The sequence below is a fragment of the Chloroflexota bacterium genome, from assembly GCA_040902225.1.
Classification (GTDB): Bacteria; Chloroflexota; Limnocylindria; order QHBO01; family QHBO01; genus CF-167.
Genome location: JBBDXT010000004.1, coordinates 394437 through 449361 on the forward strand (window position 1 = coordinate 394437; position 54925 = coordinate 449361).

The following is a 54925-nucleotide window of genomic DNA, read 5'->3' on the forward strand; positions in this document are numbered from 1 at the left end:
GAAGGTCACGACGACCACCAGCTACGAGCACGAGGATCCCCCGAAGGAGCACGTCGACAACATCAACCTGAACGTCAACACGGACAACGACGGGGAGACCGTCACGGTCGACGAGACCACTGCCGAGACCACCGAGGAGACCCAGCCGCAGCAGGTGAACGTCAACGCCCCTCGCTGATCCTGCGCAGGGACCCACACGAGGTCATCGCGCGCTAGGCTTGCGCCATGACCTCGACTACCGCCGCTGATCCGCTCGTCCAGTACACCGCCGACATCCAGCCTCGCCCCATTCCCGAGGCCCTCCTCGCCGCGCGCAGCGACCTCATGGCCGCGGTCCGCGAGCTTGCTTCCCTCACCGATGCCGACCTGGAGACGTTCTGGGCCTGGAAGGGCGACGGCGAGAACGAGATCCGGTACGGCTTCTACCGAATCTTCGAGGACTTCGAGCGAGCAGGCGTCGATGCCGAGGCGGCTCTCCACGAGGCAGGTGTCGAGCGGGGCAGAGCCGCCGACCTGATCGCCCCGGCCACTGCCGCGCGTTGGGACCTGCAGGGGATCCTGGTCCAGCTGCCGGATGCCGCCTGGGACGCCGACCCCGGTGACGAGCAGTGGACCGTGCGCCAGACGCTCGGCCACGTCATCGGTGGCCAGCGAAGCTACGCTGCCGTCACCGCCTGGTGGCAGGGGCAGGCGCTCCCGGCCGACTCGAATGTGCCAACCGCACGGCCCACGGCGATCTACGACGCGCTGCCGAGTGACGAAGAAGAGGGGGCGGGCACCCCGGCCGAGGTCCGCGCCCGGCTCGACGAGGTGCTCGACCAATCGACCGAACGGCTGGCCGGCCTGCCTCCCGAGCGACTTGCCCACGGGACGCGCTGGATGGGCTTCGCCCTGGACATCGGCTTCCGGATTGGCCGATGGTCCTCGCACTTCCGCGAGCACACCATCCAGGTCGAGAAGACGCTGGTCATGATCGGCCACACGCCCACCGAGGTGGACCGATTGATCCGCCTGATCCTCGGTGAGTGGGGTCGCGCAGAGGCAGCCGTCTACGGCTCGGCGGATGGTGGAGAGGCGCTCGGTATCCTGGCCGCGGCTGCTGCGGAGGCCCGCGCCACCGCCGCCGAGGCCGCGAGGATCGCCCGGGACTGAGTCAGCCCGGGCGGTTTGCCGGCCAGGCGCCCGTTACCTGGCGGAGGATCGCGAACTCGCCGACGTGGTAGGCGTTGTGGTCGGCGACGATGAGGATCTCCCGCAGGAGAGTGTGCCCGGGCGTGTGGGGGATCGGCGCCAGGAGGTCCCAGGCGGGATCGGCGACCAGCTCGCACAGGGCGGCGCGATCCGCGAGGAATCGCGCGACGCTGCCGGCGAACTCCTCCGGGGTCGCCGTGGCGGATGGATCCGGCCAGTAGCCGATCGGCCAGTCCGGCGAGACCCACGCCGGGATGCGGACGTACTCGAGGATGTCCCACTGCGTCAGGCGCAGATGCTCGACTAGGTGCCACGGCGTGTAGCCGACGTTCGGCGGGCGCCGGTTGATGGCGTCATCGGGGAAGTCGGCGACGGCCTCCTCGAAGCGCATGTGGGCGTCGTCGGCCTCCAGCAGCCGAATCAGCTGGGCGCTCAGCGGGTCGTCAGTCATGGGCCCAGCCTACGCCAGCTAAGGGTCCGGTAAGGAGCCTTGGCTACGCTAGCCCGATGCCCTTCCGGGACCTTGTCAGCCGCCATGCGATGCGCGAGGCAAGGCGAGAGGGGATCACGTTGGACGAGATGGAGGAAACGTATCTGGATCCAGACGTCACGCGTGGCTCAGCGCACGACGAGCTCCGCGAGATACGGACTCGATGGTTCGGTGAGACGGCGATCGAGGTGGTGGTTGATACAATCGACGTCAGAGTGGTGACGACATGGCGGAGGTAGCTCGGAAGCGGACCGATCTTCTCCTGGAGTACGACGAATCCGTGGACGCCGCCTACCTCCGGCTGACCGATTCCGCGGTGGACCATCAGGTCCGGCTCGACGACGCCCGCGGCATCAACTACGCCGCAGACGGATCGGTGATCGGCATTGAGATCCTGTCGCCGCGTCGCAAGGGTGTGCTGTTGGACGGGCTGCCATACCCCGATGATGTGGCCCGGGTGATGCGCTCCTGCGGCTTTCGCATCCTCCAGGCGACGCCGGGCTAGCCCGCTCCGGTTGCGACGGAAGACCGATGAAGTACGCGATTGTCATCGAGCGCTCGCCCACCGGGTACGCGGCGTACGTCCCCGATCTTCCCGGTTGCGTCGCAGCCGGTGGCACGCGCGTCGAAGTCGAACGCCTGATCCGCGAGGCCATTCAGCTCCACCTCGAAGGCATGCGTGAGGATGGCGAACCGATCCCCGAACCGACGACTGGGGTGGATCTGGTCGAGGTCTAGTCGGAGCGCACCGATGGCAGGGGAGGCAGTGTCACCAGTCGCCTGCGACGAATCGCTTTGACCTCGGACGATCTCGATCGCTTCGTGACGGCGCAGGAGCCGGTGTACGCCCGGGTGCTCGCCGAGTTGCGGCAAGGGCGCAAGACTAGCCACTGGATGTGGTTCATCTTTCCCCAGATCGCCGGGCTGGGGCAGAGCCCGATGTCGGAGCGCTTCGCGATCCACTCTATCGAGGAGGCTCGTGCCTACCTCGTTCACCGGGTGCTCGGGCCGCGGCTACGCGAATGCGCCGCCGCCGTCCTTGCGCTGAAAGACCGGGCCGCAGAAGACACCTTCGGCCCCATCGACGCGAAGAAGCTACGCTCTAGCATGACCCTCTTCCACCGCGCAGCGCCCACCGAGCCGCTGTTTCGCCAGGTGCTCGATGGGTGGTTCGCCGGGATGCCGGATGACAAGACCGATATGCTTCTTGGGAGGTCAACCGATGGATGAGCAGGCGGTTCGCGAGCATGCCCAGGCAACCTGCGCTGCGCTGCTGGCCGGCGACATCGGCAAGGCGGCCGAGGAGATGAGCAAGGAGCTGCGCTCGAGCCTGGGCCCGATCGTGGCCATGCTGCCAATGCCGATGACCGAGGCCAGCATCGAGTCGATCGAGTCGACCCCGACCGGCTACAAGGCCGTCCTCCACCTGGTGAGCGAGGGGAACACCCTCCGCCTCGAGACGCGCTGGAAGGACCGCGACGGCCAGCCGACCATCGTCGAGGCCAGCCGCGTCCACGAGGAACCGGTCCAGCCTGTCGCCGAAGGCGAGCCGACGGAAGGCTGACATGGGCGAATCCTCAAGCCGACCGCAGCCGTGGTCATAGGGTAAGGGACAATTGATCTTCGGGAGCCTCAGGTGGGGAGGCGGTCGAGAGAGTCTCCACGAAGTTAGTAACGGCTCGCGGGGTCCGAACTGGCAACGCGCCCTTCTTGATCAACATCGCATTGCCAAGCGGAGTGCCGGCGTCAAATTCGAGCGCCAGGACAGGCCGGCCCATGGCAAGGGCAGTTTCCCCGGCCGCTAGAGTTCCGCCACGCTCGGACGCCTCGATCACCACGAGCGCCTGGGTCAGAGCCGCGATCAAGCCGTTCCGGGCCATCGCGCCCCCAACGCTCCATGGCTGACCCGGGGGGAACTGGGAAAGAACGAGCAACTGGCCCGACTCAGAGATTCCGTCCTCATCGCCGTGACGCAATCGGGCGTGGGTGATTCCTTCTGGCAGGACAGTTATGACGCCGCCGCCGGCCTCGAGAGCACCCTGTTGCGCTTCGGCGTCCACACCGATGGCGTTGCCCGCGACCGTGACGTAACCCTTGCCAGCAAGCGCCTGGGCCAGCGACCGCGCGGCGGAAAGGCCCTCGGCCGACGCTGATCGTGATCCACAGATGCCGACTGCCGGCCGATGGAGGAGGGCGGTGTTTCCCGCGCTCATGAGGATCGCTGGCGGCGATCGAAGAGCGTTCAGTAGTTCAGGGTAGTCGTCGCCTCCGAAGATGAGCGCGCCAATCCCTGCTTCCTCGAGGTGGGTCGCCGATTGAAGGAGGTCTCGCTGAACCGCGTCATCGAGTCCCGCGCACGCCTCGTCCACAACGCCCGGCCCATCATCCCGCAAGGCGCGCAGCAGGGGGGCGGGGGTCCGCCAGATGTGCCAGGCCGCGACGGCGCGCTGTACTGAATCCATCGCTCGCCTAGTTTCGCATCGTTCTGACGGCGACAAGCGCGGAAACGCTCGACGCGCCGACAGAGTCCAGGAATGCGGCGGCGGTCCGGAGGCTCTCGCCGCTCCGGCAAACGTCGTCGATGAGGATGACGCTTCGCCTCTTGATCGTTGCCGCCTCGATCGCGAACTCGCGAGCCGGCCGCTCATCTGCAGGGGTGTCCTTGACTGGGGCAGCAGCGTTGTCTGTCAGCTCCGCCAGCGGCAGCTTGCGCACGTTTGCCACCGCTTTGGCGAGCCGTTCGCTGAAATGCCCGGGGGAATGGCTCGGAACACTGACCACCACCTCAGCCTGGGACAGGTCTGGGTGCTGTGCCATTACCTGGGCGAGCTCGGCCACCAATTTTTTCGCATGCGGGGCAGATCCAGCGTACTTAGCTTCGTGTATCAGTTCCCCAACGTGGGTATCTGCCCAAAGATCCGGATCCTCGTGGCTCTGCGGATCTTTGTACCAATCGAGGGCGATCGCGACAACGACCGGTGGTCCGATACGCAGCGTGAGCACATGGCCGAGCAGCTCGAGAAATCCGACCTCTTCCTCCGTAAGTGGTCTGGCCAGTGGATATCGGTGCGTCCATTCTCCCTCGTCGGCCGCCCGGATGGGTAAGCGATCGCCGAGCGCGGCGCCGATCGCGCGCTCTACCTGGACCGCGACTTCGTTCCTGCAGAGAAGGTGCAGTCGGCGGCGACCGTCCGAGGACACGCTTTCCGTCCATTCGCTGAGGACCGAAGCATTCCGGGCCAAGGGCGTTACTCCTCCCTTGTGGCCGGTCGAGAGTTGGCGAGCGAAAACCTGACGGTTCCTACGAAGGCGACCGGTGCTCGATAGTCAACCACGACTGTGACAGCCGTCTGTCTCAATGGTCGATGGAAGTTGCTCATTCCAACCGCGACGGGGTTGTATACCTGATGCAGGGCTCTGACCTGTACCCTGACGCAAGGCTGCCTCGGGTGTGGACGCTCTCGATCAGGAGGCAGGGAGGGCACGATTGCGAATCCCCGCGTGGGTCGCTGGAGTACTCAACCGAGTACCGATGGGGCTTACCCCAGGGTCGGTCTACGTCGTGACGGGCGGAGGAGGAGGCTTCGCGCTCGCATCGTTCAGGCCGACGCCGGATTCAGCCCTTTGGATCTGGGTGCTCTGGATCATCGTCTGGGCGGCTGCGATCTATCTCTTTGTGCGCGGAGTGCTGGGATTCCTCGCGTTGATGGTCCAGAGGGGATGGATAGCCCGAGAGATGTTTCGGCAGCGGGGTCTGCCGCGCATCCGGATCAAAGTTGAGTGGCCTGCCGCGAAGAGCGGCAACCGGGCCCAAGTCCCTCCACTCCCTAAGAGCGCTGACCCCGTGGGCGACGCACGGAAGGCTCTAGCGACTGCCGAGCGCGAGGACACGGAGCGACCACCGGCTGATCCCCCCGAACCAACCGGGGCGCCTCCCAAGCCACGGTTCAGGGTGCAGCCGGGTGGAGATGCCAACGGCGGTCGCGCGGCGCGCGGCCGGCCGGGCCGGGGGTGGGCTGACTGAGCGGGTGGTGGTCCGGCGGCGCCAACTCAGGGCCTTCCGCGTACTCATCCTCCACATAGTCGTAGAACCAGTCCTCGCCGGGCTCGAAGCTGCGGATGATCGGGTGGTTCTCCGCCGCGGCATGCTTGCTGCCGTGCTGCGAGGGGGACTGGTCGCAGCAGCCGATGTGGCCGCAGTGCACGCATCGGCGCAGGTGGAACCACCAGCCGCCTTCAGTGGCGAGGCACTCGACGCAGCCGGTGCCGCTGGGCGGGATGGAGGTGTCGATCGGGGGGTAGTCGGCCATGTTCAGCGCATGATGCTCCACGGCCGCTTCGGTGGTCGGCTCCCTCCTAGTTCGCCCGCGCCCGCTGGACCCGAGGGCGGGGGGACGTGGCCGTTGCGACCTGGTCTTCGAGGAAGGAGGCGTGCTCCGGGCGGCCGAGCAGGTAGCCCTGCCCGAGCGCAACGCCGAGCTCCCTGAGGGTGTCAAGGTCATCCTCGCTCTCGATTCCCTCCGCCACGAGGGTGAAGTCCGCGTCGCGGGCGAAGTGGACGAACCCCGCGACGAGTGCGCGCCGTGTGAGATCGGTAGCAGCGCTCTGGACCAGGCCGATGTCCATCTTCACGAAGGCCGGGCGTACTTCCAGGATGTGGCGCAGGCTCGCGAAGCCGGAGCCAGCGTCATCCACCGCGAGCAAGCGGCCAGGACCCAGGCGTTCCATCGCCGCCGCGATCGGCGCGTAATCGGTGATGACATCGTGTTCGGAGAGCTCGATGACCGTGGGCCGATCGAGCGGCCCGAGGATGTCGGCAAGCGTATCGGTCTCCGACAGAAGGGCCGCCGACGCGTTGACGCTGACCCAGCAGTTGGGAGGAAGCTCCCTGGTGGCCCTGACGGCGGCCTGCATGGTGGCGAACTCCAGGTCCCGGCCCCGTCCGACGAGCGCGGCATGTCGAACAGGCGCATTGTCGTCTGTGGCGCGTCGAAGCGGGTGAGTGCCTCGTACCCGACGACCTGGTTCGAGACGATGTCGCGGATCGGCTGGAATACGGGCCAGTAGCGGCGCTGCAGCAGGATTTCGTCGATCAGGTGCGTGGCGCTCGAGCGCTCCTCGAGCTTCGCGATCGCCGGGCCCAGGGTGGTGGCGACGACATCGGCCATCTCGGCCAAAACGGGGATGTGCTCGGCAACGGTCGCCTGGCCGCCTGCCGGATTGCTCACGGCCGCACCAAGCAGCCCGATCATTCGCCCTTCGTATGACAGCGGCATGAAGACGACCGCATCCACGCCCATCGCCGCGACGCTGCGCGAATAGCCACCGTCCTCCTCTTGCACGGTCCAGCCGGTGATCCATGGGCCGCTCGCCGCGTGGGTGCGGAAGTACTCGTTGCGATGCTCCGGCAGCACCGCCCCGGCGCGGAGATAGGGCGACAGGTTCGTGCCGACGATCCCCAGGAGCACGGACCGACCGTCGGCGGTGAACCAGGTGATGGAGGCGGTCTTCAGCGGCGTGTGGCGCGTCAGCGGCTCGAGCAGGCCGGCCGCCATCACGTACGGGTCAGGAGAGCTGGGCACGCGGGTGACCTCGTGCAGGAGCCGCTTGCGCCTGCCGAGGAAATCCTCGATCACCTGGCGCATCCGGTTGCCGAAGGCGGCTCCCGCGAGGACGCCGGCTACCGCGAGCACATGCTGCTGCCCGAGCGGCCCGCCCAGGGCTGCCCCGATCGAGATTCCGCCCGTGCCGGCCAGCGTCCATAGTACGGTCGTCGGAAGCGTATGGACGAGGGCAACCATCCCCGCCACCAGCAGGCCGATCAACGCGACGACCTCTCCGTGGTATGCGGCGCCCGACCAGCCTGCGGCGCCCAGCACGACGAAGGCAGCGGGCCAGGTGGCGGTGGCCAGCCGGAAGCCAAGCAGCGGCGAGACCCGGATGTCGGAGCGAGTGACGAGGAGGTCCGTCAGGATCCAGGCGCCCGTATAGCCCCCCAGGATGAGGAAGAGCGGCGTATTGCCGAGGCCCATCAGCGCGGCGGTGACGAGCGTGGCCAGCACGATCCCCTCGGTAGCGTGCGTCAGGTGGTGGCGCAGCAGACCACGCATGCTCTGCGTGTCCACCGTGGTGTCATCGCTGATCAGGGCACCGATGAAGGTGTGCCAGCTCGCGCGGAAAAAGAAGTTCACCAGGAAACCCCGTGCTCGGAACGCGGAGCATGAACCTCAGGTGGTGGCGGCCAAAAGCCTGACGAAAGTACCCAGCGCGCGGTGCGGTCGACATCGGCTCAGTCTGCCCTTAGTACACCTCGTCGTGGGAGCCGAGGTTCACGAGGAAGGCCTCATCGCCCTCCCAGCGAAAGAGGACGCGCAGATCGTCGTCCACGGCGAAAGCCCAATAACCTTCCAGCTCGCCTTTCAACTTGTGCGTGCGGAGCAGCTGGTCCTGCGGGTCGGTGGCGAAACGGCGTAATGCCGCCCGGAGCATGGACGCCTGGGGTTCCTTCAACTTCTTCGCCTTGCGAAAGAATCGGCTCGATGCGGAAAACCGCACCGTTACGAACGGAGCTGGTCGAGGAGCCGGTCCACGTCGTCGAAGCGGGGAGCGCCGCCCGCTCGGTACTCAGCCTCTGCCTCGCGGACCTCCGCTACGAACAGCTGCCGGCGGAGGAGGCTGAGCTCCTTCTGGTCGCGCTCGTAGCGCTCGGGGTTCACGATGTACGCCGCCCGCCGCGACCGCTGGAGGACCACGGTCGGCTCGTCACTCGTGCGAACCTCATCGATGACGTCAGCCACTCGCTGGCGGAGCTCGGAGATCGGTACCGTCTTCATGATGGGTAACAGTACATCAGAACGTACATATGTCAATTGCCGGCAATCACGGCGGCGTCATCGGCGTGCTGTGGGGAGCCCCCGCCGGGCCAGTTCTCTCGACCGCTGCGCAGCGTTCCGCGGCGGTCATAGGTCACGACCGTGAAGCCGGTCAGCCGCTCAGCGACCGGACGCCACTGCTCGGCATCTTCGCCACCGGCGTGCACCAGGATCACCGCGGGACCAGACCCACGGACCTCTGCGTACAGGGTGGTTCCGTTAACGGGATAGGACCGATGCGGGGTGGCTCGGCGCCGGGCAGCGCGTTCGGGTTGGTCCGCAGCTCCGGCAGGGTCACCTCGGAAGTGTATTCCCGCATGCAGAGGAGGACGCGTCAGGCGCTTAAGCCTGCCAGCAGCGATGCGATCTCGCGGGCTTTGGTGCGTCAGCCCGGCGGCTTCTGTCCGGAACGGACGGGTCGGTCAGGCTGAAACCGCGACGCAAGGTAGGCGGCGCCCAGCAGGAGGAGGCCCAGCGCCAGGAACGAGAGTACCCGGTACGCGACGTCGAGCGCGGCCAGATCGACGATGAAGACCTTGCCGGTGACGAGCGCAAGCAGCCCAAGGCCGAATAGCCGGGCGTTTGTCGACTGACGGAATAGGCCGATGACGAAGCCGGCCACGCCGAGCACGGCCCACAGCACGCTGAGCGCAACCTGCGCCTGCTTCCGCAGCTCATCGAGTCCGATCGCGCCCCCCAGGTTGGCCTGGAACAGGTCGACGGTGCCGATCGAGAGCAGGTAGACCCCCGCCGCGCCGGCCAGGATCTGGGCGATCCGGGCGTCGAGGTTGCGCGGAGGCAGGAAGGCGCGGGCGAGGAATGCGGCAGTCAAGGCGGCCACCGCCAGTATGCCGCCGTTGAGGATGGCAGGCTCTGTCGCCTTCACCGCCTGGACGACGAGCCGATACGGCGGCGCCACCACGGCCAGTGTCTCGATCGCCGCGGCCAGCGCGAAGGCGTAGGAAGCGAAGGGGCGCACCACCCAGTCCGGCTGCCATCGGTTGCCGAGGACGTGGAGCACCAGGGCCAGCGCGAGCCAGGCGACCACGCTCCACGCGGCCGTCACCTCGAACGGCATAAGGTAGGCGATCGCCACCGCGGCGGCGACGCAGCCCACCCATCGGTACACCCGGTCCCCGGCGCTAAATCCGATCACCAGGGCAGTCGCCGCCACGATGGCCACCACCACCGTCCGCTCGTCCCAGAAGGGCTGCTCCTCGAGGGTCCAGGCGAATGCCCCGAGCTCGCGACTGAAGATCCAGGTAGGCAGGTACTCCACGATGGCGAAGCGCAGGCCCAGGAACGCCGCCAGGGCGCCAGAGGCATAGAGGGCCCGCTCGCCGATCGCCATCGTGGTGGCCCAGGGGCCCGCGAGCGACCGCAGATCGACCCGCATGGGGACCTGGGCCCAGCGTCGCTCGGCGAGGACCGCGGCCGCCGTCAGCGGCCCATAGCCGGCCACCAGCGGGATGCCGGACAGCTCATGGGGCAGGACCAGCGCGTAGACGAAGACCATCGCGGCCGCCACCCCGACCTGCTCGCCACGACGGTGGAGGAACGCGATCGCCGCCGCCGCCGCCAGGGTCACGAAGGCGAGGGCGAGCCCATCGGGATTGGCGAACGGGATGCCGGAGGGTGACGGGTTGGCGAACGCGGTGACCGCGTATTCGACGAACAGCAGATGACCGAGCGCCAGTGCGCCGAGCACGACGGCCACCGCCCCCGCGTATCCATGCTCGCGCCGGGCGTAGACCCAGGCCAGGGCCACCGCTTCGGCCGCCCAGGCCATCGGTACCCAGTTCGCCCCCAGCTGGACCGGCACGGCCAGGGTTAGCGCCGCGACTCCCGAACCGAAGACGAGCATCCCGAACGGATGCCGCTCGCCGTTGCGTGCGAGGAAGAAGGAGCCGAGCGTCAGGTGGGCTGCCGCCTCGCCCAGCAGGAAGAGGCCGCGCCACGGCTCCGCGGCTCCGCTCAGCAGCTGGAAGCCGGCCCAGGTGGTGAATGCGGCCGTCGCAACGAGCAGCGTCGCTGATGTCGGGCTCAGCTGTTGGCTGGGCCGGCGGACCTCTTCGCCGGCCGCGGAGAGGATGTTCAGCCCCCAGTACACGACCACCGCCGCCAGCCCCACGGCGAGGTTCGGGTAGTCGCTGACGTACAGGCCGAGCTGCGGGAAGGAGAGCAGGAAGGCCACGGTCGGCAGCCATCGCCATGGCATGTACATGCAGATCGCAGTGGTCCCGATCATGGCCGCCCCCAGGAAGACGATCGTGAGCAGCGTGGCGCCGGCACCCATGATCGGGGGCGCGGCCAGGACTGCGACCAGGCCGAATCCGGCAACCAGCTGGGATCGGGCCCGGATGGCGACGGCCGCCGCCAGGGAGGCAGCCAGCAGGGCGCCCCCCACCGCCACCTCGGGCGCCACCAGTGCGTACAGACGCGAGGCGGCGAATAGGCCCAGCGAGACGACCGCCAGCCCCACCGCCACCAGCACCAGCGCCAGGATCTCCCGGGTGCGGTTCGTCGGCTTGAGCAGGAACCAGGCGCCGACGGCGAACATGGCGGTCCCGACCACCAGGCCCAGCGCCACCCGTAGCTCGGGGCCGATCCAGCCGCGGCTGAAGGCCAGGCCCAGGAAGAAGACGACGCCGATGAGCAGCGCCAGCCCTCCCACCACGGCCAGCAGCCGGCCGGCAAACAGCGTCTCGAGGTCGGCGAGGGAGGTGCGGGGTGCCGCCGGTGTCGCAGCTTTCACCGTGGCCGGACTCGAAACCGACGCGGCGCGTGCGCCCGGTTTGGCTGCGTTCCAGGCCGTGGCGGGCATCGCGGCCCCGGGGAGGTAGGGGACGTGCGGTGGCGGCGGGGGCGGTAGCGCGATCGGCACCGCGTCCGCGGGGAGCGCGGCTTGAGCCGCCTCAGCCTTGGGCGCGGCTGGGGCAGGCCCGGCCTCGAGCTGCCTGATGCGGCGCTCCTGATCGTCGGCACGCGAGGTGAGGTACCAGGCCAGCGCGCCAACCACCAGGCCCGCCCCCCATCCGTACGGGACGGAGGCTGCGACGAAGAGCCCCGAGACGATGCCGACGACGACAGCCTTCATGCGTTTCGCACCCGTATGCGGATGAGCTGAGCGCAGTCTGGCACAGGCACCCTGCGGTCAGACTGCGGGCAGGGTCGTCGGTGAGGGCCGCCGCAATGGGCATCGCGGCGATCTCGGGGAGCCAAAGCTCATGTGCTACAGTTGTGCGTCATGAGTCCTCAGAAGCGCCGACCGGAGCGGGTGGGGGTCCGCGAGCTGCGCCAGAACCTATCGGTCTACCTCAAGCACGTGCGTGAAGAGGGGCGGGCCTACGAGGTGACCGAGCGCGGGGAGCCGGTGGCCCACCTGACGCCTATGCCGGATCGGCCGACCTCGACGTACGAGCGCATGCTGGCCGAGGGCCGCATCACGCCGGCCAAGCGGGATCTGCTCACCATCAAGCCGCTTCCGCCGCTCCCCGGCAAGCAGCTGTCAGACGTCCTGCGTGAGATGCGGGACGAGGAGACCTGGTGAGCGGTGCGTACCTCGACGCCTCCGCCCTGGTCAAACTGGCGGTGACCGAGCTGGAGACCGCCGCATTGCGGAAGTTCCTCCGGCGCCACCCGCAGCGGTTCACGAATCGGGTGGCGGTGGTCGAGGTGAGGCGAGCGGTCAGGCGTCTCCCGATGTCGCGCGAGGCACCCGTCCAGGCGGCGTTCGACGGCGTCACGGTGATCGACCTGGACCCGTCGATCGCGAATCGCGCGGGCGTGATCGAGCCGGTTGCCCTGCGGTCGCTGGATGCCATCCACCTGGCCTCGGCCCTGGAGCTGGGCGACGAGCTCGACGCGTTCGTCACCTACGACGCGCGCCAGGCGACCGCGGCCGGCGAGCTCGGCCTCCCCGTCGCGTCGCCGGCGTAGCCGTCGTCACTCCTCCGCCAGCATCGCCGCGATCTCGCGGGCGTTGGTTGTGCCGTAGTTGGCGTAGCAGTTGTTCATCAGCAGGTGCAGGTTCTTGACGGAGCCGGCCGCCTGCCGGATGCGGGGGACCCATTCGCCCAGTTCATCGGCGTCGTAGAGGTAGCGGAAGCGCTCGACCACCGGAATCCCCTTGGCCTCCCACGTCTCGGTGCGGCGGCCGTGGAAGCGGACCACCGCCAGCTGCGGCGAGGTGACTGCCACCATGGGAGGCAGGGCGGTTTTCGTCTGAGGTTCGTCGACCATCACGAACGGGATCTGGTACTTCTCCAGGAAGTTGATCGTCCGCTCGTGGTTCTTCTCGTTGAACCAGGTGTTGTTGCGGAATTCCACCGCCAGACCGATGTCTCCGAGCCGCTCCTTGGCCTCCACGATCGCGTCGCGGCTCTCGTTGGACGGGAAGAACCAGCGCGGGTACTGGAGGAAGACCGCCCCCAGCTTGCCCGATGAATGGAGCGGCGCGATCCCATCCTTGAAACGCTCCCAGATTGCGTCGCGCAGCTCCGTGGGGAGGTCCTTGCCATAGATTCGCTTCTTTTCGAGCAGCTCGGGTGGCAGCTCGTCGCGGATCTCCTTCGGCAGCCGCTTCACCTCGGATGGCTGCGCGGTCATCAGGGCGTGGGCCTTGATGTCGAACGTGAAGTCGGGCGGCGTGCGCTCGAGCCACAGCTCGCCGAGGCGTCGGGTGGGGAGCGCGTAATAGGTTGCGTCAACCTCGACGATGGGGAACTGGTCGGCGTAGTAACGGAGTCTTTCCTCCGCGTTTGTGGCGTCCGGCGGGTAGAAGACGCCCGGCTCGACCATGGTCGGATCTGTCCAGCTGGCTGTCCCGATGCGGACCGTGGCCTTCTCCACCTTGATGGGGTGGCGGGCGGCCTCTGCTTCGGCCTCGCCTCGCTCGCCGGCGGCCTGTGGCCCGGGATCGTGGTCCTTCGTCGCCGCCTTGGCTCTGGGCATGTGGTGGAGTCTATCGGCCTGGGGTGGGCTGCCAGTCTTCAGGACTTACGCGCAGTGTGCATAACAGCCAAGAAGCCGCTGCTGCGGGGCTGTTCAGGTGCGCTCATTGGCGCTGATGCACGCCCGGCGTGCGCGACAGGCAAGTTGGGCCCGATTGGGAGCGCAGGTTGTCCGTTGTGCACGCCCTGCGTACATGCGGGTGCGGGGCGGAGGCTATCGGCCTCGCGGAAGTGCGCTGCGCGCTCCTAACGGCCAAGAACGCCCGAGCGCCCCTCGAAGATCGGCTCGAGGTTGTGGCGTGGGAGCCGATGGTCGGCAGGTCGACCGTGGAGCATCAGGATCGGCCGGCCCTCACCTTCGTCCAGGTAGTGGATCGGGACGTCTCTGACGGTAACCTTCACGGCGTGATTCTAGGGCGGCGTCTGCGGGGCCTCGGTGGTCAGAGCGAGATTGACGGCCTAGCTGAGCTCGGCACCTGGAAGGCTGGCCAGCAGCTCCTCCACGATCCCCTCAAATGGCTCCAGGGCATGCTCGACTGCCTCGATCGCTCCCTTGCCCAGTCCGAGGGTCGGCCCCCCGGGCGTATCGGCCGATGCGATCCACCGCCCGTTGATCTCGCGCAGCCGCACGTCAACCCAGAATGTCGAGCAGTTGAGCCGGAGCAGGATCACGGCGCAGGTATAGCCGATCCACCTTGCGGGAGACCTTGCGAAAACGGCTTCCGAGAATGCAGCGTACACCCAGATTGACACGTCGATCCGGACGTGCCACGATCGGGCCATGCCAGCCAAGCAGAAGCGCACCTACAACCTGGCGCCCGGGACGGTTCGCGCCGTTCGCGAGCTGGCCGACGACTATCACGCGGCACCCACGCAGGACGGGGTGATCGAGCTGGCCGTGGATGAGCTTCGGCGACGGATCCGCGACGCCGATGAGGCCGCCGCCTGGGAACGTGCTGCGGCTGATCCCGCCTTCCAGGCGGAGGCCGAAGCCATCGATGCCGACATCCCGGTGACTGATCCGGAGACATGGCCGGGATGACGACAGGGCCGCTGCGCTGGGCGGTCGTCGTCGTTGGTCTCGACCCGGCAGAGGGTCACGAGCAGGCAGGGAAACGACGCGTCCTGGTGGTCTCGTACGAGCCGTTTCATCGGTCTGGGCTAATGACCGTCTGTCCGATCACCGCTGCCCGCGCCGAGCCACGATACCACGGGGAGGTGGCGATCCCGGCTGGCGAGGCTGGCCAGACGAAGCCAGGCGTGATCATGTGCGGCCAGGTCCGCACCGTGACACAGCAACGGGTCCGAGGCCAGCCGCTGGGCATCGTCTCCACTCGGGAAACACGGCGGCAGGTGCGCCGAGCGCTGGCCCACCATCTGGGGCTGGATATCCCCGCCGTTGTCGATACCTAGTCGCGGACTTCGGACCAGCACCTCACCCCGTGCATGCGCGCCGCGCGTTTTACCAACCCCATTGGTACAACAGCGCGTATGGGTCTCTCAGCGTGCGATGGCACCAACTCCATTGGTACCGGGACGCGTCCAGGCCCTTGCTGGGCCATTGAAGCGCCGATGTACCAACCACATTGGTAAGAGCGACGGCTCAGTTGCTCCCGCCGCCGAAGGTTGCGGTCAGCCCCTTGATGAATGCGGCCTTATCGGCCTCGGACAGATTCGCCTCCGGGTGGGCCAGCACGTATTGGAAGGGAGGCATCTTGTCGGACGAGACCATGCCCGCCGCCGCGCCGCCCTGGCCGGCGGTCCAGGTGGAGAAGTTGAGGCGCTTGCGGCCCTCGTCCACGTCGCGCTGGACGAGCCACGACATCGGCGCGATGTTGCTGTACCAGGGCCAGACGGTCTGGTTGCTGTGGCAGTCGAAGCAGGCGATCACTGCGGTGGCTCGGGTGGCGGGCGAGTCCCAGGGGGGCTCGCTGACGACGGCGGGATTGGTGTGGTCGCGACCGTACGGCACGAGCTGGATGAGCAGCAGCCCGACGACGCCGACCAGGAACAGGGTGACCGCGGCTCGCTTCATCAGGTGGCACATTACTTGGTTCGATGCCCGGCCGATAGGGTCCAGCGACCGGGTGGCAGAATGATCCGGACTGGAGGAGCACTTGACCAAGGCGCCTGACGCGCAGCAGGCATCGCCGGTGGAAGCGGCTCGATCCGCGCTGGGTCGCCACGAGTGGAGATCGGCCTTCGATCTCCTGTCCAGCGCAGACGCGAAGGAGGCCCTGAGCCCCCCGGACCTCGAGCTGCTGGCCGAGGCCGCGTGGTGGACGGGCCAGCTGACGCTCGCCATCGAGGCGCGCGAACGGGCGTTCGCTGGTGCGACCAAGTCCGGTGACATGCAGACCGCGGTGATGGTTGCCCTGAACCTCGCGCGGGACAACATCTTCCGGCTATCGGTCCCGGTGGCCAAGGCGTGGATCAAGCGGGTCGAGCAGATGCTGGAGGGGCATGAGGAGAACATCGGCCACGGCTGGCTGGCCGGCACGAAGGCGGGCGTCGAATCCGTGGCCGGGAACAACGAGGAGGCGCTGGCCCAGGCCACGCGCGCGCAGGAGATTGCGGAGCGACTGGGTCTGTCGGATCTGCGCGCCTTCGCCATGGCCGGCCGGGCAGCGAGCCTGCTGGCAAGAGGCGACGTCGAGGAGGGGTTCGCGCTCGCCGACGAAGCGGCGGTGGCTGCCATCAGCGGTGAGCTGGAGCCCGCCGTGGCCGGCGGCGTCTTCTGTGCCACGATCGAGGCCTGCGCGGCGGTGGGAGACGTCCGACGCGCGCTCGAATGGACGGAGGCCCAGGACCGATGGTGCAAGCGTGAGGGCATCAACGGCTACCCGGGCATGTGCCGCCTGTTCCGGTCCGACGTCAAACGGCTGCACGGCGCATGGCCGGAGGCGGAGGCGGAGGCCCAGCTGGCGTCGGTCGAGCTGCGCGGATACATCCCCGGCGCCGCTGGATTGGCGCTCTACCAGGTTGGGGAGATTCGCCTTCGGCGTGGCGACCTGCCGGCAGCCGAGGAGGCCCTGCTCGGCGCCCATGCGCTTGGGCAGGACACGGAGCCGATGCTCTCCCTGCTGCGGCTGGCTCAGGGCAAGGCGGCGGCCGCCGTCGACTCCATCCATGGCGCGCTGACCGAGCCGGGGCGCCCTTCATGGCGGGCGCCCACCGACAGTGCGGTCTACCGGCTGGCCCTCCTGCCGGCGCAGGCCGAGATCCTGGTAGCAGCCGGCGATCTGGCGGGGGCGAGGGCTGCCGCCGACGAGCTGACGGAACTGGCCGACAAGTTCGACACCCCGGCGGTTCGCGCCGCCGCCGCATCGGCCGCTGGTCTCGTGGCCCTCGCCGAGGGGAATATTGCGGAGGCCGGCACGCGTCTGCGCGAGGCGATCGGGCTCTGGACGCGACTCGACGCGCCATATGAGGTGGCGCGCACGCGCGTGGTGCTGGCCGCCGCATACCGCGCCGAAAATGAGGCCGATCGGGCCGCGATCGAGGCCCGCACGGCGCGGGACGCCTTCGAACGGCTCGGCGCCAAGCTGGATCTGAGGCGGGCGGACGCCGTGATGAGCGAGCTCGCAGGAGCTGCCGGCGCGACTCCGCTGGGCATGGCGACCACCCGCTCCGAACGCGTCTTCATGTTCACCGACATCGTCGACTCGACGCAGCTCGCCGAGACGCTGGGTGATGAGGCATGGGACGGCGTCATCCGCATCCACGACAGGACGCTGCGCGCGGCCGTTGCTGAACAGGGCGGGGAAGAGGTCAAGGCCACCGGTGATGGCTTCTTCCTGGCCTTCGCCGATGCCGACCAGGCCATCGAGGCCGCGGTCACCATCCAGCGCCGCCTTGCCGAGCAGCGCCGCGCCCAGGGGTTCGCGCTGGCCGTTCGCATCGGCATCCATGGCGCTGCCGCCAATCGAGTGGGCCTTGACTATGTCGGAACCGGCGTCAACCAGGCGTCGCGGATCGGCGCTGCAGCCGCTGGAGGGGAGATCCTGGTGAGCTCGTCCACCCTGGCTGTCGCCAGGCATTCGTTCAGCGAGGGAGGTCGTCGCACGGTGAAGCTGAAGGGACTATCGGCCCCGGTCGAGGTGGTTTCGATCGACTGGAGTTGAGCTCGTTGCCCGGCCGACGAGCACCTGGGGCAACGCCAGCTGTGTCGGCGTTACCAAACATGCTGGTACATCGGCACCCCTGCTCGGTTCCGAGCTGCGTATTGGCCCGATCACGCGCGGTGGCACCAATGTGGCTGGTGGAAACGCACCTGAGCAACCGGGAACGTCACGTTGTACCAATATGGCTGGTGGGCGAACACGCGCGGCCTAGCGGAGTCGCCCTGCCTCTGCGATCCGTCGCAGCCAGGGCAGCTCGCGCTCGAGCGTCGTCTCCGGGCCGTGGCCGGGCAAGACCCGCACGGATGGGGGCAGGTCGCGGCCCAGCCGGACGAGGCTAGCGAGCATGGCGGCATCGTCGCCGCCGGGCAGGTCGGTGCGGCCGTAGGTGCCGGCGAACAGCACATCCCCGGAGAGCAGCAGTGCCGCCCGTTCCTCGTACAGGCAGACCGACCCCTCCGTATGACCCGCCGTGTGCAGCACGTCGAACACGAGGTCACCGATCCTGAGCTGCTCGCCCTCATGCAGGTGACGGGTCGCGACACTCGGCTCCATCTCGAGCCCGTAGTTGTTGGTCGCGGAGAGGCGCGGTTCGTCCAGGGGATGGATGGCGAGCGGCGCACCGGAACCACGCACCAGCGGGGCGTTGTCGAAGATGTGATCGATGTGCCCGTGTGAGTTGGCCACCAGGTGCAGGGTCAGCCCGTTCGCCTCCACGCGCGCGAGGAGTGGAGCGGCCGCACCAAGGCCGGGGTCGAGGACCAGGGCATCGGGCGATCGGCCATCCCAGACGAGGTACGCGTTGGCCCGCCACGGCCCGAAGGCGCCAACCTCGATGCGCGGATGCTGATCCGGCGCATTGGCGCGCTCGACGGTGGGATCGGCCTCGCTCATGGACGGAGGATAGGGCACCATCTCCGCGTGACATCTGACCCGCCGCGCCGGTTCTACGGCAGCGAGGAGCTCGCGCGGATCGGCTTTGACGGTCGCCGGGCAGCCGAGGACCTGGAGCGCTGGTGCTGCGACGGCCCGCGAGCGGAGACCCAGGAACTGATCGACGTTCTCCTTGGCCAGGGCGTGGCGGGTACCTCCCTGTTGGATATCGGGGCGGGCGTGGGCGTCGTGCACATGACCCTGCTCGAGGCCGGCGCGGCCGATGCTGTCGACGTGGACGCCTCGCCCGACTACATCGACGCCGCGAGGGAGGAAGCCGACCGACGGGGGCTGTCAGGTCGCGTCGACTACCGGCTGGGGGACGTGGTCGAGCTCGCCGCCGACCTGCCGCCGACCGACATCGTGACGGCCGATTCGGTGATCTGCTGCTACCCCTACCTGCCCGAACTGCTCGGCGCCGCGGTGCGGTCCGGGCCTCGGCTGGTTGGCCTGACCTACATCCACGACAAGTGGTGGCTGCGGGTCATGATGCGGATGTCGAACGCCATGTGGTGGTCGCGAGGGCTCCCGGATCGCTGGAGCATCCACCGCCACGCGGAGGTGGATCGGCTGATGGGCGGCGCTGGCTATGCGGTCATCCACGATGGCGGGACCCGGTGGTGGCGGGTGGTCGTCTACCGGCGGGAGACCGCCTCGGCTTAGGGGCTACTGCTCGGTAGCGCCGGCCGGGCCGATTGGGCCTGACCGACCATCCGCCACGGTGAGGCCGAAGGCGGTGGCCAGTGCATCGGCCAGTCGGTCCTCGACCGCCACCACGTCGACCGGGTGACCGAGCTCAGCCGACAGCGAGGTGACCTCTCGGTCGGCGATCCCACACGGGATCATCTCGCCGAACCAGCGCAGGTCGGTGTTCACGTTCAGCGCCAGGCCGTGGGTCGTGACGCCGCGCTTGACGCGCACCCCGATGGCGGCCAGCTTGCGCCGGCCCTCGACCCAGACGCCGATGAGCCCATCCTCCGCGTGCGCCTCGACCCCGAATGCAGCTGCGGTCTCGATGATGGCGGCCTGCAGGGAGCGGACGTATCGGCGCAGGTCGAGCGGGTCGCGCAGCTCCACGATGGGATAGGCAACCAGCTGACCCGGCCCGTGGAAGGTGATGTCGCCGCCGCGGTCGACGCGCAGGAACTGGGCACCGATTTCCCGCAGCCGCCTCGGGGTGGCCAGCAGGTTGCCCTCGTCTCCTCCGCGACCGATGGTGTAGACCGGGAAATGCTCGAGCAGCAGCAGCCGGTCGCCGATCCGGCGCTGCCGTCGCTGCTCGGCCAGCTCGTCCTGGAGCTCCCAGGTTGGCTCGTACGGAACGGTGCCCAGCCGTTCGACGGTCAGCCGCCCGCCGTGCCCGAGGAGGAGCGGGCGCTCGTCGCTGGCCGGGGTGAAGGGTGCGTCGCGCCGGGGCCGGCGTGGCGCCTCCGGCTCCTCAGGGCCCGCCGGCGGACGGCTGATGTCGCGCATCTGGACCATCGCGTCAGACGGTGGCCGTGCCGTGGACGCCGCGCAGCCCGCGGAGCGCCTCGATCATGCCCAGGTGCCGGCTGGCGTGCGACAGGTGGCGGAGCAGGGAGTCATCGAGCGGGGCCGTGGCGCCAAGCAGGTCGTCGGTGTCACGCAGGATCGTCTCGTCGTCCAGCTCGCCGACGGCCTGTTCGAGGTCGGAGAACGCGCCTCGCATGTAGGTCGCGAGCTGATCGCGTCCGGGGAATGGGAGCGCCGCGGCCTGCTCGTCGGGCAGCTCCATGCCGGTGTCTCCCGCGCCCTGCTCGACAGGGAATTCCCACTTGGTGGTCAGCCCCTCGCGGTGCCAGCGCTGCGGCTTGCCCGAGACCACGGCTGCCCATCGGTCCGCCCAGCGGCCGGCGTGCCACAGGTGAAAGGCAATCGGCGGCGAGGTGGGACCGGGGTGCCAGGCCAGGTCGTCATCGGTGCATTTCTCGGCCGCCTCGACAAGCTGGCGGTGCGTGATGGCCAGTCGCCCGGCGAGGAGTGCGACATGGTCGCGGGCTGCCATCAGACGGCGACCGCCTCGTTGCCGGGCGCACCCGGGACCTGCTCCGCGGCATGGTACGAGGAGCGCACCAGCGGCCCGGACTGCACGTGACGGAAGCCCATCTCCAGGCCGTGCCGCCGGAGCGCCACGAACTCGGCGGGGGTGTAGTACTTGTGCAGCGGCAGGTGCTGGCGGCTGGGGCGCAGGTATTGGCCGATGGTCAGGACGTCGATATCGGCCTCGCGCAGGAGCCGCATGGCCTCGAGCAGCTCGTCGGTCGTCTCGCCCAGGCCCACCATCATCCCGGTCTTGGTGACCATCTGGTCGTGGCCGATCTCTTGTGCTACGCCGCGGCCGATGGTCAGCACTGAGACGGACCGATCCCACCGCGCCCGGCGTCGGACCGGGCGCTGGAGACGGGGAACCGTCTCGACGTTGTGGTTGAGGATATCTGGCTGGGCCTCGACCACGGTGCGGATGTCCTGTTCTCGTCCGTTCAAGTCGGATATGAGCACCTCGATGCTGGTGTCGGGGGAGGGGCCGCGGATGGCGCGGATCGTGTCGGCGACGATGCCTGCGCCGCCATCGGGCAGGTCATCGCGAGCGACCATGGTGATGACGGCGTGCTTCAGGCGCATGGCCGAAGCCGCCTCGGCCACACGACGCGGCTCGTCGAGGTCGGTGGTCGGCGGGCGCCCGGTGTCGATCGCGCAGAAGCCGCAGTTTCGTGTACACACGCTGCCCAGGACCATGAAGGTCGCGGTGCCGAGCGCCCAGCACTCACCCTGGTTCGGGCAGCGGGCCTCCTCGCAGACGGTGTGCAGGTCCTGGCTGCGCATGATGCTGCTGACCTGGGCGTAGGTCTCGCCCACGCCGATACGGACCTTCAGCCATTCGGGCCGACGTCCGCCGGGGCCGGCGTTCTCGGGGACCGGGTCGCCGGGGGAGAGGATCCCGCCGTCGCCGCCGGGGCCGCCGGGGTACATGATTTCGGAGGGGGAGGCGTGGTGGCCGGCCGGTTCGTTGAGCACGGAAAGCTCCCCCAGGGTCGAGAAGTCGCGCTGCGGGTCGAGTGCCACGCACGGAGTCTACCGAAGGAGTGCGGTGGTCGCGCTGTCAGCGTCGGTCGTGCGGTCGTGCTGTCGTGCGTTTGTGCTGCACGAGCGGGCATGACACCCGAAGCAAGGCCCAGCGACGCCTACCTGTCAAGGTATGTGCGTGGATTGGCGGACCGTGGCGATCGTCCTCGCGGGCATCCTCGCCGTGTGGGCGATCCTGATCGGCCTGCTCTGGATGTTCCGTCCGCGCGACGTGCGGCTGGGCGAGCTGCTCCGGATCGTTCCCGACGTGGTTCGGCTGGTTCGCCGGCTCCTCGGCGACCGCGCAGTGCCATTGAGTGCCAAGGTCGCACTGGTCGTGCTGCTCGCCTGGCTGATCAGCCCGATTGACCTCATCCCGGAGTTCATCCCCATCCTCGGTCCGCTCGACGACGTGGTCGTGGCGGTGCTCGTCCTGCGCTACGTCCGGCGCACGGTCGGGCTCGAGGGGCTTCGGAGCCGATGGCCGGGCAGTCCCGACGGGTTCGCCCTGCTGGGCCGGATCATCGGCTCAGGCTAGGTCAAGCGGGCATCAGTCGCTGTACCGGTCGTGACGCGGAGCGCCTGGGGCAATCCTTCGGTCAGTGAGCGCCATGCTCCTCGTGCCCCACGGCATCTCGGGAGCTCGACTTGGCGCCGGCCACGATCGCAATCAGACTGGATCTGCTGACCACCCTGTACCGACCACCCTGTAGAAAGAGGAGTCCTCATGCGTCCAGTCGTGATCGTGCTACTCGCTGTCGTCGTCGTCGGCCTGGCCGCCTGTTCGTCGCCGGCAGCGTCGAGCACAGCGTCCATCGACGCCGCCTTACCATCCCTGAACGGATCGCCACGGGTGGTAACGGTGACCATGACTGATGAACTGCGATTCGAGCCGGATGCGTTCACCTTCTCGGTCGGTGAAACCGTGCGGTTCGAGGTGGCCAATGCGGGGGCAATTCAGCATGAGTTCTTCATCGGTGACGCCGATGCCCAGGCCGATCACGAGGAAGAGATGGTCGAGATGGGCGGCATGGCCCATGACGAGCCGAACGGCATCAGCGTGGATCCGGGCGAGTCTCAGGTATTGGAGCACACCTTCGCCACCGCAGGGACCATCCTCATCGGCTGCCACGAGCCCGGCCACTACGCCGGCGGCATGGTGGCGACCGCCACCGTGAATGGTTGATGGACGACTCTCGGCACCACCGAGCTGGCTCGCAAGCGCGCGCGCCGGAAGGCAGAAAGCCGGATCGGCATTCCAGCCATAGCCAGTCGTCGAACCGGGCCGCCACGCAACCAGCCGGCGGCCATGCGTCGCACGACAAGCATGCCGGGCATGACCCGGACGTGTTTCGTCGCCAGTTCTGGGTGGTTCTGCTGCTGACCGTCCCGGTCGTGATCTGGAGTCGGGAGGTGCAGGACTGGCTTGGGTATTCAGCACCTGCGTTCCCGGGCTCGGACTGGATCCCATCGGTGCTGGGCACGGTCGTATTCGCGTACGGGGGCCTGGTATTCCTTCGCGGAGCGCGATCGGAGCTCAGCGACCGGCAGCCGGGAATGATGACCCTGATCAGCCTCGCGATCGCGGTCGCGTTCATCGCCAGCTGGGCGGCCACGCTTGGCGTCTTCGAGGTGGACGTGTGGTGGGAGCTGGCAACTCTGATCACCGTCATGAGCCTCGGGCATTGGCTGGAGATGCGGGCGATCGGTCAGGCACGCGGCGCGCTTTCCGCGCTGGCAGAGCTGCTGCCTGACACGGCCGAGCGCGTCACCGGCAGCGGCCTCGAATCGGTCAAGACGCACGAACTGCGGCTCGACGACATGGTCCTGGTCCGGCCGGGAGGCCGCGTACCGGCCGATGGCGAGGTCGTCGAGGGTTCGGCCGACGTCGACGAGAGCATGATCACCGGCGAATCTCGTGCCGTCAGCAAGGAGCCGGGCGATCGGGTGGTGGCCGGCACCGTCGTGGCCGGCTCGAGCCTGCGGGTCAAGGTGACGGCAATCGGGGACCAGACCGCCCTCTCCGGAATCATGCGGCTGGTGGCCGAGGCCCAGGCGTCCAACTCGCGCGCCCAGGTGCTGGCCGATCGGGCGGCGGCGATCCTCTTCTACATCGCTCTCGTGTCGGGCATCATCACTCTCGGAGCCTGGACCCTGCTCGGCGACCCCGAGGAAGCGCTGATCCGTACGGCGACAGTGCTCGTCATCGCCTGTCCCCATGCGCTGGGCCTCGCCATCCCGCTGGTCATCGCCATCAGCACCACGCTGGGCGTGCGGAACGGGCTGCTGGTCAAGGACCGATTGGCGCTCGAGCGGGCAAAGGATCTCGAGATCGTCATTTTCGACAAGACCGGCACCCTGACCCGCGGCCAGCCCGTGCTGGGCGCTGTAGTCGCTGTACCGCAGCATGAGGAGACTGCTGTTCTGGGACTGGCCGCCGCGGTCGAGGCGGACAGCGAGCACCCACTCGCGAAGGCGGTGGTGGATGCCGCACGGAGCCGTGGGGTGACCGTACCGGAGGCATCGGGGTTCAAGGCGATGGCAGGCCGCGGTGCCCGCGCCAGCGTGGATGGATTGATTACCCAGGTAGGCGGCCCGCGCCTGCTGGCAGACCTCCAGTTGACCGTCCCCGCCGAGCTCCGGAGCCATATCGCTGAGTGGGAAGCGGCCGGACAGACGGTCCTGTACGTGGTGCGAGAGGGCGGCGTGATCGGCGCATTGGGGGTTGAGGACGAGATCCGCGCGGAGTCGGTGGTGGCCGTCAAGAGCCTCCATGCGCTCGGCCTGCGGGTGGCCATGATCACCGGCGACGCGCAAGCAGTGGCCGATTCGGTGGCCGCGCACATCGGCATTGACGAGGTGCGAGCCCAGGTCCTGCCCGCCGACAAAGCAGCGGCCGTGCGCAGCTTCCAGGCCGGCGGGGCAACCGTCGCGATGGTGGGTGACGGCGTGAATGACGCCCCTGCGCTGGCCCAGGCGGACGTCGGCATCGCGATCGGCGCCGGAACCGATGTCGCGGTCGAATCGGCCGGCATCGTGCTCGTGCGCGATGACCCGCGCGACGTGGTTGGCGCGATCGAATTGTCCCGGGCGAGCTACCGCAAGATGGTGCAGAACCTGGTCTGGGCGACCGGCTACAACGCGCTTGCGATCCCGGTGGCCGCTGGGCTATTGGCACCCATCGGCTTCGTGCTGCCGATGAGCCTTGGCGCGGTAGCCATGAGCGCCTCGACGATCATCGTCGCGGCGAACGCCCAGCTTCTGCGCGGCCTCCGCCTGCGGCCCGCGGCATGACCGACCGAGATTTGGCAGCTAGACGCTCCTCCTCTTGCTTGCGCCATCCGTAGGGCGTTAAGGCCTGTGGCTTGTAAACGTTCATGACCTGGATGACGAGCAGCACTGTCAGTCCACCACCCGAATGGGGCAGGGTTGACGGGAGGTTGCGGAGCTCTGCGTCGGATGTCGTCGGCTCGGCTGCCATAGCCGCCGCGTGCGCTATCACCCCAGCCTCCTGAAGGAGGACGAGGGTGGCAGCCAGGGTAAGCAGCAGCGAGATCGCCACCCACCAATGCCGAAATAAGCCCCATTTCGTGCCCAGGGCCATCACAAAGCCGGTGACCAGCGATGCGATCGCCAACGGGACTATGGCCCAGGTGACGACCAGACCCATCGCGACCCAGGCGGCCCGCAGTATTTGAACGTCATCCACGGTCGCCACGGTCACGTCCAGCGTCAGATAAGCCGCCACCGCGCCGATCCAGCCAACCGAAAAGCTCAGGTGAGTAGCGAGGGCCAGCTTGCGCAGGCCGGGTCCCATCGTCACCAGAGGGGCACGATCAGTCCGGCGACCGAGGCATAGGACGAGTGAAGACCGGGCCCATGCCTGATGCCGAAGAGCAGCTGCACGACCACGGCGAGGATCAAGACCAGTGCCAAGATGCCGAACACCTTGACCCATCCCGGTGTCCTCGGAGGCCCTTCGCGGGCAGTTTCCAGCCTACCGCTGTCGACGGGGTCGTCGGTCGAAACGGGGTGACCGGGCGTGTCAGCCATGTGCGTGCTCCTGTGGCGGGTGGGCGGTGCAAGAGAGGGATAGATACAGTATGTCTGAATCCATGCACTGTGTCACGCCCGCGTCGGGACGTATACTGGCGCCATGCCGAAGATTTGGACGGAGACGATCGAAACCCACCGGCGCGAGGTGCGGGAGGCAATCCTAGATACGACCGCCGCTCTCGCCGAGGACGGAGTGCTGTCGGTCACGATGTCGCAGATCGCCGAGGCGACCGGTATCGGACGCGCGACCCTGTACAAGTATTTCCCGGACGTTGAGGCGATCCTCCGCGCCTGGCATGAACGCCAGATCGGCGCCCACCTGGGATACCTGGTTGAAGTCAAAGAGGGCGCGGGGAACGCGGGCCAGCGGCTCGAGGCGGTGCTTGGTGCGTACGCCTCAATTTCCCAGCAGTCAAGCGCGCACCACGACACGGAGCTGGCAGCATTTCTGCATCGAGATCACCAGATCGCTGAAGCTCAGGGCAAATTGCGCAGCCTGATTCGAGGGCTGCTGGTTGAAGCCGCGCGAAGTGGAGACGTCCGGACCGATATCGCACCCGACGAGCTCGCGAACTACTGCCTTCACGCCCTTGCGGCGGCGAGGAGCCTGCCATCCAGGGCAGCCGTCGGCCGCCTCGTCGCGATCACCCTGGCTGGGGTACGACCCCAGCCCTGAGCCGCCCGGTAGACTCGGGCAGACGGCCTCGATGCAGCTGCTCGCCGACTGGAACTGGTGGCTGCCGCCGTTCCTTCGCTGGCTGCCGCACATCACGATCGAGGGTGAAGGGCTCGAGCTGGCGGAATCGGCGGCCGGGTAGAGGTCGGCCGCGTCGCCCCGACGCTGAGGCGACGGGAGGAGCGGCGAGCGGCGCGTAGACTCGGCGTGTGGACGCGAGGGCGCTCGCCGACCTGATCACCGACGAGCTGCGCGCGGTGGCACGGCCGGAGCGCGCCGAACTCCGCCCGACGCGGCGCGGCTGAAGACGGCCTATCGGGAGCATCGACCGGCCTGACGGCGACCGGTACCGGGGTACCAGGGGTCCTGCCTTGCGCTTGGTCTCCGCGCAACAACATGGGCGTCGCCCGAAACCGCACCCGGACCGACCCGAATTTCGTCCTATCGACCTCCGGGACCGACATCCTCAACGTTTGCCGAGATATGTCGCACGCGCGCACGCGAAGGCCGATGCTGCTGGCGCTGGTCTACGGCGTCTTCCTGGTGCTGGTCGGAATCACGGCGAGTGCCCTGGTGGCGGTCTCGTCGATGCACGTCTCGAGCTCGATGCTGGCCGCCGCCGTGTCGCGTGACGGGGCGATCGCCGAGCTCTTCTTCAACGGCCGGCTGCAGCAGGGCGATCTCCAGCCGGGTGGGATGTCGGACGCTGAGGTGGTGGCCTTCGAGACCAACCTCGTCGACCTGACCCGCAAGGCCAAGATGCTGCGGATCGACGTTCGCGCCCTCGATGGCTCGATCCTGTTCAGCTCGCAACCCGGTCTTCGGGGCGAAACGCCGGCAACATCCGAGGGGATGCAGAAGGCACTCTCCGGAGAGCCTGACGCAGGGTTCGCCGGCGATGGCGATGCGAGCGTGATTCGCGAGTTCCTGCCGCTGAGGACCGCGACGGGCGACCCCGTCGCCGTGATTGCGATCGAGCGGGAGGCGACGTCGATCCTGGCTCACATCGATGCCGCAGTTCGGGACATCGTGATCGTCACGGTCAGCGCGGCGCTCCTGCTGGCCGTGATCCTGCTGGGCGTATTCCGAGCCGCCCATCGGCGCATCCTGCGCCAGCAGGCGCTGCTGCTCGAGGCCGAGCGTCGAGATCCCCTCACCGATCTGCTCAATCACGGCGCGGTGGTCGCCCTCCTGACCGATGCCGTCGAGCGGGCGTCAGCCGACGCTCGCACCCTGGGCGTCGCGCTCGTCGACGTGGACAACTTCCGCCTCCTGAACGACACCCACGGGCACGACGCCGCGGACGACGTGCTGCGCCGCGTCGCCGAGTTGCTGACGGCAGAGGCCACCGCAGGATCGTCCGTTGCGCGCTACGGCCCCGATGAGTTCCTGCTCGTCGTGCCGGAAGCGGGACAGGCGGAGATGGAGGCAGCGGTCGAGGTGCTGCGGACGCGGCTGCACGAGCTCAGCGTCCAGTTCGGTGAGTCGGAGCCGCTGCCCGTCTCGGTGAGCGCCGGGATCGCGCTCTTCCCCGACCACGCGGACTCGGTCACCGAGCTCCTCTCCGCGGTGGCGGTTGCGGTCGGGGAGGCCAGGGCCAGCGGCGGGGACGGCGTGTCCGTCGCTCGCATCGGCCCCGAGGAGCGCTCGGCCACCGGCAGCTTCGACATCCTCCGCGGGCTGGTCATCGCGGTCGACACCAAGGACCGATACACCAAGCGCCATTCGGAGGACGTTGCCCGCTACGCCGTCTTCCTGGCCGAGCGGCTGGGCCTCGACGAGGATCTGCTCCAAACCATCCACCTGTCCGGGCTCCTGCACGACGTCGGCAAGATCGGGATCCCCGACACCCTCCTGCGCCGGCCCAGCAAGCTGACCGCCGAGGAATTCGAGATCTTCAAGCAGCACGTGGCGCTGGGCGACGCGATCGTGCGGGACGTCCCCAACGTCGATGAGGTCCGCGCCGGGATTCGCTTCCACCACGAGCGCTGGGATGGTCGCGGCTACCTCGACGGCCTCGAGGGAGAGGAGATCCCGCTGATCGGCCGGCTGCTGGCCGTGGCCGACGCCTTTTCCGCCATGACCACGACCCGCCCCTACCGCAAGGCGCTCTCCGTCGAGGAGGCTCTCAAGCGTCTGGGCGACGCGGCGGGGTCGCAGCTCCAGGAGGACCTGGTGGTCGCCTTCATTGCGGGCATCGAGACCGCGCCCGACGCACCGCTCCCCGGCGAGTTGTCCACCCGCATCTGGCGTCCTGAACGCCTCGTGGCATGAAGCGCCGGCGACTGGCAGCGCTTGCCGCGGCGGTCACCGCCGCCCTGGTGCCGGCTGTCGCGTCCGCAGCGCTACTCTGGACGCTGGTGGCGTCCCCGTTGACGACCACCGCCAACGTCTCGACCACCTTCACCCTGACCGCCACGAACCTGGATGCGCTCACCGAGCTCGGCTGTCTCGAGGTCGATCTGCCGGCGAGCTTCGTGATCGAGTCGCTTGGCACGCCGACCGCATCGAACGGCGACGAGTGGGAGTCCAGCACGTCGGGCAACGCGGTCATCGTCCAGAGTCTGAGTGGCGGCGGCCGTCTCGAGCTGACCGAATGGGTCCGGTTCACGATCCGGGCACACGCCACGGTCGCGGGCGACTTCCTGTGGCCGAACCATGCGCATCAGCACCAGGACTGTCGCAACCCCGAGGAGATTGGCGTGCCGCTGACGGTCACCGTGCTGCCCGCGCTGAGCCCTACAGCAACGCCGGCTCCGACGGCGACGCCGAGCCTGTCGAATACCGCCAGCCCAACGCCCATCCTCCCGCTGCCCAGTATCAGCCTCCCGGGCCTGCCGAGCCTTTTGCCGTCAGCGAGTCCGACCGCCTCGCCGATCCCCGGCGAGGCCTCGCCATCCACGCCGACACCGCAACCGAGCGCCTCAGCCACCGAGATCGCCGGTGGCGGCCCCGGCAGCACCACGGATTCGGGTGATGGCGGGAGCGGAGCCGGATCACCCGGCGGGCAGACGCTGACCCTCGGGCGGTTGCCCGACAGCCTCGGAGCGGACGCCGATGTCGGGCTGGAGCTGCTGGGCCTGCTCGACGCCGACTACGTGTGGTTTGTGCCGGCGGCTTCCGTCGCACTGCCGGGGCTGCTGGTCATCCTGTGGGTGGTTCTGCAGGCGATCGGCGCCCTGGCCTGGATCCCCGCGGTGCGCCGTATGGCGGACGAGAAGGGCACGCCTGCTCGCCGTCCTGGGGCCGCCAGAGCGTAAGCGACCGCAGCCGGCCGCGGCCTGAACCGGACTCAGCCGATCGGGGTAGCCGGGTCCCAGCCCTCGAGCCGCTTGCGGACATCGGCCAGGAAGTTGCCGACCTGGGCTCCGTCCAGGACGCGGTGATCGAAGGAGCAGGTCATGTTCATCATCGGTCGAACGGTGATGACGTCCTCGCCCTCGACGCTGATCACCACTGGGCGCTTGACGATCGCCTCCATCGACAGGATGGCGACCTCCGGGCTGTTGATGATCGGCATGGATGAGACCGATCCGAACCAGCCGGTGTTGTTGACCGTGAAGGTCCCGCCCTGGATCTCGTCCAGCTTCAGCTTGTTGGTCCGGGCGCGGGCCGCCAGGTCCTGGATCCGATGGTTCACGCCGCTGATGCTGAGCTGGTCGGCGTTGGCAATGACCGGCACCAGCAGGCCGTTGTCGACGGCCACCGCGATGCCGATGTTCATGGCCTGCTTCAGGACGATCCGATCCTCAGCGAACTGGCTGTTGAGGGTCGGATGCTGGCGCAGCGTCTCGGTCACCGCCTTGATCACCGCGGCCACATAGCTGATCCCGATCCCCTCGCGCGCCTTGTAGGAATCCTGGTTCGTCTTGCGCCAGCGCACCACGTTGTGCATGTCCACCTCCACCACCGTGTAGGCGTGGGGGACGGTCTGCTTGACGCGCGTCATCTTGGCCGCGATCCCCTTGCGCATCTGGGTCAGGGGAACCTCCACGTCGCCGCCGGTCGGGGCGGGGAGCGGCGTCGGGGCGGCATAGGCGGGCGCGGGAGTTGCGGCTGCCGCAACGGGGGCGGGGGCGGCCGCCTGGGCTGGCGCGGCCGCGGCGGGCTCGGCCATCGGTGCCGGGACCGGCGTGGGCGGGGGAGCCGCGGGTTCGGTCACGGCGGCGGGGGTCGGGTTTTCGGCGGTTGCGGGGACGGCTCCGGCGGCGACGAAGGCGAGCACGTCGTCGCGGGTGACGCGCCCGCCGGCGCCGCTTCCGCGGAGCTGCGCGATGTCGATGCCGTGCTCGCGCACCAGGCGCCGGACCGCGGGCGTCATGCGCGTGGTCCCGTTCGTATCGGGCTCCGATGCCGTGGCGGCCGCAGTGTCCGCCGGCTGTGGCGCGGGTGCAGGGGTCGGGGCCGGCGCCTCAGCGGCGGCCTCAGCTGCCGGGGCGGGAGCGGCCGCGGCCGCCGGCTCAGGAGCCGCCGGTGTTGGAGCAGGCTCGGGAGGAGCCGCAGCCGGTGCCGGCTCTGGCGCAGCTGTTTCCGCGGGGGCAGGAGTCGGGGCCGCGGCCTCGGCGGTGCCGCCCTCCGTCTCGATCTCCGCCAGTGGCGTCCCGACTTTCACCGTCTGGCCATCGCCGACGATGATCTTGGTGACCGTGCCGGCGACCTCGGCGGGGACCTCCGCGTTGACCTTGTCGGTGACCACCTCGAAGAGCGGGTCGTACTGCTCGACCTTGTCGCCCTCCTTGACCAGCCAGCGCTCGATCGTCCCCTCCGTGACCGACTCGCCGAGCTGCGGCATCTTGATGGTGGTTGCCATGCGCGTCAGGTTAGCCGATCAGTACGCGGCCAGCCCACGGGCGGCTTCGACGATCTTGGCTGGATTGAGCATGAACCAGTCCTCGAGGCTGTGGTGGAACGGAACGCCAGGCACCTCCGGCCCCGCCAGGCGGGTGATCGGCCCGTCCAGGTGCTCGAAGGCCTGCTCGGCGATGATGGCCGCGACCTCCGCCCCAAAGCCGCCGAAGCGGTTCGCCTCGTGGACGACCAGCGCCTTTCCCGTCTTGGCCACCGATGCGAGCACCGCGGCGGTGTCGAGCGGACGGAGGGTGCGCAGGTCGACCACCTCGGCCTCGACGCCGTCCTCGCGGGCGAGCGTCTCCGCCGCCTCGAGCGCGCAGAAGCGCATGTAGCCGTAGCAGAAGATCGAGAGGTGCTTGCCGGCTCGCGCCACGTCGGCCACGCCGATCGGGACCACGTTGTCGCCATCGGGGACCTCCGCCTTGAAGAGGCGGTACGTCTTCTTGTGCTCGAAGAACATCACCGGGTCGGGGTCGCGGACCGAGGCCTTCAGCAGGCCCTTGGCATCGGCCGGGGTGCCGGGAGCCACCACCTTGAGGCCGACGGTGGAGGTGAAGTAGGCCTCGTTGCTCTGCGAGTGGTACAGCGCGCCGTGCACGCCGCCGCCGTACGGCATGCGGATCACCATCGGCAGACCAAAGGCGTTGTTGGACCGATAGCGCATGCGGCTGATCTCGGACACGATCTGGTTGAAGGCGGGGTACGAGAAATCGGCGAACTGCATCTCGGCGATCGGGCGCAGGCCGTAGATGGCGGCCCCTGCCGCGGCTCCGGCGATCATCGCCTCGGTGAGCGGCGTGTCGAGCACCCGCTTCCCGCCGTACTTGGCCCACAGCCCCTCGGTGGCGCCGAAGACGCCGCCCTTCTTGCCGACGTCCTCGCCCAGGACCATCACGTTCGGGTCGCGCTCCAGCTCCTCGTCCATGGCGGTCCGGATCGCCTCGAGGATGTTCAACTCGGCCATCAGCCGCCCTCCTCGGCGTAGACGTGCAGCTCGGCCGTGGCCACGTCCGGCTCGGGACGCGCCTCGGCGCGCTTCGAGGCCTCGTTGATCTCCGCCTTCACCTCGGCTCGGTACTGCTCGTCGAGCTCGGCGATGAGCAGGCCGACGGCCGCCAGGCGGCTCGCAAACAGGGGGATCGGGTCGTGCTGCTTGAGGTCCTCGACCTCGGCGGGGTCGCGGTAGCGGCGCTGATCGTCGTCCGACGAGTGGCTGGTGAGGCGGTGCACAACCGCCTCGATCAGTGTCGGGCCCTCGCCGCGAATGGCGCGCTCGTGCGCCTCCTTGCCGGCGGCGTAGCAGGCCAGCGGATCGGCGCCGTCAACCGTGACGCCGGGGAAGCCGTATCCCTCCGCGCGGGCCGCGACCGAGAGCCCGCCCACCTGCTGGGCGAGCGGCACGCTGATGGCGTATCCGTTGTTCTCGCACACGAAGATGACCGGCAGCTTGTGCACGCCAGCAAAGTTCATCGCCTCGTGGACCTCGCCCTGGTTGCTGGTTCCCTCGCCGAACGAGGTGATCGCCACCACGTCCTCGCCCTTCACCCAGGCGCCCATCGCGATCCCGACGGCGTGCAGCACCTGGGTGCCGACGGGGGAGCTGAGCGAGACGATGTTGTAGCGCGCTGCACCGTAATGGCCGGGCATCTGGCGCCCGCCGGATGACACGTCGTCGCCCTTGGCCAGGTGCGCGGTGATGATGTCCTCGGGCGTCATCCCGAACGTGATCGCGGATGCGATCGAGCGGTAGTAGGGGGCCATCCAGTCCTGGTTCGGGCGCATCGGCCAGGTCATTCCGATCTGTGCCGCCTCGTGACCCTGCCCCGAGATGATGAAGGCGATCTTGCCGGCGCGCTGCATCAGCCACATTCGCTCGTCGACCGCGCGGGCCAGCAGCATCTGGCGGTACATGGCAAGCACATCGGCGTCCGTCAGGCCGAGCGCCTTGTGCCCCAGCTCCGCGACCTTGGTGTTGGCCATCAATCCCATTGTCTCAGACGTGGATCGCGGCGCCATCCACGGCGAGCGCCGCCTCGACCAGCACCTCGGTCAGGGTCGGGTGCGCGTGGACCGACATCGCGATCTCCGCGGCCGTCCCCTCCAGCAGCAAGGCCAGGGTCGGCTCGGCCAAGAGGTCGCCCGCGTGCGCACCGATCAGGTGCGCGCCGAGCAGGAGGCCGCTCTCCGAATCGGCGACGAGCTTGGCGAAGCCGTCGACCTCGCCCACGATGGTGGCCTTGCCCAGCGCGCGGAAGGGGAAGGAGCCGACCTTCACGCTGTGGCCGGCATCGGTTGCCTGGGCTTCGGTCATCCCGACCGAGGCGATCTCCGGCCGGCAGAAGGTGACGCGCGGCATGAGCTCCATGCGCACCGGGTCCGGGTCGTGGCCGGCGATCTTCTCGACCGCGACCACCGCCTCGTGGCTGGCCACGTGGGCCAGGGCGTAGCCCGGCACGATGTCGCCGATGGCATACAGATGCGGCACTCCCGTCTGCATGAAGCCGTCGACCTTCACGAAGCCGCGCTCCATCTCGACCCCGGGAATCTCCTCGAGGCCGATCCCCTCAGTCACCGGGCGCCTGCCGACCGCCACCAGGATCACGTCTGTCTCCATCTCGACCCGCGTCTTGCCGTCGCGAGCCTCGACCGCGAAGTGGACTCCGGACTTCGTACGCTCGATGCTCTTGGGGTCGATGTTCGACGAGGCGTAGATCTTCACGTTTCGCTTCTTGAAGATCCGCGTCAACTCCTTGCTGACGTCCGCGTCCTCGAGTGGCACGATGCGGTCGAGGTACTCGATCAGGTGCACCTGCGCGCCAAGGTCCGCGTACAGGCTGGCCCACTCCACGCCGATGGCGCCGGCGCCCACGATGGCGACCCGGGCCGGCACCGTCTCGCGCTGCAGCGCCTCGTCCGAGGTGATGATCCGCTCGCCGTCGACGTCCAGCCCGGGCAGGCTGCGCGGCGCCGAGCCGGTGGCCAGGATGAGGTTCGTGGCGGTCGCATCCACCTCGCCGGATTCGCCGCCGCTGACATGCACGCTGGTCGGGCTGGTCAGCGTCCCGTTGCCGCGCAGGATGGTCACCTTGTTCTTCTTCATCAGGAACTCGACGCCATTGACGTGCTTGTCCACAACGGCGTCGCGCCGCTTGCCGAGGGCGGGGTAGTCGAGGGTGATGCCGTCGCCGCCGGCCAGGCCGAACTCCGCGCCCTGCTCCGTCACCCGATGCAGCAGGTCGGCGGTCTCGAGCATCGCCTTGGTCGGGATGCAGCCACGGTTCAGGCAGGTGCCGCCCATCTTGTCGCGCTCCACCAGGCCGACCGTGAGGCCCAGCTGCGCGGCGCGGATGGCGCCCACGTAGCTCATCCCCCCGCCCAGGATCAGGAGGTCGAACTGCTGCGCGTCACTCATGCGGCGGTCACCGGTCGATCCAGGGGCCGTCCCTCGTGGGCCACCATGGTCGTGCGCCAGCTGTCCGAGACAGGCATCGGCTTCTCGATGTCATAGTCGAACGCGACCAGCACCGCTTCGGATCGGGCCAGTTCGCGGGCCTCCTGGTTGATCAGCAGGTGCGACATGCCGATGCTGGTGCGTCCGATCCAGTCGACCCGCGACCCGACCTCGACTGCGTCGCTGAACAGCACCTGCGACAGGTAGTCGATCTTCAGCATGGCCAGGATGAAGGGCATGCTGACCGGATCGACGCCGGTCCCCAGCACATCGCGCAGGTAGAGGACGCGCCCCTGCTCCACGTACGTGGCGACGACGGCATTGTTGACGTGGCCAAAGGGGTCGAGATCGCCGAGGCGCACCTCGAGGCGCGTGCGGTGACGGAACTCATCGATCACGGGAACCCGATTCTACACGGGCCGTCAGATCGCTTCGGCGACCCGGTCGATCAGGGCGGCGAGGAGGGTGGTGCGCGGGACGACGCTCGACAGGTCGAGCCATTCGTCGGGCGAATGGTCGTCGCCGCCGACCGGGCCGAGCCCGTCAAGCGTGGGCAGTCCCGCGGCGCTGGTCGTGTTCGCGTCGCTCGCCCCACCGGTCAGCGCGTCGTGCAGCTCGAAGCCAAGCTCCGCGGCGATGGCGATGGTCAGTTCTGCCAAACGCGCATTGCCCGGAGTTCGTTCCATGGGCGGATGGAAGGCCGCCTGGCGGAACGTGACCGAGATGCCCTCGATGGTGGGGCGCGTGACCATGCTCTCCATCTCGGCCGCGGCCATCTCGAACTCCGAGGCGCTCGCCGCCCGAAGGTCGACCTCCATGCGGCAGTTCGCCGCGACCACGTTGGGACGGGTGCCGCCCTCGATCACCCCGGCGTTGATCGTCGCGCTGGGCCAGCGCCCGTTCAGGGCGTGGAGGGCGAGCACCTTGTGCGCCGCCTCGAGGATGGCGCTGCGACCCTTCTCCGGCTCGACTCCGGCGTGCGCCGCGCGTCCCTTGATGGTGACCTCGTAATCGGCGATCCCCTTGCGCGCGCTGACGATGTCCCCGTTGGCACGCGCGCATTCCAGCACCAGGGCCGCGTCGTGTTCCGCGATGAGCCCCTGGATGTGCGCGGTGCTGAAGGGCGAGCCGATCTCCTCGTCGGGGTTGGCGACGAAGGTCACGGATGGACGACGGTCCAGACTGCGCAGCGCGGCCAGCGCGTGCAGGCCCGCCAGCAGCCCGCCCTTCATGTCGCTGACACCCGGACCCGTGGCCCGATCGCCATCGACCTTGAACGGTCGCTCCGCCGCGGTGCCGGGCTCGAAGACGGTGTCCATGTGACCGATGAGCAGCAGGCGTGGGCCCGATCCATCGAGGCGCCCGATGACGAGGTCGCCTAGCTGCCGCTCTCCGCCGGTTGGGAGGTGCCGGATCCGCTCGACCGCCGCGCCAATCTCCTGCAAGGACCCGCTGACGGCGGTCGCGACGCGGTTGACCCCGGCCGGCGTGTACGACCCGCAGTCGATGCCGACCAGGCTGGCAAGGTCGCCCACGTAGCGCGCGTAGCGCGCGGCGACGGCAGCCTGGAGGCCATCGGGGAGGGTCACGGCGCGTGAGTATACTGCCGGCCATGCCGAACGACGCGCGGCAGCAGGCCGAGGTCGAGCTGCTCGAGCTGCGCGTGCTGGACGGCCCCAATCGGTTCTTCAACCGCCCCGCCATCAAGCTCGAATTCGGGTCCGAGACGCCATTTGCGGCCTCAGAGGTGGCTGCCGCCGCCGCGCTGGCACTGCGCCGTCTCCACGTCGCGCTGGACCTGCCCGTGCCTCGCGTCACCGTTCGCCATTCGCACGACCATCGCCGCGCGGCCATCGCCTTCCCGTGGCGACGGCGCGCGCGGTCGCAGGCGATCGCGGCAGCTGCCGGACGAATCGCCGCGGGCGTCAGCACGGCACGCCAGGAGCTGCGCGCCCTGCGGGCGGTGGCGCCCGGGCCCATGCCCAACCTGCCGCGGCCCCGTATCCCGGTGGTGGCGATCACCGGCACCAACGGCAAGAGCACCACCACCCGCCTGATCGCGCACATCGCAGCGCACGCGGGCCTGAAGGTGGGGATGACCAACTCCGACGGGATCTACATCGGCTCCGAGTTGGTCGAGGCGGGGGATTGGACCGGCTTCGGCGGTGCCGGCCGCGTCCTCGCCGAGCCGAAGCTGGAGCTGGCCGTGCTGGAGACGGCGCGGGGCGGAATCCTGCTGCGGGGGATCGGCTATGCCGCCAACGACGTGGCGGTGGTGACCAACGTTTCGGCCGATCACCTGGGCCTGCAGGGGATCGACACGCTCGACGAGCTCGCCGAGGTGAAGGGCGCCGTGACCCGCATCACCAAGCGCTCGGGCTGGGTGGTGCTGAATGCCGATGATCCGCGAGCCTGGCGCATGCGCCGCGAGACGAAGGGCAGCTGGTACCCGTTCACGCTCGACCCGGACAACCCCCGGATCGAGCTGGCCCTCGACCGTGGCGGCCGAGCCGCCGTCGTGCAGCGCGGCTGGCTGATCCTGCTGGGAGCGGGCCGCCGTCCGCAGCGCGTGGCCCGCGTGGCCGACCTGCCCGTCACGTTCGCCGGCCTGGCCGAGTACAACGTGGCCAACGCCCTGGCCGCCGCGGCCGCCGCCGACTCGCTGGGAATCCCGGCCAGCACGATCGCCGAGGGCCTGCGCAGCTTCGCTCTCGATAGCGAGCTGAATCCGGGCCGGCTCAACCTGTATGAGCGCCGTGGTCTGCTGGTGGTGGTCGACTTCGCCCATAACGAGGCCGGCCTTGCCGGGCTGCTGGAGGTGTGCCGCAAGCTGACCCAGGCCTCGGCCCGCGCCTCGCGCCACGGGCGGGGGAAGGTGCGACTGGGGATCGGCACGGCGGGCGACCGTACCGAGGAGATCCTCCATGGCCTGGGCCGACTCGCGGGCGCGCAGGCCGACGACGTGGTGATCGCCGAGAAGCGGCATTACCTGCGCGGGCGCGATCCCGACGAGATGAACGAGATCATGCGATCGGGGGTGTACGAGGCAGGGTACATGGGGCCGGTCGAGGCCTATGCGACCGAGCTGGAGGCGCTCCAGGCGCTCCTCGCGCGCGCACATCGCGGCGACGTGGTGGCCGTCATGACCCACGTGGAGCGCGCGGAGTTCTTCACCTGGCTGGAGACGGAGGGGTTTCGGCCGGTCGCTTTCGACCGGCTGCGGAAGCTGGTCGGCGCCTAGCCGTCGACCTCGATGGCGACCATCTCGTCGTCCAGCACGTCGATCGGCTCGTCGATTGCCACGGACATTTCCGACGATGCCCCGCCGTGCTGCCGGCGCTGGAGCTCCTTCCACACGGCATTGGCGTGGTCGACGCAGACCACGACCACGTCGCCCTCGTGCCCCATGTCCAGCGCGTGGCGGGTCGCGTCCATCTCGTCGAGCACCGTCTCGACGTTGGCGCAGCGTGCGCCCCCCGCCATCGCTTCGCGCACGCCCCGTTCGATGAGGGCCGCGGTGTCGCCGACCTTGCGCCCGCGGTTGTTCGCGTCCTCGCGCACGATGATCGTGTCGAAGTACGCGGCGGCGATCCGGCCCAGCTCGGCGATGTCGTCGTCGCGTCGGTCGCCGGCGGTGGCCAGCACCCCGATCCGCTGGCCGGTGACCAGCGCCCGCCGGCCGCTGGCTGACGGCTCGGCCAGCCGGTCCACGAACTCGCCCAGCGCCGACACCGCCGGCGCGTTGTGCGCGTAGTCGACGATCACCCGGTATCCGTCGAGCTCGAACATGTTCAGGCGCCCCGGGGCCATGAAGTAGCTGGTTGTGAAGGTACGCAGGCCCTGGCGAACGTCATGCAGATGCGCGCCGGCCGCCCACGTCGCAGCCGCAGCCGCCAGGGCGTTCTGCACGTTCATGCGTGCCCGCCCCTCGAAGGTCGCCGGCAGCAGGTGGGTCCAGACCAGCGGCAGGTTCTTGCGCCCCTGGCGCAGGACGATCATGTCGCCGTTGCGTCCCGGCTCGAGCGTCACCGCCCGGCGGCCACGGCTTGCCTGGCGGCGGATCGATTCGTTGTTCGGATCCATGCTGAAGTAGATGACCGATCCGGAGCAGTGGCGACCCATCGCCGCCACGAGCGGATCATCGGCGTTGAGGACGGCGGTCCCGTCGCGTGGTACCGCCTCTACCAGCACCTGCTTGACGGCAGCCAGCTGGCGCATCGAGGTGATCCCGCCCAGCCCCAGGTGGTCGCCGGTTACGTTGAGGACCACCGCCACGTCGTTGCGGTCGTAGCCAAGGCCCTCGCGCAGGATGCCGCCACGGGCGACCTCGAAGACAGCCATCTCCACGTTGGGGTTCTGAAGGACGGTGGACGCGGACTTGGGGCCGCTCATGTCGCCGCGGCGGATGAGGCGCCCATCGACCACGATGCCGTCGGTGCTGGTCATGCCGACCTTGCGCCCCATCCCCTTGAGGATGTGCGAGATCATGCGGGCGGTGGTCGTCTTGCCGTTGCTGCCGGTGACCGCCACGATCGGGATGCGGGCGGCCGATCCGGGCGGGAAGAGCATGTCGATGACCGGCTTGGCGACGTACTGCGCCTCGCCCTCGGTCGGGTGGGTGTGCATCCGGAAGCCTGGCGCGGCGTTGACCTCCACGATGCCCCCGCCGGTCTCGCGCACCGGGACGCTGATATCGGGGCAGATGAAGTCGATGCCGGCGATGTCGAGCCCCACCACCCGGGCGGCAAGCTCGGCGATCTCCGCGTTCTCGGGGTGGATCTCATCGGTGCGGTCGATGCTGATGCCGCCGGTGCTCATGTTGCCGGTCCGCTTCAGGAAGACGCGCGTCTCCGCCGGCGGCGCGTCGGTCAGCGCGAATCCCTGCTCCTTGGCATACCCGATCGACTCCTCGTCCACGTTGATGCGGGTCAGCACCTTCTCGTGGCCGATGCCGCGTCGCGGATCGGCATTGGTGGCCTCGATCAGCTCGGCGAGGGTATGCGTCCCGTCGCCATCGACATGGGCCGGAATCCGCTCCGCCACCGCGCGCAGCGTGCCGCCGATCACCAGGCAGCGGTAGTCGTTGCCGGTCAGGAAGCTCTCCACCACGACGCCGCCGTTGCGGGACTCCCTGCGGGCGATCGCGTAGCCGTCGCGGACGGCTGGCGCATCGGCGAGGTTGAGGATCACGCCACGGCCGTGATTGCCATCGAGCGGCTTGACCGCCACGGGGTAGCCGACACGCGCCGCGGCGGCCACCGCCTCGTCCGCGTTGCGGACCACATCGGCGCGGGGGACCGGCACGCCGGTGCCGGCCAGGAGCTTGTTGGTGAGCTTCTTGTCCGAGGCGATGTCCACGCCCAGCGAGCTGGTGCTCGAGGTCATGGTGGCCCGGATCCGCTTCTGGTAGACCCCGTGCCCGAGCTGTACCAGGGACTGGTCGTTGAGCCGGATCCACGGGATGTCGCGCAGGCTGGCCTCGTCGAGCAGCGCCTGGGTGGAGGGGCCGAAGGCCGCCCGCTCGGCGAGCAGGACCAGCTGCTCGAACTCGGTTGCCAGGTTGAAGTCGGGCGACGGCTCGACCAGGTGGTTGACCAGGCGCACCGCCAGCCGTCCGGCAGCCAGGCCGACGCTCTCTTCGGCATAGGAGTAGACCACGTGATAGCGCCCCGGCTCGCCGGTGCCGCGCGTCTTGCCACGCCCGACCTCGGTGCCGGCGTCGCGCTGCAGCTGGAGGGCGATGTGCTCGGCGACGTGCCCGACCCAGGTGCCGTCGCGCAGGCGCTTGGTGAAGCCACCGGCCCGGCCGGTTGAGCAGGAGTGCAGGCCGACCCCCGGGAGCATCGAGAGCAGCGCGTCGGTGAAGCCGGGGATCTTGTTGGTGGGGAAGGCCTCCAGCACCCCCAGGTCGACGACCAGCTTGATGGTGGGGTCGTAGCTCCAGTAGTTCGGTCCGCGGTAGACGCGCGTCTCGATGATGCGCAGCGTCGCGCGCGGCTTGTCGGCCGCGGCCTTCTTCGGAGCGGCCCCGCGACGCGGCGTTGGGGAAGGGCGAGCCTTGACTCGGTCCTTGGAGCGCTGCTTCGCGCGAGCCTTGGCGCGCTCTGTTGTCACTCGCTCGCCTCTTCGTCGCGGTGGGCTCGCATCGCGCGTCGCCGAGCACGCTCCGGGGCGGTGTCGTCGGCCCCCTCGGCCGCCACGCGCCGAATCAGGCGGCGCGCCTTGTCGCCGGCTGCGAGCAGCTGCGTCTGCTGTCGCTCGCTCAGTTCGACCGAACGGAGCGGGGTGAGGAGGCGCCGGCGGCGCAGGTCGAAGCGGTAGCCGCTCGGCAGGGAGTGCAGGATGACGCCGCTGACCATGATCGGCCGGTGGCGTTTGACCTCGTAGGCATCGGTCTCGATCCTGGCGGGGTCGAGGATGGTGACCGACCCCTTGCCGAGCACCTCCATCACGCCCGACGGGCTGACCAGCGCGGCGGTGTCCTCGTCGACTCCCATCCCGATCAGGGCCGGCGACTGCGCGATCAGGGCCAGCAGGCGCCCGATCCGATTCCGCTGCTCGAAATGCTGGTCGATGATCACGCCGGGCAGGAGCCCCAGGCCAGCGCTCATCTGGGTCATGCGCTGCTTGGGCGAGGTCCCACTGGTGCCGAAGGCGACCATGTGACTGCTGATGGCCGAGGCGCCGGCGCTGGTGCCGGCGATGATCGCGCCCTGACGGTGGCGCTCGATGATGGCCCTCCCCAGCGCGGTGCCGCCGATCACGCTGGAGAGCCGGAGCTGGTTGCCGCCGGTCATGAAGATGCCGGTCGCGTCGGCCAGCTGTCCGGCGAGCGCCTGGTCATTTGCCTCTTCCCGGGTGATGGGTCGCAGGCCGATGACGTCCGGGACCCCGAGCTGCGCGAAGAGGGCCCGGTACAGGTCGGTCGCCTCGTCGCCCAGGGACGAGGCGGTCGAGACGATCGCCACCCGCCCCTCCGCCCCGCCGGCCAGCGAGGCGAAGCGCGACAGGATCTGTCGCTGTCGAAGCTTCTCCTCAGCGCCGCCGATGATCAGCAGGTGACCTGGGCGGGCGGCGCCCGGGCGTGAGGGATGGGCCATGTTGCCGGGCAGCATAGCAACGCTAGACTCGATCGGATGTCCAGCACTGATCGGGCCGATGACGGTCGCGTCGATCTCCGCGATTACTACGAGGTGCTCGGCGCCGAGCCATCGGCCACGGTGGCGGAGCTGCGCGCGGCCTTTCGCGAGGCGGTGCTGCGCCATCATCCGGATCGCAGTGCCCAGGATTCGCTGGCCACGCGGCGCACCTCGGTCCTGAACCGCGCCTGGAGCGAACTGCGCGACCCCGTCCGCCGCCTGCACTACGACCATGCCCTGGAGCGGGGTGGCGCGGCGACGCTCGCCTGGCCGCTCGGCTCGGGCGAGGCGCCGTCGCCGGTTCGGCGTCAGCGCCGCGCGGCGCGCCCGGTCCGCACGCCGTGGCACATGCCCGAGTTCCGCAGCGTGCATGGCTTCCGCGTCCCGACCCAGGTCTTCATGGCCGGCCCCGCGGCGCAGCGAGCATGGATCGTGGCCAACCACATCGACGGCCAGGACTGGCGCGAGCACAGGGAGCGCTATTGGCTCCGCTTCGCTGCCAACTACTACCGGGACCGCGGGCGAACGGACGACTGGCTCGGCGCCATGGAGCGGCTGGTCGAGCTGGACGGCACCTTCGAGACGCTGGTGCACGCCGACCTGCGGCCGGCCTACGTCGCTGCGCAGGAATTCCTTCGCGGAACCGGCTTCCTCCGGACGGTGGCGCTGCAATACGCCACCGGCAGCGCGCAGCGGAAATGGGTCGATCGCGAGCTGCGCGCACTGCTGGCCGAGTACCGCGACGCTCGCGTGCGCAAGGGACGGCCCGAGGACCGCGCGGAGGCGGCCGAGCTGCTCCTCAATTACCTCGAGGCGCTCGAGATGCCGCCCGCCTTCGCGGACGTGCGGGCCGCGATCATGGCCCACCTGCGCGCCGGCCACGCGGGCCGCGCCGCCGAACTCCTGGAACGAGCAGTGGCTGCGCCGATCACGGAGCCCGCGCGCCGGTTCAGCATGGTCCAGCTCCTGACGGAGGGCGGTCAGCTGGATCGCGCCTCAGCCATGCTGGCCGAGATCGCCCGCGGGGATCACCCTGAGGCCCTCGACCGGCGCCGCCTGCGCGGAGATCCGGCCCGTCGTATCTCGGCTGCTCGCGTCCGCCTCGAACGCGCTCGGCAGCGCGCCGCGGGCTGAGCTCGGGTCCTAGGGGGCCGGGACGACCTCGACCGGGGCGATCCCGAGCGCCTCGACGTCGTTGCGAATCACGTCCGCGTCGCCCACCGCCAGGATGAGCAGCTCGGCCGGGCGGATCAGCTCGGTCGCCGCGGAGTGGGCCTCGGTCGCACCGACCGCCTCCATCCGGTCGCGATACGTCTGCCAGAAGTCCTCGGCCAGGCCGTAGACGGCGATCGGTTCGATCGCGGCGGCGATGCCCCCTGTCGATTCGAAGCGCAACGGGAAGATGCCGATCTGGAAGTCACGCGCCTCGGTGATCTCCGCCTCTCCGAACGGCGCGGTGCGCGTCGCCTCGAGCAGGGCAACCAGCTCGCTGATGGCGGGTGCGGTCACGTCCGTCTGCACCGCCGCGGCGGCCGTGAAGACGCCGGCGGACCGCCGCGCATCGAACCCGCTTCGTGCCCCGTAGGTATAACCCAGCTCCTCGCGAAGCCGTCGGTTGAGGCGCGATCCGAACATGCCGCCCAGCGCCGTCGACATGACGATGGCGGGGAAGTAGCGCGGGTCGTAGCGGTCGATCCCGATGTGTCCGACCCGCAACTCGCTCTGCACCGATCCGGGTCGATTCACGATCACGATCCTTCGGACGCCGCCGGCGTGCGAGGCGATGGTGCGGTGGCCCGGACCGATACCTTCCCAGCTCGCCAGGTGACGCTCGACCGACGCCGCCACGGCCTCCTCGTCGAAGGAGCCGGCGATGACGAGGTGCGCCAACCCCGGCCGGTAATGCGTCCCGTGGAAGTCGATCACGTCGTCGCGGGAGAGCGTCTCGACGGTCTCCGGGCTGCCGGCCGAGAGGCGGCGATACGGGGTGTCGGCCGCATAGACGTGCAGGAGGAAGGTTTCGTCGGCGAGCCGACCGGGATCCGAGCGAGACTGGAGGATATCGGCCAGCCGCTCCGCCTTGAGGCGCTCGAACTCGCCGGCCTCGAAGCGCGGCTCGCGCACCATCTCCGCCAGCAGGCCGAGCCCCTCGTCGAGATGTCGTGGCAGCGACTGGAATGCGGCACGGGCGCTGTCCCAGCTCGACTCGCTGCTGACCTCGATCCCCAGTCGCTCCGTTGCCTCGGCGAAGGCCGATGCGTCCAGCCGCCGCGTGCCGGTCACCAGCAGCTGGGCGGTCAGTGCAGCGATGCCGCCGTGCGGCTCATCCTCGGCCGCGGCACCGGCGTCGACCAGCAGGTGCACGTTGACGAGGGTCGAGCCGGCGACCGGGATGGTCCACACGTTGAGGCCGTTCTTCAGCTGCCGGCGCGAGAACGACGGGAAGTGGTAGGGGCGCGGTACGCCCGCGGCGGGCCGCATCGGGTTGACGGTGGTGGTCATGCCGTCCCCTCGGCCGATTCGGCCGGGAGATAGGTCAGGACCACCCGGTTGTCCGGGCCCAGGCTGGCGTTCATCGCCTCGCGCACCCGGCCGGCATCGACCGCCTCGTAGCGGCTCAGCTCGGTGTTGATCTGCTCGGGCTGGTCGAAGAGGCAGGCGTACATCGAGAGCCGATCCGCCCGTTCACTGATGCGCTCCAGGCTCGATTCGACGCCAGAGGCGTGCAGGTTGCGGACCCGCTCCAGCTCGTCGTCGCTCGGGCCCTCACCGGCGAGCGCGTCGACCTCCGCCCACAGGGCGGCCTCGAGCGAGTCGTGGCCGACGCCGGGTCGCGCCGTGACCCAGATGGTGAAGATGGCGGCGCCACCGATCACCGGAAAGGCGAATGTGGTCACGTCCTGGGCGACCTGCTGCTCCCGCACGAGTGACCGATACAGACGCGAGGCTCGGCCCGAGCCGAGCAGGTCAACCGCCACCTCGAGCGCATTGAACCCCTCGGAGCCGAAGATCGGCATGCGGTAGGCGGCATAGATCCGCGGCAGCGGCACGCGATCGGGAACCTCCTGGCGCACCTCGGCGCCGATGATCGGGTCGACTTCGGTAGGTGGAGCCTCGGGGATGGCAGGGTTGGCCGGGATCGGTCCGAAGTGCTTCTCGATCATCTCCAGAGCCGGTCCCGGCTCGAAGTCGCCGGCGATCGTCAGCACCGCGTTGTTGGGTGCGTAGTGGGCGGTGAAGAACTCGCGCACATCGTCCAGTGAGGCCGCGTCGAGATCCTCCATCGAGCCGATGGTGGGGTGGTGATAGGGATGCGTTTCGGGGAAGAGCAGTCCCTGCAGCTTCTCGTCCCAGGTGCCGTAGGGCTGGTTGTCGACCGAGAAGCGACGCTCGTTCTTGACCACGTCCCGCTGGTTGTCGAGCTTCTCCTGGGTCATCGCCGGGAGCAGGCCGCCGAGCCGATCCGACTCCAGCCAGAGCGCGAGCTCCAGCTCGTGGCTGGGCATGGTCTCGAAGTAGTTGGTGCGGTCGAGCCAGGTCGTGGCGTTCAGGCTGCCGCCGGCAGCCTGCACCAGGTCGAAATGCTCGCCCTTGGCCACGTTGGCGGAGCCCTGGAACATCATGTGCTCGAAGAGATGCGCGAATCCGGTTTTGCCCGGCTTCTCGTGTCGGCTGCCGACGTCGTACCACAGGTTCACCGCCACGATCGGTGCGCGGTCATCGTGCGACAGGATCACGCGCAGGCCGTTCGGCAACTGGTGGCGGTCAATCGGGATATGGGGCAAGGCGTGAGTCTCCGGGGTGTCGAGCGGAAGCGGCGGAAGGCTACCACGCGCCGTTCGGGCTAGAGCTTTGCCGGAATCGTGGCGGTCAGTTTCAACCACGACGCCAGGTCATGGAGCTCGTTGTCGATCGCTTCGGAAATCGCCGCCGTGAATGGCACCTTCCGATGGACGGCGTGGACGACCAGCGTGCCGCTCTTGTGGTCCGCCGCGGCGTCCACCTTCCCGATGAGCCGGTCGTGGTACAGGATCGGCAACGCGAAGTACCCCCACCGTCGCTTGTCCTTCGGCTTGTACATCTCCAGCACATACTCGAAGTCGAACAGGGCGAGGCTGCGGACGCGGTCGTAGATCAGGCGGTCGAACGGCGACAGCAATGCGGTTCGCCCTTCGAAGGGCGTGTTGAGCGCGTCGGGATCCACGCGCCACGTGCCGGTGACGCCCTCGACAGTCGCGGGCTCGCCCGCGTCGCCGACAACCACCGAATCGATGGGGATGGCAGTCCCCTTCTGGCGTGCGATGCCGAGCGACCGCAGCCGTCGCCGGTTCTTCTCACGGACCGCCTCATCGGCCGGAACGACCGGCGTGTCCGCTGGATAGACCCGCTCGGCAAGATCCCAGACGCGCTGCCGGCCCTGGCGAGCGGCGATGGCGATCTCGCCGCGCATCATGAGGAACTCCAGCATCTGGGTGACGTTCCGGTCGTTGGTCCACCCCGTCGACGGCCACGGCACGACGCTGGTGTCCGCGATGTCGCGAGAGAGCAGAGGACCCGAGGCCGCCAACCGGTCCAGCACGTCGCGCCGGAAGCGGTCGTTGGCTCGCAGCCAGTCCCGCTGCTTGTCGTAGTGCGGAAAGGTCTCCATCTCGGCAAGGTAGAGGCCAAGGTCGCTCATCGGCCGGACCATCGCGTCGCGCTCGAAGAGCGTTCGGTCCTGCTCCAGCGTCTTCTGCAGCTGGGCCGGCTGGTACGACGATCCGAGGCGACTCCAAAGGACCAGGTCTGCGCTCGGCGCAATTGCGGCGGTCGGGTCGATCTGCAGCAGCGTCAGCTGTTGCACCACCGCCAGCAGCTCCGTTGGCCGCGCGGCGTCGAGGAGCTGCGCTCGAACGGCGATGCGGCGCGCCTGCGCGCGATCGAGTCGGTGGACACCCACAGCCGGAAGACTAGCCAAGGCCTTACGGGCCACCCGGGGCAGACACGTTCCACGCCTCGACGATCGGGCGCTCGTGCTCCCAACCCAGGACCGACACGCTGGCCGTCGATAGGCCGAAGAGGGACCCGGATCGGCCGGGCAGGCCAAGCCAGCGGGCGGCCAGGACCCGGAGCATGTGGCCGTGCCCGAAGAGCAGTGCGTCGCCGATGACACCGGGCGCCAGGCATCGGGCCAGGACACGATCGGCGCGGGCGCTGACCTGCTCGATGGTCTCGCCGCCAGCCCACGGTCCCGCCCAGATCGACCAGCCCGGCTGCTCGGCGACGATCTCGGCGGTGCGCCGACCCTCGAGTGTCCCGTAATCCCACTCGGCGAGATCGGGGTCCACGACCGCAACGTCCCCGAACCCCGCCAGCGTTGCCGTCTCGGTGGCACGCGATCGGGGACTGGTCAGGACCAGCGCGAACCGATGGCCGGCAAGCCGGGTGCCGAGCACTTCAGCCTGGCTGCGCCCCAGGTCGGTCAGCGGGATCTCGGTCAGACCGGTGTGACGTCCGTCGCGCGACCATTCCGTCTCACCGTGGCGCGCCAACCAGACCTGTCGCTCGGCCTCGCTCACGGGGAGTTGGGGCGGTCAGATCGGATCACGCGCTCCATGCGCCGATCCGGCACGAGCCACATCACCACCACGCCAACAGTGATCAGCATCGCGACGATCGGCGCCAGCAGGGCGATGGGAATGGCGATCGCGAACAGGGCGCTGGAGGCCTTGCCTTTCACGTCCCGGCCGACCGCCTCAGCGAATGCTGCTGGCTGACCATGTGCCCTGATCAGCATGCGGACCAGGACGTAATAGGCAACGCCCGCGAGCAGCAGCAGCCCGGTGTACGTCGCCACGGGGATCGGCGCGAAGGTGGTCTGCCCAATCCAGGCGGTCGCGAACGGGAAGAGCGAGAGCCAGAAGAGCAGGCGCAGGTTGGCCCACAGGACGCGCCCGTCGATCACTTTGGCAGCCTGGAGCAGATGGTGATGGTTGTTCCACCACGTCCCAAGAAGCGCGAAGCTGAGCAGGTAGCTGAAGAAGACGGGAACCAGCGGCTCCAGGTTCTCGAGCTCGACGCCTTTCGGCGCATGCAGCTCCAGGACCATGATCGTGATGATGATGGCGATGACGCCGTCGCTGAACGCCTCGAGCCGGCCCTTGGTCATCCCCGCATGCTAGCCGCGGCAGCCAAAGGAAAAGCCCGAAGGGGCCCGATCACTAGCTGCTCCAGCCCATGCAAAACACAAACCGGATCACTAGATGGTCGAGGCTCCTTCGAGCCACCGACACCATATCACCGCCGGAGTGGACCGCAACCTATCGATCCTGTGGCGCGGCATATCAACACCCTTGCAGGCAGGCTGCTGCCGGCGGTTATCGCGGCCGAGATGCTTCGCGGCGAAACAGGACGACCACGCCGGCCAAGACGGCCGTGACGATGTTCGCGACGATGATCGCGAAAATGGTGGTGTCCGGCTTACGCCTGGTGTGGCTTGACGGGAAACGTCGGCGTTCATGACCGGTGGGTCAGCCAGCATTCTTGCCGATCCCCGCTAGGGTGGCGTCGGCTTTCTTCTGCACTTGGTCGGCGAGCGTCTCGGCCTTGTTGTATCGGGCGACAAGCTGCTCGATCTGCTGGACGAGCCTGGCCTGGTTCGTCTTGATGATGTTTAGCCGGCGCAGATCGGCCTGAAGACTGACCAGAGCGCGCTTCTGAGCGGCCGCAGCGACGCGTGGTGAAGGCGGCATCGAACAGGTCTCCCTTAGCGAATCGGACTGAGACGAGTCTACGGCGGTGAACCAGCGCTGCTAGCCTGCGCCCGGGCCGGGTTGACGTTGACGGCGCGAGAAGCTCGAGCGGTGACGACCGGCAGTTGCTACGCGTGCTACCAGGACTCGTCAGGCAACTGCGAAACCGGACCCTGTAGGCCCGGTTTCGTGCTCAGATTGAGTGGTGAGCGGCCAGGGATTCGAACCCTGAACCTAGTGATTAAGAGTCACTTGCTCTGCCGTTGAGCTAGCCGCCCGCACGGAATCATGGCTGAGGCGCGAGAGGGGGTCAACCTGGCGTTAGGTCCCGGGCTTGCCGGGGCCACCCAATGGCTCGGGCGCGTCGCCGTAATGAGCATCGCTGAAGGCCCGGACCTTGTCGAGGTCGGCGGTGTCGAGGTAGAGGAGCCAATCCCAGGCGGTCACCGCAATGGGGTGGTTGAAGTTGGCGCCCGACCAGGGGACCAGGATCATCTTGAAGCGCTCGGTGGTGATCTGCTGCTGCACGAACTGCGTCAGCGTCGCCAGGTCTTCCACCCCGAGCAGTGCCGGCTGGTACCAGATCACGATCCCGCCGTGCTCCAGGTTGTGGAGCATCCGCTCCTCGTCCTGGGCGGTCGGATAGACGCCCCAGGGGCCGGGCGAATTGGCGGTCGACCAATGCTGACCCGATGTGGCCGGAACCGATGTGTACCCGGTTCCCTGGGTGCCTTCTTCGATGTGGGTGTTGCCGGCATTAACCTGCCGCAGGCCGGTCGCTCCCGGATCGGTGTTCCCGCCACCGCCGAACAGGAAGACCAGGAGAAGGATCACCACGCCGAGCACGAGGATCCCGCCAATCGCGAGCAACCGCCAGTCCAGGGTGCGAGAGGTCCCCGCGCCGAGGCGGCGCCCCATCGCCTCTTCAGAGGCGCGGGAGCGGCGCTGGATGCCGGAGGTGCGTCGTTTGGCCATCGGCGGCGAAGGATAGCCGAGCCGGGAGGGGCACGCCGCGGTGGAGTCGAGATCGGGCCACGCTAGAATCGGTCGCGATGACCAATCAAGACCCAGCGCCGCCCAGGCGAAGCGCCTTCGCCCTAGTGCGTCAGCTGGTCTCCAGCGGCGTGGCGCTTGTAAAGCTCGAAATGCAGCACGGCAAGCAGGAGATGGGGGCCATGCTGGCGTCGGTGCGCGGCGGGGTGGTGCTGATCGGGATCGCCGTGGCCCTGTGCTTCGCGGCGGTCATCTCGCTGACGGTGACGCTGATCCTGGGGCTCGCGGCACTCGTGGGGTGGCCCGGCTGGGTGATGGCGCTGCTTGTCACGTTCCTGCTACTTCTCATTGCCGGTCTGTTGGCCTGGCGTGGGATTCGCAAGATCAAGATCGGACCGCCGGAGGAGACGATCGCATCGGTCCGAGAGGAGGTCGCATGGGCGAAACGATTGCTGAGACGCGGGTAGAGATCGCCGCCCAGCGCGCCGAGATGGAGGCGACCGCCGATCACCTGCGTGACGCCCTCGACCTGGGCCGCCGGATTCGCGAGAACCCCGGGGTGGTGATCGGGATCGGAGCGGCGGCCGCGTTCCTGGTGGCGGGAGGCCCCCGACGCCTGGCTCGCCTTCTGCGCCGACGCCTGGCCCCGAACGCCGCCGAGCAGGCGTATGACGCGCTCCCCGCGACGATGCAGACCTGGGTCAGCACGCTGGCGGACGAGGCCGGGCCCAAGGCGGCCGTGGTGCGCGACCAGCTGGTCGAGGAGCTCAAGCGCTGGCGACGCGATCCGATCAAGGACAAGAAGGCGCGCAAGGAGCTGGCCAGGCGGATGGTCGAGGGACCTCCAGGCCCCGGGCGGACAGCCTGGACCGCGGCCGAGACGGCGTTGGGACTCGTCGCCGCGGCAGTCACGCGCAAGGCCATCCAGCGCTTCCTGACGGATGAGCCGCCACCCAAGGATCGCGCCGCCGCTGCTGCCGCCGCCGCTGCCGCCACGGCGAAGCGCGGCGGCACGGCGCACAACACCGCCGCAGGCCCTGGCCCCGACGACTACGCCGGCTGGTCGAAGCGCAGCTGACGTGGCCCACTGCTGCGGGTCTAATTCATGCCCACCGCGTCGCCGTGGACGCTTCACGCCGCAGCGCCTGCAGGCGGCGTCGCATGCGGAAGAAGTGGCGGATCAACCGGTAGATGGCCATCGCTCTGACTCCCACGATATGCTGGCTCCACCGGGCTACGACTCTACTCTCCATGACAGGGTGCGTATCGCAGGTTCCGACAATGGTCGTATGACAAGGGGATTCGCCTAGAGCGCAGAAACGGGGGCCCCAGCGGCGCACGAGTGTAGGACGGGATGGCGGGTCGCGCGCGCCCAAAGGCTGAACATTGAAGCCGGGTAGCGATGCCGCCGTCTTCGGCCGACTGGAAATAGCCCACCGGGCGTACTTTCGCGGGTAGGCTGGGCCGAGCGCTAGACTGGCAGCCTCGGTGGCGGTCCTTGGCATCGCTCAGGGCCTCACAAAGACAGAAAACAAGCGGGCGAGTGGCGGAACGGCAGACGCGCCGGCTTTAGGAGCCGTCCGGACCCTGCGTTGTGCTCCACGCGTGGGAGCCGATGCGCGAGGCGCCTGGTTATGCGCGTCTCAGCCGCTCGGTCCGACCTGCCGCCGCCTTCGCAGCGCATCCGTCATGCGGCGCAGCGCCTGCTCCGCGTACTGGCCCGTCCCGGCCGTGTAGTCGTCGAAGGCCGGGCCCTCGGACTGCGCCACCCATAGGTCGCCGTCGAACCGGAAGACGCCGGACAGGTTCCACTCCAGCGGTAACGCGGCCTCAGCCGAGATCCAGGCCATCGTGAGGGCGCCGAGCGTCATGCGGCTTCGTTCCCTTACTGCCCGGTTGGGGGCAGCTGATCCAGCAACAAGGCCTGCCAGGTAAAGCTGTTGTTAGGCGTGATGGTGTACGTTCGTGCGTCGCCGCCGGTCAGCGGCTGAACGCGAAGAAGCGACGTCCCGCTAATGCCCCACGCCGTCGCGGATCCGTCCGGAGCCACGACCAGCCCGTTTGGCACACCATCTGTCAGCTCCGCACGGAAGATCGCCTCGCCCACAGGCGACAGCACCACAATCGCCACCGTCCCAATCCGCTGCTCGATAAACGCGAGCCCGGCACCATCGGGCAGCCAAGTCAGGTCCAGGACCGACCTGTCGGTCAAGCGCGCCACCGCCTGGACTTGCCCAGCCGTGGCAATGAGATCAATCTCGGTGCTGTTCAGGTCATCTCCGACGGCGCGCGAGAACGCGATGACACTCCCATCCGGCGCCCAGGCGATATCCCCAGAGACGCGCTCTCTAGTGCCGTCGTCAATCCTGCCACCGATTCGGCGCTCGCCGGTTCCGTCGGCCGCAATCATCCAGATCTCTGGCCCGCGCAGATCGCCGGGGATGGCCGTCGGCGTAGCATCGAAGCGCGTGAACGCGAACGCATCCCCAGCTGGAGACCACACCGCGCCCCTCGCGTTCGAGACCACCAGCCGCTCTTGCCCGCCCCTGACAGGCATGACGTAAAGGTCGGGAAATCCCTGCACGTTCTGAGTTGCGCAGGTCTGCTTCTCACGCGTGAATGCGATTTCGGAAGAGTCGGGCGACCAGATCGGATTGGTGTCCCAGGTTCCGGCCGGAGGCGATGTCCTGGCCATCATCTGGCCCTTGTCATCGAACGTCGCAACTCGACCCTCCAGGACACAGCCACCGAGGCTCACATCCTGGCGGGTCTGGCTCATGGCCAGGGCTATGCCGTTCGGCGCCCAGGAAAGGTGGTGACCGTACCAACCCTCGTCCAGCCGGATGACCGATGTAGGCGTCCCATCCGCATCCATCGTCAACACCTCGCGCCCACCCATCGCGGTGATCTTGCCGTTAGCCACCACGGCAATCCATGGCGTCGAGGCGTCACCTGCCGCCACCCAGCCAGATGTGCCGCTCGGCGAGAACGAGAGCTGGTACCAACGGTGGCCGTCAATCTCCTGCGGCCCACCCTTCACGCGAGCACGCTGACCCGCGGCGAGCGTCGTGAGCGGCACGCCAACCAAGCCAGGCTGGTCGCGCACGCGGAGGCCATCAACGAGAACCTGAACGATTGTGCCCGTGGGCGCGTCGCCGCTGCCAGATGTGGACGGCGTGGGTGGACCCACGGATGCCGACTCGCTCGGATTCGATACCCCAGAGCCTGACGGCTGCGGAGATGGGCTGATCGGAGCGGCGCAAGCTGCTAGTACCGCCACCAGGATGACGACTAGGAATCGAATCACCATCGGCGTGGCAACTGCGCCAATAGCGAACGTGACTCGTGGGAACATTCGCGATCATCTTAGGGCCGCGGATAATGCGGCAGGACTGCGGGACCGGGGTCGCCTGCACGCTACCGATCGCCGCGGTCGTCGCCGTTCCAGCTCCGAAACCATCAACGTCGCCGCGAGCCGACGGCGGCGCAGCACGGAGCCCCGTGTATCAGCGGCTTACAAGGTCAGGGCTAGGTCCTTGAGCCCTACCTCCACGCGCTTACCGGTGTCGCGGCGGGAGTCGTCGGATGCCACGTGCCAAGGATCGCCGGGGGCGGCGGTCGGGGGCGATCCCTGCCGCCCCCGACCAGTGGGCTCACTCGTCGCCCGGGCCGGGCGCAGGGTACGTGACATTGAAGTGATAGCAGGCCGAGGTTCCGTCGCTGTCAAAATCGTGCAGATGCGGGGTCTCATCGCCGCTCTGAGCCTCAACGCCGCTGTTATGCAGGCGCAGGTACTGGTTGCACGCGGCCCACGGCAGCGGCTGGGGTCCCGCCAGGGTGGTCGCGACGGAAAGCATTAGCATTGTTAGGGCAAGGCCAACGACCAGTAGAACTCGCTTCATGGGGTTCTCCTCCGACGCCTGAGCCCTTCGAGCGCGACCATCCGACGATACGCGCACTTCCCCGATCGGAGGCTCTCTCGGCGTACCACAGGGGCCGGACGCGCGGATTGTACGCCCGCCTTGGGTGGCACCGGGACCGCAGTTTGAGAATAAGCGGTGTAGGTAGGCAACGCCTGATGTGCAGGTTGGCCGAAGGCGGTGTCCGTAGCGTACTGGTCGCTTGCCCAGGAACCGGCCGCGGTCTCCGCCTACGGGTCCCGGGTCCTGCCGGGGGCAAGCGAGGGGCAAGTTCTCCCCGCCCCTTGCCCACCCGCTCACATCGCGACCAGCGTCTCGGTGGCGGCCCCGTCTGTGGGGGCCATGGATGCGCGCGGCAGCCCATCCTCGCCGGTGGCGGCGACGGTCTGCGCCTCCTTGGCGTACTCCTTCTTGCCGCGCCCCGAGAGCATCTCGAGCTGGTTGATGACGATCTCCGTCTTCCAGTGTCGGACTCCACCGTCGTCGTCCCACTGCCGCGTCTGGAGACGCCCTTCGACGTCGACCAGCTGGCCCTTCGAGAGGAACTGGCCGCAGATCTCCGCCAGCCGGTCCCACGCCACGAGGTTGTGGTACTCGGTCCGCTCCGGCGCTCCGCTGCCGCGGAGCTCGTTCCTTGCCCCCGAAGTTCGTCAAGCGCCCAGACCGCACTAAGCTTCCCCCGTCCTTCGGCAGATCCGCGGGGGCGAACCTTCGATTAAGGGGTATGGTGCAGGCGGTTGCGGCGTGGTGCGATTACCGACCGCTCTCTTAGGGGGCCCCTCGCCCGCCGCGTCGGGTGACGGTCAGGTGAGCGGTGTTCGGATGATTGAGCCCCTGCGCATGTTCACGCAGCCGACCGGTTCAATCGGAGCATCACCCCTGCACGTGGAGGCTCAAGACGCAGATGGCGGTTCCGGCGTCAGGATTGACTCGAGCCGAGGTGGCCTGGCTCCCGATGGCCGAAGGGCCTCCCTCCTTCAGGATCCCGATGATCTGGAGGCCGCCCACAGGACCGGGGTAGTTCTCCTCGTTGACAGTCTCTCCACCCCCTCCCGTCGTTTGACCTTCCTCGAGCCACTCGATGCCCGATGCCGACACGATCCCGATCGGACCAGGCCCGTGGTTCGTTATCCGTCCAATCTGGGTTATGCGGATATGACCTGAGACTGGGTCATAATCGGCGCTGCACGACTCCGAAATGGTGGCCTGCCCAACCCTCCAGCTCGCCCCTCCCTCATCCGCTTGCGTCTGCGTCGGCGTGAGGGTGACGGTGTACGTGGCCGCCACATTGACCTTCTTGTTGTTGGCAATGACGAGAGCCCATGCGCCGCCTGCCAGCGTGCCGAGCAACAGCAACACGGCCAGGCCCGTCGCGAAGACCCGCACGGCGCGCCGGTGCTCTGTGATCCGACCTAAACGACCCATCTCGACCTCCGCGGGCCATCGCTCGCCCGGTGCTAGGTGG

At 68.6% G+C, this 54925-nt stretch carries 61 protein-coding genes, 1 tRNA gene and 1 pseudogene (1 of these 63 running past the window's edge); 23 read left to right on the top strand and 40 right to left on the bottom strand.

Features of this window, described 5'->3' with window-relative positions:
- Positions 1-178, top strand: the 3' portion of a protein-coding gene (locus WEB29_04205; protein MEX2136152.1) for a hypothetical protein. The gene continues 20 nt to the left of window position 1, outside the view; 178 of the gene's 198 nt are visible here — the last part of the coding sequence; its start codon lies beyond the left edge, outside the window; its stop codon occupies positions 176-178.
- A gap of 47 nt (positions 179-225) precedes the next feature.
- Positions 226-1152: a DinB family protein gene (locus WEB29_04210; GenBank protein MEX2136153.1), complete on the top strand. Its 927-nt coding sequence runs from the start codon at positions 226-228 to the stop codon at positions 1150-1152.
- A 1-nt stretch (position 1153) separates the two neighbouring features.
- Here WEB29_04210 and WEB29_04215 read toward each other — a convergent pair whose 3' ends face one another.
- Positions 1154-1642 carry a DinB family protein gene (locus WEB29_04215; protein ID MEX2136154.1) on the bottom strand — a complete coding sequence of 163 codons (489 nt, stop codon included), beginning with the start codon at positions 1640-1642 and terminating at the stop codon, positions 1154-1156.
- Positions 1643-1698: 56 nt separating this feature from the next.
- Between WEB29_04215 and WEB29_04220 the strand changes: the two genes are divergently transcribed.
- From WEB29_04220 to WEB29_04240, 5 genes are read left to right on the top strand one after another with little or no spacing between them, the layout of a single operon-like run.
- Positions 1699-1920 (top strand): hypothetical protein, encoded by a 222-nt coding sequence (locus WEB29_04220; protein ID MEX2136155.1) that lies wholly within the window; start codon positions 1699-1701, stop codon positions 1918-1920.
- Positions 1908-2186: a DUF2283 domain-containing protein gene (locus tag WEB29_04225; GenBank protein MEX2136156.1), complete on the top strand. Its 279-nt coding sequence runs from the start codon at positions 1908-1910 to the stop codon at positions 2184-2186. Before WEB29_04220 ends, WEB29_04225 begins: the two co-directional genes overlap by 13 nt.
- Before the next feature lie 26 nt (positions 2187-2212).
- Positions 2213-2419, top strand: a complete 207-nt coding sequence (locus WEB29_04230) for a type II toxin-antitoxin system HicB family antitoxin (GenBank protein MEX2136157.1) — start codon at positions 2213-2215, stop codon at positions 2417-2419.
- Between the two features lie 57 nt (positions 2420-2476).
- Positions 2477-2911: a DUF1810 domain-containing protein gene (locus tag WEB29_04235; GenBank protein MEX2136158.1), complete on the top strand. Its 435-nt coding sequence runs from the start codon at positions 2477-2479 to the stop codon at positions 2909-2911.
- On the top strand, positions 2904-3245 hold the full coding sequence (locus WEB29_04240) for a hypothetical protein (GenBank protein MEX2136159.1): 342 nt from the start codon (positions 2904-2906) through the stop codon (positions 3243-3245). Before WEB29_04235 ends, WEB29_04240 begins: the two co-directional genes overlap by 8 nt.
- 34 nt (positions 3246-3279) lie before the next feature.
- Here the strand turns inward: WEB29_04240 and WEB29_04245 are convergent, their stop codons facing one another.
- From WEB29_04245 to WEB29_04280, 8 genes are all read right to left on the bottom strand, one after another.
- Positions 3280-4143, bottom strand: coding sequence for a DNA-processing protein DprA (locus WEB29_04245; GenBank protein ID MEX2136160.1), 864 nt, complete (start codon positions 4141-4143; stop codon positions 3280-3282).
- Positions 4144-4150: 7 nt separating this feature from the next.
- Positions 4151-4924, bottom strand: a complete 774-nt coding sequence (locus WEB29_04250) for a phosphoribosyltransferase family protein (GenBank protein MEX2136161.1) — start codon at positions 4922-4924, stop codon at positions 4151-4153.
- Positions 4925-5628: 704 nt separating this feature from the next.
- The gene (locus WEB29_04255; GenBank protein MEX2136162.1) at positions 5629-5991 is read right to left on the bottom strand and encodes a UBP-type zinc finger domain-containing protein; all 363 of its coding nucleotides are present in this window, start codon (positions 5989-5991) and stop codon (positions 5629-5631) included.
- 46 nt (positions 5992-6037) lie between these two features.
- The gene (locus WEB29_04260; GenBank protein MEX2136163.1) at positions 6038-7042 is read right to left on the bottom strand and encodes an EAL domain-containing protein; all 1005 of its coding nucleotides are present in this window, start codon (positions 7040-7042) and stop codon (positions 6038-6040) included.
- Between the two features lie 939 nt (positions 7043-7981).
- A complete protein-coding gene (locus tag WEB29_04265; GenBank protein MEX2136164.1) occupies positions 7982-8236 on the bottom strand; it encodes a type II toxin-antitoxin system YafQ family toxin in 255 nt (84 codons plus the stop codon).
- 2 nt (positions 8237-8238) lie between these two features.
- Positions 8239-8514: a type II toxin-antitoxin system Phd/YefM family antitoxin gene (locus tag WEB29_04270; protein ID MEX2136165.1), complete on the bottom strand. Its 276-nt coding sequence runs from the start codon at positions 8512-8514 to the stop codon at positions 8239-8241.
- A 32-nt stretch (positions 8515-8546) separates the two neighbouring features.
- Entirely contained in the window at positions 8547-8729 is a 183-nt protein-coding gene (locus tag WEB29_04275; GenBank protein MEX2136166.1) for a hypothetical protein, read from the bottom strand.
- Positions 8730-8938: 209 nt separating this feature from the next.
- The gene (locus tag WEB29_04280; protein ID MEX2136167.1) at positions 8939-11650 is read right to left on the bottom strand and encodes a DUF2339 domain-containing protein; all 2712 of its coding nucleotides are present in this window, start codon (positions 11648-11650) and stop codon (positions 8939-8941) included.
- A 150-nt stretch (positions 11651-11800) separates the two neighbouring features.
- Between WEB29_04280 and WEB29_04285 the strand changes: the two genes are divergently transcribed.
- Complete coding sequence (locus WEB29_04285; GenBank protein ID MEX2136168.1) at positions 11801-12103, top strand: type II toxin-antitoxin system prevent-host-death family antitoxin; 303 nt, start codon at positions 11801-11803, stop codon at positions 12101-12103.
- Entirely contained in the window at positions 12100-12492 is a 393-nt protein-coding gene (locus tag WEB29_04290) for a type II toxin-antitoxin system VapC family toxin (GenBank protein MEX2136169.1), read from the top strand. Before WEB29_04285 ends, WEB29_04290 begins: the two co-directional genes overlap by 4 nt.
- Positions 12493-12498: 6 nt before the next feature.
- Here WEB29_04290 and WEB29_04295 read toward each other — a convergent pair whose 3' ends face one another.
- The 3 genes from WEB29_04295 to WEB29_04305 form a co-directional block, all read right to left on the bottom strand.
- Entirely contained in the window at positions 12499-13506 is a 1008-nt protein-coding gene (locus WEB29_04295; protein ID MEX2136170.1) for a DUF72 domain-containing protein, read from the bottom strand.
- Between the two features lie 245 nt (positions 13507-13751).
- On the bottom strand, positions 13752-13907 hold the full coding sequence (locus WEB29_04300; GenBank protein ID MEX2136171.1) for a hypothetical protein: 156 nt from the start codon (positions 13905-13907) through the stop codon (positions 13752-13754).
- 57 nt (positions 13908-13964) lie between these two features.
- Positions 13965-14177, bottom strand: coding sequence for a hypothetical protein (locus tag WEB29_04305; protein ID MEX2136172.1), 213 nt, complete (start codon positions 14175-14177; stop codon positions 13965-13967).
- 109 nt (positions 14178-14286) lie between these two features.
- On the opposite strand from WEB29_04305, the gene WEB29_04310 reads away from it, so the two are divergent.
- Together WEB29_04310 and WEB29_04315 are read left to right on the top strand one after the other, a co-directional pair.
- Entirely contained in the window at positions 14287-14547 is a 261-nt protein-coding gene (locus tag WEB29_04310; protein MEX2136173.1) for a hypothetical protein, read from the top strand.
- Positions 14544-14918: a type II toxin-antitoxin system PemK/MazF family toxin gene (locus tag WEB29_04315; protein MEX2136174.1), complete on the top strand. Its 375-nt coding sequence runs from the start codon at positions 14544-14546 to the stop codon at positions 14916-14918. Before WEB29_04310 ends, WEB29_04315 begins: the two co-directional genes overlap by 4 nt.
- A 190-nt stretch (positions 14919-15108) precedes the next feature.
- Here WEB29_04315 and WEB29_04320 read toward each other — a convergent pair whose 3' ends face one another.
- Positions 15109-15540 (bottom strand): heme-binding domain-containing protein, encoded by a 432-nt coding sequence (locus tag WEB29_04320; protein ID MEX2136175.1) that lies wholly within the window; start codon positions 15538-15540, stop codon positions 15109-15111.
- Positions 15541-15622: 82 nt separating this feature from the next.
- Between WEB29_04320 and WEB29_04325 the strand changes: the two genes are divergently transcribed.
- On the top strand, positions 15623-17629 hold the full coding sequence (locus WEB29_04325; GenBank protein ID MEX2136176.1) for an adenylate/guanylate cyclase domain-containing protein: 2007 nt from the start codon (positions 15623-15625) through the stop codon (positions 17627-17629).
- Positions 17630-17836: 207 nt separating this feature from the next.
- Here the strand turns inward: WEB29_04325 and WEB29_04330 are convergent, their stop codons facing one another.
- The gene (locus tag WEB29_04330; GenBank protein ID MEX2136177.1) at positions 17837-18520 is read right to left on the bottom strand and encodes an MBL fold metallo-hydrolase; all 684 of its coding nucleotides are present in this window, start codon (positions 18518-18520) and stop codon (positions 17837-17839) included.
- 27 nt (positions 18521-18547) lie between these two features.
- Here WEB29_04330 and WEB29_04335 point away from each other — a divergent pair, with 27 nt between their 5' ends.
- The gene (locus WEB29_04335; GenBank protein ID MEX2136178.1) at positions 18548-19222 is read left to right on the top strand and encodes a methyltransferase domain-containing protein; all 675 of its coding nucleotides are present in this window, start codon (positions 18548-18550) and stop codon (positions 19220-19222) included.
- Positions 19223-19225: 3 nt separating this feature from the next.
- Here the strand turns inward: WEB29_04335 and lipB are convergent, their stop codons facing one another.
- From lipB to lipA, 3 genes are read right to left on the bottom strand one after another with little or no spacing between them, the layout of a single operon-like run.
- Positions 19226-20032 carry a lipoyl(octanoyl) transferase LipB gene (gene lipB, locus WEB29_04340; protein MEX2136179.1) on the bottom strand — a complete coding sequence of 269 codons (807 nt, stop codon included), beginning with the start codon at positions 20030-20032 and terminating at the stop codon, positions 19226-19228.
- Positions 20033-20045: 13 nt separating this feature from the next.
- On the bottom strand, positions 20046-20585 hold the full coding sequence (locus WEB29_04345; protein MEX2136180.1) for a DinB family protein: 540 nt from the start codon (positions 20583-20585) through the stop codon (positions 20046-20048).
- Positions 20585-21643, bottom strand: a complete 1059-nt coding sequence (lipA, locus tag WEB29_04350) for a lipoyl synthase (protein ID MEX2136181.1) — start codon at positions 21641-21643, stop codon at positions 20585-20587. The genes WEB29_04345 and lipA overlap by 1 nt, the downstream gene beginning before the upstream one ends.
- Before the next feature lie 139 nt (positions 21644-21782).
- On the opposite strand from lipA, the gene WEB29_04355 reads away from it, so the two are divergent.
- The 3 genes from WEB29_04355 to WEB29_04365 all read left to right on the top strand — a co-directional run bounded on the left by WEB29_04355 (position 21783) and on the right by WEB29_04365 (position 24937).
- Positions 21783-22181 (top strand): YkvA family protein, encoded by a 399-nt coding sequence (locus WEB29_04355; GenBank protein ID MEX2136182.1) that lies wholly within the window; start codon positions 21783-21785, stop codon positions 22179-22181.
- Between the two features lie 330 nt (positions 22182-22511).
- Positions 22512-22829 (top strand): plastocyanin/azurin family copper-binding protein, encoded by a 318-nt coding sequence (locus WEB29_04360; GenBank protein ID MEX2136183.1) that lies wholly within the window; start codon positions 22512-22514, stop codon positions 22827-22829.
- A gap of 161 nt (positions 22830-22990) precedes the next feature.
- Positions 22991-24937 (top strand): heavy metal translocating P-type ATPase, encoded by a 1947-nt coding sequence (locus WEB29_04365; GenBank protein MEX2136184.1) that lies wholly within the window; start codon positions 22991-22993, stop codon positions 24935-24937.
- Here the strand turns inward: WEB29_04365 and WEB29_04370 are convergent.
- Both WEB29_04370 and WEB29_04375 read right to left on the bottom strand, forming a co-directional pair.
- Positions 24879-25460, bottom strand: coding sequence for a DUF2269 domain-containing protein (locus tag WEB29_04370; protein MEX2136185.1), 582 nt, complete (start codon positions 25458-25460; stop codon positions 24879-24881). The genes WEB29_04365 and WEB29_04370 overlap by 59 nt on opposite strands.
- Positions 25461-25462: 2 nt before the next feature.
- Complete coding sequence (locus tag WEB29_04375) at positions 25463-25696, bottom strand: hypothetical protein (GenBank protein ID MEX2136186.1); 234 nt, start codon at positions 25694-25696, stop codon at positions 25463-25465.
- Positions 25697-25799: 103 nt separating this feature from the next.
- On the opposite strand from WEB29_04375, the gene WEB29_04380 reads away from it, so the two are divergent.
- From WEB29_04380 to WEB29_04390, 3 genes are all read left to right on the top strand, one after another.
- Positions 25800-26375: a TetR/AcrR family transcriptional regulator gene (locus WEB29_04380; GenBank protein ID MEX2136187.1), complete on the top strand. Its 576-nt coding sequence runs from the start codon at positions 25800-25802 to the stop codon at positions 26373-26375.
- Between the two features lie 483 nt (positions 26376-26858).
- Positions 26859-28649 (top strand): diguanylate cyclase, encoded by a 1791-nt coding sequence (locus WEB29_04385; GenBank protein ID MEX2136188.1) that lies wholly within the window; start codon positions 26859-26861, stop codon positions 28647-28649.
- A complete protein-coding gene (locus WEB29_04390) occupies positions 28646-29635 on the top strand; it encodes a hypothetical protein (GenBank protein MEX2136189.1) in 990 nt (329 codons plus the stop codon). Before WEB29_04385 ends, WEB29_04390 begins: the two co-directional genes overlap by 4 nt.
- Before the next feature lie 32 nt (positions 29636-29667).
- On the opposite strand, the gene WEB29_04395 is transcribed toward WEB29_04390, so the two are convergent.
- The 6 genes from WEB29_04395 to WEB29_04420 are packed head-to-tail and all read right to left on the bottom strand — an operon-like array spanning position 29668 to position 36266.
- Complete coding sequence (locus tag WEB29_04395; protein MEX2136190.1) at positions 29668-31185, bottom strand: dihydrolipoamide acetyltransferase family protein; 1518 nt, start codon at positions 31183-31185, stop codon at positions 29668-29670.
- 18 nt (positions 31186-31203) lie between these two features.
- Positions 31204-32190, bottom strand: a complete 987-nt coding sequence (locus WEB29_04400; protein MEX2136191.1) for an alpha-ketoacid dehydrogenase subunit beta — start codon at positions 32188-32190, stop codon at positions 31204-31206.
- Positions 32190-33206, bottom strand: a complete 1017-nt coding sequence (locus WEB29_04405) for a thiamine pyrophosphate-dependent dehydrogenase E1 component subunit alpha (GenBank protein ID MEX2136192.1) — start codon at positions 33204-33206, stop codon at positions 32190-32192. The genes WEB29_04400 and WEB29_04405 overlap by 1 nt, the downstream gene beginning before the upstream one ends.
- A gap of 13 nt (positions 33207-33219) precedes the next feature.
- Positions 33220-34638 (bottom strand): dihydrolipoyl dehydrogenase, encoded by a 1419-nt coding sequence (gene lpdA, locus WEB29_04410; GenBank protein MEX2136193.1) that lies wholly within the window; start codon positions 34636-34638, stop codon positions 33220-33222.
- A complete protein-coding gene (locus WEB29_04415) occupies positions 34635-35075 on the bottom strand; it encodes a thioesterase family protein (GenBank protein MEX2136194.1) in 441 nt (146 codons plus the stop codon). Before WEB29_04415 ends, lpdA begins: the two co-directional genes overlap by 4 nt.
- Before the next feature lie 24 nt (positions 35076-35099).
- Positions 35100-36266, bottom strand: a complete 1167-nt coding sequence (locus WEB29_04420) for a M20 family metallopeptidase (GenBank protein MEX2136195.1) — start codon at positions 36264-36266, stop codon at positions 35100-35102.
- Positions 36267-36289: 23 nt separating this feature from the next.
- On the opposite strand from WEB29_04420, the gene WEB29_04425 reads away from it, so the two are divergent.
- On the top strand, positions 36290-37918 hold the full coding sequence (locus WEB29_04425) for a Mur ligase family protein (protein ID MEX2136196.1): 1629 nt from the start codon (positions 36290-36292) through the stop codon (positions 37916-37918).
- On the opposite strand, the gene cphA is transcribed toward WEB29_04425, so the two are convergent.
- Together cphA and WEB29_04435 are read right to left on the bottom strand one after the other, a co-directional pair.
- Positions 37915-40662 carry a cyanophycin synthetase gene (gene cphA, locus WEB29_04430; GenBank protein ID MEX2136197.1) on the bottom strand — a complete coding sequence of 916 codons (2748 nt, stop codon included), beginning with the start codon at positions 40660-40662 and terminating at the stop codon, positions 37915-37917. The two genes, WEB29_04425 and cphA, sit on opposite strands and share 4 nt — an antisense overlap.
- Positions 40663-40787: 125 nt before the next feature.
- Positions 40788-41777 carry a cyanophycinase gene (locus WEB29_04435; GenBank protein ID MEX2136198.1) on the bottom strand — a complete coding sequence of 330 codons (990 nt, stop codon included), beginning with the start codon at positions 41775-41777 and terminating at the stop codon, positions 40788-40790.
- A 36-nt stretch (positions 41778-41813) separates the two neighbouring features.
- On the opposite strand from WEB29_04435, the gene WEB29_04440 reads away from it, so the two are divergent.
- Positions 41814-42950, top strand: coding sequence for a J domain-containing protein (locus tag WEB29_04440; protein MEX2136199.1), 1137 nt, complete (start codon positions 41814-41816; stop codon positions 42948-42950).
- Positions 42951-42959: 9 nt separating this feature from the next.
- On the opposite strand, the gene WEB29_04445 is transcribed toward WEB29_04440, so the two are convergent.
- From WEB29_04445 to WEB29_04480, 8 genes are all read right to left on the bottom strand, one after another.
- Positions 42960-44318: a pitrilysin family protein gene (locus tag WEB29_04445; GenBank protein MEX2136200.1), complete on the bottom strand. Its 1359-nt coding sequence runs from the start codon at positions 44316-44318 to the stop codon at positions 42960-42962.
- The gene (locus WEB29_04450) at positions 44315-45601 is read right to left on the bottom strand and encodes a pitrilysin family protein (GenBank protein ID MEX2136201.1); all 1287 of its coding nucleotides are present in this window, start codon (positions 45599-45601) and stop codon (positions 44315-44317) included. Before WEB29_04450 ends, WEB29_04445 begins: the two co-directional genes overlap by 4 nt.
- A gap of 59 nt (positions 45602-45660) precedes the next feature.
- Positions 45661-46755, bottom strand: a complete 1095-nt coding sequence (locus WEB29_04455; GenBank protein MEX2136202.1) for a crosslink repair DNA glycosylase YcaQ family protein — start codon at positions 46753-46755, stop codon at positions 45661-45663.
- 22 nt (positions 46756-46777) lie between these two features.
- A complete protein-coding gene (locus WEB29_04460) occupies positions 46778-47374 on the bottom strand; it encodes a histidine phosphatase family protein (GenBank protein MEX2136203.1) in 597 nt (198 codons plus the stop codon).
- Positions 47371-47964 (bottom strand): TMEM175 family protein, encoded by a 594-nt coding sequence (locus WEB29_04465; protein MEX2136204.1) that lies wholly within the window; start codon positions 47962-47964, stop codon positions 47371-47373. The genes WEB29_04460 and WEB29_04465 overlap by 4 nt, the downstream gene beginning before the upstream one ends.
- A 361-nt stretch (positions 47965-48325) precedes the next feature.
- Entirely contained in the window at positions 48326-48547 is a 222-nt protein-coding gene (locus WEB29_04470; GenBank protein ID MEX2136205.1) for a hypothetical protein, read from the bottom strand.
- Positions 48548-48750: 203 nt separating this feature from the next.
- Positions 48751-48825: transfer RNA gene (locus WEB29_04475), tRNA-Lys, on the bottom strand.
- A gap of 43 nt (positions 48826-48868) precedes the next feature.
- Positions 48869-49522, bottom strand: a complete 654-nt coding sequence (locus WEB29_04480) for a DUF3105 domain-containing protein (protein MEX2136206.1) — start codon at positions 49520-49522, stop codon at positions 48869-48871.
- Between the two features lie 77 nt (positions 49523-49599).
- On the opposite strand from WEB29_04480, the gene WEB29_04485 reads away from it, so the two are divergent.
- Positions 49600-50007 (top strand): phage holin family protein, encoded by a 408-nt coding sequence (locus WEB29_04485; protein MEX2136207.1) that lies wholly within the window; start codon positions 49600-49602, stop codon positions 50005-50007.
- On the top strand, positions 49977-50618 hold the full coding sequence (locus tag WEB29_04490; GenBank protein MEX2136208.1) for a hypothetical protein: 642 nt from the start codon (positions 49977-49979) through the stop codon (positions 50616-50618). The genes WEB29_04485 and WEB29_04490 overlap by 31 nt, the downstream gene beginning before the upstream one ends.
- Before the next feature lie 565 nt (positions 50619-51183).
- Here WEB29_04490 and WEB29_04495 read toward each other — a convergent pair.
- From WEB29_04495 to WEB29_04515, 5 genes and pseudogenes are all read right to left on the bottom strand, one after another.
- Positions 51184-51411: a hypothetical protein gene (locus tag WEB29_04495; protein ID MEX2136209.1), complete on the bottom strand. Its 228-nt coding sequence runs from the start codon at positions 51409-51411 to the stop codon at positions 51184-51186.
- Positions 51412-51425: 14 nt separating this feature from the next.
- Positions 51426-52466 carry a hypothetical protein gene (locus WEB29_04500; protein MEX2136210.1) on the bottom strand — a complete coding sequence of 347 codons (1041 nt, stop codon included), beginning with the start codon at positions 52464-52466 and terminating at the stop codon, positions 51426-51428.
- 727 nt (positions 52467-53193) lie between these two features.
- Positions 53194-53397, bottom strand: coding sequence for a hypothetical protein (locus WEB29_04505; protein ID MEX2136211.1), 204 nt, complete (start codon positions 53395-53397; stop codon positions 53194-53196).
- Between the two features lie 359 nt (positions 53398-53756).
- Positions 53757-54071 (bottom strand): annotated as a pseudogene (locus tag WEB29_04510) (single-stranded DNA-binding protein).
- Positions 54072-54333: 262 nt separating this feature from the next.
- Positions 54334-54846, bottom strand: coding sequence for a hypothetical protein (locus tag WEB29_04515; protein ID MEX2136212.1), 513 nt, complete (start codon positions 54844-54846; stop codon positions 54334-54336).
- Between the last annotated feature and the right edge of the window lie 79 nt (positions 54847-54925).

Coding starts and splice junctions, on each gene's coding strand:
- WEB29_04210 (MEX2136153.1), top strand. CDS start 226: ATGACCTCGACTACCGCCGCTGATCCGCTCGTCCAGTACACCGCCGAC.
- WEB29_04215 (MEX2136154.1), bottom strand. CDS start 1,642: ATGACTGACGACCCGCTGAGCGCCCAGCTGATTCGGCTGCTGGAGGCC.
- WEB29_04220 (MEX2136155.1), top strand. CDS start 1,699: ATGCCCTTCCGGGACCTTGTCAGCCGCCATGCGATGCGCGAGGCAAGG.
- WEB29_04225 (MEX2136156.1), top strand. CDS start 1,908: ATGGCGGAGGTAGCTCGGAAGCGGACCGATCTTCTCCTGGAGTACGAC.
- WEB29_04230 (MEX2136157.1), top strand. CDS start 2,213: ATGAAGTACGCGATTGTCATCGAGCGCTCGCCCACCGGGTACGCGGCG.
- WEB29_04240 (MEX2136159.1), top strand. CDS start 2,904: ATGGATGAGCAGGCGGTTCGCGAGCATGCCCAGGCAACCTGCGCTGCG.
- WEB29_04245 (MEX2136160.1), bottom strand. CDS start 4,143: ATGGATTCAGTACAGCGCGCCGTCGCGGCCTGGCACATCTGGCGGACC.
- WEB29_04255 (MEX2136162.1), bottom strand. CDS start 5,991: ATGGCCGACTACCCCCCGATCGACACCTCCATCCCGCCCAGCGGCACC.
- WEB29_04260 (MEX2136163.1), bottom strand. CDS start 7,042: ATGGATCACCGGCTGGACCGTGCAAGAGGAGGACGGTGGCTATTCGCG.
- WEB29_04270 (MEX2136165.1), bottom strand. CDS start 8,514: ATGAAGACGGTACCGATCTCCGAGCTCCGCCAGCGAGTGGCTGACGTC.
- WEB29_04280 (MEX2136167.1), bottom strand. CDS start 11,650: ATGAAGGCTGTCGTCGTCGGCATCGTCTCGGGGCTCTTCGTCGCAGCC.
- WEB29_04285 (MEX2136168.1), top strand. CDS start 11,801: ATGAGTCCTCAGAAGCGCCGACCGGAGCGGGTGGGGGTCCGCGAGCTG.
- WEB29_04295 (MEX2136170.1), bottom strand. CDS start 13,506: ATGCCCAGAGCCAAGGCGGCGACGAAGGACCACGATCCCGGGCCACAG.
- WEB29_04310 (MEX2136173.1), top strand. CDS start 14,287: ATGCCAGCCAAGCAGAAGCGCACCTACAACCTGGCGCCCGGGACGGTT.
- WEB29_04315 (MEX2136174.1), top strand. CDS start 14,544: ATGACGACAGGGCCGCTGCGCTGGGCGGTCGTCGTCGTTGGTCTCGAC.
- WEB29_04320 (MEX2136175.1), bottom strand. CDS start 15,540: ATGAAGCGAGCCGCGGTCACCCTGTTCCTGGTCGGCGTCGTCGGGCTG.
- WEB29_04330 (MEX2136177.1), bottom strand. CDS start 18,520: ATGAGCGAGGCCGATCCCACCGTCGAGCGCGCCAATGCGCCGGATCAG.
- lipB (MEX2136179.1), bottom strand. CDS start 20,032: ATGCGCGACATCAGCCGTCCGCCGGCGGGCCCTGAGGAGCCGGAGGCG.
- WEB29_04345 (MEX2136180.1), bottom strand. CDS start 20,585: ATGGCAGCCCGCGACCATGTCGCACTCCTCGCCGGGCGACTGGCCATC.
- WEB29_04360 (MEX2136183.1), top strand. CDS start 22,512: ATGACTGATGAACTGCGATTCGAGCCGGATGCGTTCACCTTCTCGGTC.
- WEB29_04370 (MEX2136185.1), bottom strand. CDS start 25,460: ATGGGACCCGGCCTGCGCAAGCTGGCCCTCGCTACTCACCTGAGCTTT.
- WEB29_04375 (MEX2136186.1), bottom strand. CDS start 25,696: ATGGCTGACACGCCCGGTCACCCCGTTTCGACCGACGACCCCGTCGAC.
- WEB29_04380 (MEX2136187.1), top strand. CDS start 25,800: ATGCCGAAGATTTGGACGGAGACGATCGAAACCCACCGGCGCGAGGTG.
- WEB29_04385 (MEX2136188.1), top strand. CDS start 26,859: ATGTCGCACGCGCGCACGCGAAGGCCGATGCTGCTGGCGCTGGTCTAC.
- WEB29_04390 (MEX2136189.1), top strand. CDS start 28,646: ATGAAGCGCCGGCGACTGGCAGCGCTTGCCGCGGCGGTCACCGCCGCC.
- WEB29_04395 (MEX2136190.1), bottom strand. CDS start 31,185: ATGGCAACCACCATCAAGATGCCGCAGCTCGGCGAGTCGGTCACGGAG.
- WEB29_04400 (MEX2136191.1), bottom strand. CDS start 32,190: ATGGCCGAGTTGAACATCCTCGAGGCGATCCGGACCGCCATGGACGAG.
- WEB29_04405 (MEX2136192.1), bottom strand. CDS start 33,206: ATGGCCAACACCAAGGTCGCGGAGCTGGGGCACAAGGCGCTCGGCCTG.
- lpdA (MEX2136193.1), bottom strand. CDS start 34,638: ATGAGTGACGCGCAGCAGTTCGACCTCCTGATCCTGGGCGGGGGGATG.
- WEB29_04425 (MEX2136196.1), top strand. CDS start 36,290: ATGCCGAACGACGCGCGGCAGCAGGCCGAGGTCGAGCTGCTCGAGCTG.
- WEB29_04435 (MEX2136198.1), bottom strand. CDS start 41,777: ATGGCCCATCCCTCACGCCCGGGCGCCGCCCGCCCAGGTCACCTGCTG.
- WEB29_04440 (MEX2136199.1), top strand. CDS start 41,814: ATGTCCAGCACTGATCGGGCCGATGACGGTCGCGTCGATCTCCGCGAT.
- WEB29_04445 (MEX2136200.1), bottom strand. CDS start 44,318: ATGACCACCACCGTCAACCCGATGCGGCCCGCCGCGGGCGTACCGCGC.
- WEB29_04465 (MEX2136204.1), bottom strand. CDS start 47,964: ATGACCAAGGGCCGGCTCGAGGCGTTCAGCGACGGCGTCATCGCCATC.
- WEB29_04470 (MEX2136205.1), bottom strand. CDS start 48,547: ATGCCGCCTTCACCACGCGTCGCTGCGGCCGCTCAGAAGCGCGCTCTG.
- WEB29_04480 (MEX2136206.1), bottom strand. CDS start 49,522: ATGGCCAAACGACGCACCTCCGGCATCCAGCGCCGCTCCCGCGCCTCT.
- WEB29_04485 (MEX2136207.1), top strand. CDS start 49,600: ATGACCAATCAAGACCCAGCGCCGCCCAGGCGAAGCGCCTTCGCCCTA.
- WEB29_04490 (MEX2136208.1), top strand. CDS start 49,977: ATGGGCGAAACGATTGCTGAGACGCGGGTAGAGATCGCCGCCCAGCGC.
- WEB29_04495 (MEX2136209.1), bottom strand. CDS start 51,411: ATGACGCTCGGCGCCCTCACGATGGCCTGGATCTCGGCTGAGGCCGCG.
- WEB29_04505 (MEX2136211.1), bottom strand. CDS start 53,397: ATGCTTTCCGTCGCGACCACCCTGGCGGGACCCCAGCCGCTGCCGTGG.